This is a genomic window from Chromobacterium sp. Rain0013 (assembly GCF_015291765.1).
GTDB classification, from domain to species: Bacteria; Pseudomonadota; Gammaproteobacteria; order Burkholderiales; family Chromobacteriaceae; genus Chromobacterium; species Chromobacterium haemolyticum.
Map to the genome: position 1 here is coordinate 1 of NZ_CP031514.1, position 56,977 is coordinate 56,977.

52 protein-coding genes, 2 tRNA genes and 1 pseudogene (1 of these 55 cut by a window edge) are annotated in these 56,977 nt (G+C 63.8%); 25 read left to right on the forward strand and 30 right to left on the reverse strand.

Annotated features, from left to right (window positions below; translation table 11 throughout):
• Positions 1-438: 438 nt before the first annotated feature.
• Complete coding sequence (locus DXT74_RS22740) at positions 439-813, reverse strand: LysR family transcriptional regulator (RefSeq protein WP_231138248.1); 375 nt, start codon at positions 811-813, stop codon at positions 439-441.
• 148 nt (positions 814-961) lie between these two features.
• On the opposite strand from DXT74_RS22740, the gene DXT74_RS22695 reads away from it, so the two are divergent.
• The 3 genes from DXT74_RS22695 to DXT74_RS00015 are packed head-to-tail and all read left to right on the forward strand — an operon-like array spanning position 962 to position 2,715.
• Complete coding sequence (locus tag DXT74_RS22695) at positions 962-1,156, forward strand: hypothetical protein (protein WP_196783800.1); 195 nt, start codon at positions 962-964, stop codon at positions 1,154-1,156.
• Entirely contained in the window at positions 1,153-2,112 is a 960-nt protein-coding gene (locus DXT74_RS00010) for a diguanylate cyclase (protein ID WP_196783801.1), read from the forward strand. The genes DXT74_RS22695 and DXT74_RS00010 overlap by 4 nt, the downstream gene beginning before the upstream one ends.
• Before the next feature lie 39 nt (positions 2,113-2,151).
• Positions 2,152-2,715: a hypothetical protein gene (locus tag DXT74_RS00015; protein WP_194427047.1), complete on the forward strand. Its 564-nt coding sequence runs from the start codon at positions 2,152-2,154 to the stop codon at positions 2,713-2,715.
• A gap of 10 nt (positions 2,716-2,725) precedes the next feature.
• On the opposite strand, the gene DXT74_RS00020 is transcribed toward DXT74_RS00015, so the two are convergent.
• The 20 genes from DXT74_RS00020 to DXT74_RS00115 form a co-directional block, all read right to left on the reverse strand.
• Complete coding sequence (locus DXT74_RS00020; RefSeq protein ID WP_370551735.1) at positions 2,726-4,621, reverse strand: polysaccharide biosynthesis protein; 1,896 nt, start codon at positions 4,619-4,621, stop codon at positions 2,726-2,728.
• A complete protein-coding gene (locus DXT74_RS00025; RefSeq protein WP_194427049.1) occupies positions 4,618-5,085 on the reverse strand; it encodes a GNAT family N-acetyltransferase in 468 nt (155 codons plus the stop codon). The genes DXT74_RS00020 and DXT74_RS00025 overlap by 4 nt, the downstream gene beginning before the upstream one ends.
• Positions 5,082-5,747, reverse strand: coding sequence for a sugar transferase (locus DXT74_RS00030; RefSeq protein WP_081556566.1), 666 nt, complete (start codon positions 5,745-5,747; stop codon positions 5,082-5,084). Before DXT74_RS00030 ends, DXT74_RS00025 begins: the two co-directional genes overlap by 4 nt.
• On the reverse strand, positions 5,744-6,907 hold the full coding sequence (locus DXT74_RS00035) for a DegT/DnrJ/EryC1/StrS aminotransferase family protein (RefSeq protein WP_043594544.1): 1,164 nt from the start codon (positions 6,905-6,907) through the stop codon (positions 5,744-5,746). The genes DXT74_RS00030 and DXT74_RS00035 overlap by 4 nt, the downstream gene beginning before the upstream one ends.
• A 109-nt stretch (positions 6,908-7,016) precedes the next feature.
• Positions 7,017-7,541, reverse strand: a complete 525-nt coding sequence (locus DXT74_RS00040) for a transposase (protein ID WP_194427050.1) — start codon at positions 7,539-7,541, stop codon at positions 7,017-7,019.
• Positions 7,542-7,583: 42 nt separating this feature from the next.
• Complete coding sequence (locus DXT74_RS00045; RefSeq protein ID WP_194427051.1) at positions 7,584-8,843, reverse strand: glycosyltransferase family 4 protein; 1,260 nt, start codon at positions 8,841-8,843, stop codon at positions 7,584-7,586.
• A gap of 3 nt (positions 8,844-8,846) precedes the next feature.
• Positions 8,847-9,941, reverse strand: a complete 1,095-nt coding sequence (locus tag DXT74_RS00050; RefSeq protein WP_194427052.1) for a glycosyltransferase family 4 protein — start codon at positions 9,939-9,941, stop codon at positions 8,847-8,849.
• Between the two features lie 58 nt (positions 9,942-9,999).
• Positions 10,000-11,094 carry a glycosyltransferase family 4 protein gene (locus DXT74_RS00055; RefSeq protein ID WP_194427053.1) on the reverse strand — a complete coding sequence of 365 codons (1,095 nt, stop codon included), beginning with the start codon at positions 11,092-11,094 and terminating at the stop codon, positions 10,000-10,002.
• Positions 11,087-11,668: an acyltransferase gene (locus DXT74_RS00060; RefSeq protein ID WP_114154913.1), complete on the reverse strand. Its 582-nt coding sequence runs from the start codon at positions 11,666-11,668 to the stop codon at positions 11,087-11,089. Before DXT74_RS00060 ends, DXT74_RS00055 begins: the two co-directional genes overlap by 8 nt.
• Positions 11,665-12,933, reverse strand: coding sequence for a lipopolysaccharide biosynthesis protein (locus DXT74_RS00065; protein ID WP_194427054.1), 1,269 nt, complete (start codon positions 12,931-12,933; stop codon positions 11,665-11,667). The genes DXT74_RS00060 and DXT74_RS00065 overlap by 4 nt, the downstream gene beginning before the upstream one ends.
• Before the next feature lie 4 nt (positions 12,934-12,937).
• A complete protein-coding gene (locus DXT74_RS00070; protein WP_194427055.1) occupies positions 12,938-14,035 on the reverse strand; it encodes a DegT/DnrJ/EryC1/StrS aminotransferase family protein in 1,098 nt (365 codons plus the stop codon).
• Between the two features lie 149 nt (positions 14,036-14,184).
• Positions 14,185-14,760 carry an acyltransferase gene (locus tag DXT74_RS00075; RefSeq protein ID WP_043636172.1) on the reverse strand — a complete coding sequence of 192 codons (576 nt, stop codon included), beginning with the start codon at positions 14,758-14,760 and terminating at the stop codon, positions 14,185-14,187.
• Between the two features lie 14 nt (positions 14,761-14,774).
• Entirely contained in the window at positions 14,775-15,308 is a 534-nt protein-coding gene (locus tag DXT74_RS00080; protein ID WP_043636175.1) for a DUF4337 domain-containing protein, read from the reverse strand.
• A 58-nt stretch (positions 15,309-15,366) separates the two neighbouring features.
• A complete protein-coding gene (locus DXT74_RS00085) occupies positions 15,367-16,425 on the reverse strand; it encodes a Gfo/Idh/MocA family protein (RefSeq protein ID WP_304489226.1) in 1,059 nt (352 codons plus the stop codon).
• On the reverse strand, positions 16,422-17,006 hold the full coding sequence (locus DXT74_RS00090) for a YdcF family protein (protein ID WP_194427056.1): 585 nt from the start codon (positions 17,004-17,006) through the stop codon (positions 16,422-16,424). Before DXT74_RS00090 ends, DXT74_RS00085 begins: the two co-directional genes overlap by 4 nt.
• 3 nt (positions 17,007-17,009) lie before the next feature.
• Positions 17,010-18,314, reverse strand: coding sequence for a nucleotide sugar dehydrogenase (locus DXT74_RS00095; RefSeq protein ID WP_194428015.1), 1,305 nt, complete (start codon positions 18,312-18,314; stop codon positions 17,010-17,012).
• A gap of 350 nt (positions 18,315-18,664) precedes the next feature.
• Complete coding sequence (locus DXT74_RS00100) at positions 18,665-19,465, reverse strand: polyamine aminopropyltransferase (protein ID WP_039755638.1); 801 nt, start codon at positions 19,463-19,465, stop codon at positions 18,665-18,667.
• Positions 19,455-20,432, reverse strand: coding sequence for a tRNA 2-thiocytidine(32) synthetase TtcA (ttcA, locus tag DXT74_RS00105; protein ID WP_194427057.1), 978 nt, complete (start codon positions 20,430-20,432; stop codon positions 19,455-19,457). Before ttcA ends, DXT74_RS00100 begins: the two co-directional genes overlap by 11 nt.
• 102 nt (positions 20,433-20,534) lie before the next feature.
• The gene (locus DXT74_RS00110) at positions 20,535-21,296 is read right to left on the reverse strand and encodes a pteridine reductase (protein ID WP_081556555.1); all 762 of its coding nucleotides are present in this window, start codon (positions 21,294-21,296) and stop codon (positions 20,535-20,537) included.
• 78 nt (positions 21,297-21,374) lie between these two features.
• Positions 21,375-21,923, reverse strand: coding sequence for a hypothetical protein (locus DXT74_RS00115; RefSeq protein WP_162788113.1), 549 nt, complete (start codon positions 21,921-21,923; stop codon positions 21,375-21,377).
• Positions 21,924-21,984: 61 nt separating this feature from the next.
• Here DXT74_RS00115 and DXT74_RS00120 point away from each other — a divergent pair, with 61 nt between their 5' ends.
• The 4 genes from DXT74_RS00120 (at position 21,985) to DXT74_RS00135 (ending at position 24,478) form a co-directional block, all read left to right on the forward strand.
• Complete coding sequence (locus DXT74_RS00120; protein WP_194427058.1) at positions 21,985-23,136, forward strand: class I SAM-dependent methyltransferase; 1,152 nt, start codon at positions 21,985-21,987, stop codon at positions 23,134-23,136.
• Between the two features lie 85 nt (positions 23,137-23,221).
• Positions 23,222-23,298 (forward strand) — tRNA-Met (locus DXT74_RS00125).
• 35 nt (positions 23,299-23,333) lie between these two features.
• Positions 23,334-23,410, forward strand: a tRNA-Met gene (locus DXT74_RS00130).
• 234 nt (positions 23,411-23,644) lie between these two features.
• The gene (locus DXT74_RS00135; protein ID WP_194427059.1) at positions 23,645-24,478 is read left to right on the forward strand and encodes an ABC transporter substrate-binding protein; all 834 of its coding nucleotides are present in this window, start codon (positions 23,645-23,647) and stop codon (positions 24,476-24,478) included.
• 16 nt (positions 24,479-24,494) lie between these two features.
• Here DXT74_RS00135 and recC read toward each other — a convergent pair whose 3' ends face one another.
• On the reverse strand, positions 24,495-27,704 hold the full coding sequence (gene recC, locus DXT74_RS00140; protein ID WP_194427060.1) for an exodeoxyribonuclease V subunit gamma: 3,210 nt from the start codon (positions 27,702-27,704) through the stop codon (positions 24,495-24,497).
• Positions 27,705-27,916: 212 nt separating this feature from the next.
• On the opposite strand from recC, the gene DXT74_RS00145 reads away from it, so the two are divergent.
• From DXT74_RS00145 to DXT74_RS00190, 10 genes are all read left to right on the forward strand, one after another.
• Positions 27,917-28,348: a type IV pilin protein gene (locus DXT74_RS00145; RefSeq protein WP_194427061.1), complete on the forward strand. Its 432-nt coding sequence runs from the start codon at positions 27,917-27,919 to the stop codon at positions 28,346-28,348.
• On the forward strand, positions 28,342-28,845 hold the full coding sequence (locus tag DXT74_RS00150; RefSeq protein ID WP_081556549.1) for a prepilin-type N-terminal cleavage/methylation domain-containing protein: 504 nt from the start codon (positions 28,342-28,344) through the stop codon (positions 28,843-28,845). Before DXT74_RS00145 ends, DXT74_RS00150 begins: the two co-directional genes overlap by 7 nt.
• Positions 28,835-29,224 (forward strand): hypothetical protein, encoded by a 390-nt coding sequence (locus DXT74_RS00155; protein ID WP_081556548.1) that lies wholly within the window; start codon positions 28,835-28,837, stop codon positions 29,222-29,224. The genes DXT74_RS00150 and DXT74_RS00155 overlap by 11 nt, the downstream gene beginning before the upstream one ends.
• Positions 29,217-29,912, forward strand: coding sequence for a hypothetical protein (locus tag DXT74_RS00160; RefSeq protein ID WP_081556547.1), 696 nt, complete (start codon positions 29,217-29,219; stop codon positions 29,910-29,912). The genes DXT74_RS00155 and DXT74_RS00160 overlap by 8 nt, the downstream gene beginning before the upstream one ends.
• Positions 29,909-31,909 carry a hypothetical protein gene (locus DXT74_RS00165; RefSeq protein ID WP_194427062.1) on the forward strand — a complete coding sequence of 667 codons (2,001 nt, stop codon included), beginning with the start codon at positions 29,909-29,911 and terminating at the stop codon, positions 31,907-31,909. The genes DXT74_RS00160 and DXT74_RS00165 overlap by 4 nt, the downstream gene beginning before the upstream one ends.
• Positions 31,910-31,989: 80 nt before the next feature.
• Positions 31,990-32,376: a SirB2 family protein gene (locus DXT74_RS00170; protein WP_194427063.1), complete on the forward strand. Its 387-nt coding sequence runs from the start codon at positions 31,990-31,992 to the stop codon at positions 32,374-32,376.
• A gap of 93 nt (positions 32,377-32,469) precedes the next feature.
• A complete protein-coding gene (locus tag DXT74_RS00175; protein WP_019102351.1) occupies positions 32,470-33,486 on the forward strand; it encodes a peptidase U32 family protein in 1,017 nt (338 codons plus the stop codon).
• Positions 33,487-33,511: 25 nt separating this feature from the next.
• Positions 33,512-34,441 carry a U32 family peptidase gene (locus DXT74_RS00180; RefSeq protein ID WP_194427064.1) on the forward strand — a complete coding sequence of 310 codons (930 nt, stop codon included), beginning with the start codon at positions 33,512-33,514 and terminating at the stop codon, positions 34,439-34,441.
• Positions 34,428-34,862 carry an SCP2 domain-containing protein gene (locus tag DXT74_RS00185; RefSeq protein WP_107732924.1) on the forward strand — a complete coding sequence of 145 codons (435 nt, stop codon included), beginning with the start codon at positions 34,428-34,430 and terminating at the stop codon, positions 34,860-34,862. The genes DXT74_RS00180 and DXT74_RS00185 overlap by 14 nt, the downstream gene beginning before the upstream one ends.
• A gap of 252 nt (positions 34,863-35,114) precedes the next feature.
• Positions 35,115-35,873, forward strand: a complete 759-nt coding sequence (locus tag DXT74_RS00190) for a GGDEF domain-containing protein (protein WP_019102348.1) — start codon at positions 35,115-35,117, stop codon at positions 35,871-35,873.
• A gap of 1 nt (position 35,874) precedes the next feature.
• On the opposite strand, the gene DXT74_RS00195 is transcribed toward DXT74_RS00190, so the two are convergent.
• Positions 35,875-37,167: an FAD-binding oxidoreductase gene (locus DXT74_RS00195; RefSeq protein ID WP_043636231.1), complete on the reverse strand. Its 1,293-nt coding sequence runs from the start codon at positions 37,165-37,167 to the stop codon at positions 35,875-35,877.
• A gap of 173 nt (positions 37,168-37,340) precedes the next feature.
• Entirely contained in the window at positions 37,341-38,306 is a 966-nt protein-coding gene (locus DXT74_RS00200) for a LysR family transcriptional regulator (protein WP_039755418.1), read from the reverse strand.
• 623 nt (positions 38,307-38,929) lie between these two features.
• Here DXT74_RS00200 and DXT74_RS00205 point away from each other — a divergent pair.
• From DXT74_RS00205 to DXT74_RS00220, 3 genes and pseudogenes are all read left to right on the forward strand, one after another.
• Positions 38,930-40,846 (forward strand): annotated as a pseudogene (locus tag DXT74_RS00205) (ribonucleoside triphosphate reductase).
• The gene (locus DXT74_RS00215) at positions 40,833-41,534 is read left to right on the forward strand and encodes an anaerobic ribonucleoside-triphosphate reductase activating protein (RefSeq protein ID WP_194428016.1); all 702 of its coding nucleotides are present in this window, start codon (positions 40,833-40,835) and stop codon (positions 41,532-41,534) included. Before DXT74_RS00205 ends, DXT74_RS00215 begins: the two are co-directional and overlap by 14 nt.
• A 279-nt stretch (positions 41,535-41,813) precedes the next feature.
• Positions 41,814-42,614: a LuxR family transcriptional regulator gene (locus tag DXT74_RS00220; RefSeq protein ID WP_114153105.1), complete on the forward strand. Its 801-nt coding sequence runs from the start codon at positions 41,814-41,816 to the stop codon at positions 42,612-42,614.
• 10 nt (positions 42,615-42,624) lie between these two features.
• Here DXT74_RS00220 and DXT74_RS00225 read toward each other — a convergent pair whose 3' ends face one another.
• Entirely contained in the window at positions 42,625-43,353 is a 729-nt protein-coding gene (locus DXT74_RS00225; protein ID WP_194427067.1) for an acyl-homoserine-lactone synthase, read from the reverse strand.
• A gap of 355 nt (positions 43,354-43,708) precedes the next feature.
• Between DXT74_RS00225 and DXT74_RS00230 the strand changes: the two genes are divergently transcribed.
• A complete protein-coding gene (locus DXT74_RS00230) occupies positions 43,709-44,890 on the forward strand; it encodes a nitronate monooxygenase family protein (RefSeq protein WP_194427068.1) in 1,182 nt (393 codons plus the stop codon).
• A 247-nt stretch (positions 44,891-45,137) separates the two neighbouring features.
• Here DXT74_RS00230 and DXT74_RS00235 read toward each other — a convergent pair whose 3' ends face one another.
• The 3 genes from DXT74_RS00235 to DXT74_RS00245 form a co-directional block, all read right to left on the reverse strand.
• The gene (locus DXT74_RS00235; RefSeq protein ID WP_043636254.1) at positions 45,138-45,932 is read right to left on the reverse strand and encodes a MetQ/NlpA family ABC transporter substrate-binding protein; all 795 of its coding nucleotides are present in this window, start codon (positions 45,930-45,932) and stop codon (positions 45,138-45,140) included.
• 76 nt (positions 45,933-46,008) lie between these two features.
• On the reverse strand, positions 46,009-46,686 hold the full coding sequence (locus DXT74_RS00240; protein WP_019104597.1) for a methionine ABC transporter permease: 678 nt from the start codon (positions 46,684-46,686) through the stop codon (positions 46,009-46,011).
• Positions 46,686-47,696 (reverse strand): methionine ABC transporter ATP-binding protein, encoded by a 1,011-nt coding sequence (locus DXT74_RS00245; protein ID WP_194427069.1) that lies wholly within the window; start codon positions 47,694-47,696, stop codon positions 46,686-46,688. The genes DXT74_RS00240 and DXT74_RS00245 overlap by 1 nt, the downstream gene beginning before the upstream one ends.
• Before the next feature lie 218 nt (positions 47,697-47,914).
• Between DXT74_RS00245 and DXT74_RS00250 the strand changes: the two genes are divergently transcribed.
• Positions 47,915-49,270, forward strand: coding sequence for an aldehyde dehydrogenase family protein (locus DXT74_RS00250; RefSeq protein WP_081555081.1), 1,356 nt, complete (start codon positions 47,915-47,917; stop codon positions 49,268-49,270).
• Between the two features lie 30 nt (positions 49,271-49,300).
• Here DXT74_RS00250 and DXT74_RS00255 read toward each other — a convergent pair whose 3' ends face one another.
• On the reverse strand, positions 49,301-51,628 hold the full coding sequence (locus tag DXT74_RS00255; protein WP_194427070.1) for an N-6 DNA methylase: 2,328 nt from the start codon (positions 51,626-51,628) through the stop codon (positions 49,301-49,303).
• 179 nt (positions 51,629-51,807) lie between these two features.
• Between DXT74_RS00255 and DXT74_RS00260 the strand changes: the two genes are divergently transcribed.
• Positions 51,808-53,454, forward strand: a complete 1,647-nt coding sequence (locus DXT74_RS00260) for a methyl-accepting chemotaxis protein (protein ID WP_194427071.1) — start codon at positions 51,808-51,810, stop codon at positions 53,452-53,454.
• 426 nt (positions 53,455-53,880) lie between these two features.
• Positions 53,881-55,518, forward strand: coding sequence for an APC family permease (locus DXT74_RS00265; protein ID WP_196783803.1), 1,638 nt, complete (start codon positions 53,881-53,883; stop codon positions 55,516-55,518).
• An 18-nt stretch (positions 55,519-55,536) separates the two neighbouring features.
• Here DXT74_RS00265 and cynR read toward each other — a convergent pair whose 3' ends face one another.
• Entirely contained in the window at positions 55,537-56,463 is a 927-nt protein-coding gene (gene cynR, locus DXT74_RS00270) for a transcriptional regulator CynR (protein ID WP_081555078.1), read from the reverse strand.
• 109 nt (positions 56,464-56,572) lie between these two features.
• On the opposite strand from cynR, the gene DXT74_RS00275 reads away from it, so the two are divergent.
• Positions 56,573-56,977: the 5' portion of a carbonic anhydrase gene (locus DXT74_RS00275; RefSeq protein WP_194427072.1), read on the forward strand. It continues 231 nt past the right edge of the window; the window shows 405 of its 636 coding nt (coding positions 1-405); the start codon lies at positions 56,573-56,575; the stop codon falls past the right edge of the window.

A 56,977-nucleotide genomic window follows, 5' to 3' on the forward strand; every position in this document is an offset into this window, starting at 1 on the left:
TGATCACGTAAAGGCGAATGTCCATCTCCACCTGCCAGGACTCGTCGCCGGCTGCCGCCAAACAAACCCTCCTGCGTCTCCCTGCGCGCTGAGCTTTCCGGCAAGAAAGCCAGGCCATGCCCTTCCAGCACCATGTGCTTGAGGCCTCGCCATATCGTGTTCATAGCGCAGCGCCAGCTTGGCCGGCTGTGGAGCGGACTCTAGGATTAGATCGCTCATCAGCCGGAAATAGGCGTTGCTTGCATAGCGAGAAAGGGCACCGGCTGCTGCGCCTGCGGGCAGCGGATAGCGCGCGGACGGCTCTGCGCTCGAGAACGGCTCACCCTCAAAGCCCAGTTAGTACTGGATAGCGGGCTGTCGGTCAAACTCCAACGGCTGCTTGGGGGGTGTGGTAGCACACAATAGGTCGCTGCCGCCTCCACGAAAGCCAGCAGCGCGTCATGCACATTGCTGGCCTGCAGCTACAGGGCAAGGCGCCGTAACCGCTCTGCGCCTGAGACAGCCATTTGGGAAGAAGGAGAAGGAGAGCGTGTGCGGCACCGCGAACTCCAGCGTGCCGTCAGCCAGGGGCTGCAAACCGCGCAATAGGGCGCGGCTGGTGTTGAGCTGGGACAGCATGGCCACCGCCTGCTCGCGAAACAGCGCTCCGGCCTCGGTCAAACGCGTAGGATAAGTGGTGCGGTCGATCAGGTCGGCTCCAAGCCAGCTCTCCAGCGACTTGATCCGCCGCGAGAACGCCGGTTGGGTCAGATGGCGCAGTTCCGCCGCGCGGGTAAAGCTGCCGGTTTCCGCCAGCACCAGGAAGTCTTCCAAGCCACCGGGTTTCCATCGCGCTGTTCCGCTAGATTGATCAGGAGTTGCGATAGTAGCGCAAACGCAGCGCAAGCCGGCGACTTTGACCTGCTGCAAACCCAAAGTCATAAACCGGGTTAGAATAACGCAACTATCTGGCACCATCCGCATGCATATTACTCACTTCATCTGGCAAAAGCTGCTGGGCCTGGCGCCCGGCGAGATCCAGAGCGGCGACACGCTCTGGCTGCTGAGCCCTCGCCAGCACATGCCCTTGCTGACTCAGCGACGCGCGCTGATGCTGGTCAACCGCTGCCGGCTGTTCGCCATCCTGTTCTCCGCGCTCACCCGGCTTGGGCGGTGATCGACTTGCTGACCCTGCCCTATCCGCTGTCGCTACAGCTGGCGGCGCTGCGCTTGCTGGTCTCCGCCGCCTTCGTCGCACTGGCGGTTTGGCAGCCGATGGACGGCCGCCTGCCTGCGGCCTATCGCGGCATCTCGCTCTTGTTCGCCATCCCCACCCTGTTTTACATCGCCTCTCACTTGATGCTGCGCCGTTATCATCTGGAGGGCTTGTCCGCCGCCATCGGCGCCGGCTACGCCTTCCTCCCCTTCGTGCTGCTGGCCGGGCTGGCGATCTTTCCGCTGACGCTGCTGGAGAGCCTGGCTTTCGCCAGCCCGGCCTTGCTCGGCTTCGTGCTGACCAGCCTGCTGGACCTGAACGGCGACAACCTGCCCGGCTTCGGCGGCGAATTCTGGCTGCTGTCTCTGCTGGCCGGCGTCTCCGCCATCGCCAGCGTCAGCCAGTTGGCCTTCATCATCGTGCTGGTCAACCAGGCGATACGCGACCCGCTGACCGGAGTCTTCTCGCGCCGCAGCGGCGAGGAGATGCTGGGCTTGCTGGAATTACAGGCTCAACGCAGCCGACAGCCGCTGAGCCTGGCCTTTATCGATCTGGATCACTTCAAGGCGATCAACGACCACTACGGCCACTTGGCCGGCGATCAGGTCTTGCGCCATTTCGCCGAGCTGATGGAAGGAAGGCTGCGACGCAGCGACGTGCTGGTGCGTTGGGGCGGCGAGGAGTTCGTGCTGCTGATGCCCGGCGCACAGCTGGTCCACGCCGCCCAGGTCATCGCCCGGCTGCGCGCTCAGGGCCTGGGCGAGCGGCCTGAAGGCCTGCCGCTGAGCGCCAGCATCGGCGTGGCGGAGCTGTTTCAGGATGGCTGCGCCGACTGGCGCGCGCTGGTAGATCTGGCTGATACCCGCATGTATCGGGCAAAGCAAGCCGGGCGCAACCAGGTCGTGATCTCCGACTGACGCTTTACCCGTCGGGCGAGTTTGCTTATCGTTGACGGCATGACCGTTCTCACCGCCTCGTCCCGTCCCCGCCCTCGTGGCGTCGCCGCCGCGCTGCTGCTCAGCCTGTTGGCCCATGGCGCGCTGCTGTGGCTGGCCAAGCCCGGCGGCCGCCCGAACGCCGATGCGGCCCCGCCGCTGCGAATACAGCTGAATCCGCCAGCTCCAGCCATTGTTCCGCCCCCGGCGCGCGCCGTCGCGTCCGAGCCCCCTTCCCGAAAACCTGCTGTGGCGCCGAGGCATCCGCCGGCCGCGGCGCGGATACACGCGCCCGTCCCCGGCGAGCGTCGCAATCAAAGCAGGCTCGAGCGAAACCAACGCGAAGCTTCGGCCCCGAGCCCGGGCTTGACCTTGGGAGGCCTGCGCCAGCAAGTGCGCGAACAAGCCGCCGCCGCGCCGGAAAAAATCAGCCCGCTGCAGGCAGACCCCGCCAAAACGAAATTGGCCCGCTCTATTGAGCGGGCCGAAAAACCGGACTGCAAGACCCGTTACTCCTCATTTGGCCTGCTAGCGATCCCTATCTTGGCAGTGCAAAGCGCGCGCGAGGACGGCTGCAAGTGGTAGGCCGCTAGCCTCACGAAGCCGCGTTCGCCAGCGTCACCCAGTCCTGAGTGGCCTTGGCGGCGTGGAACTCGCGTACCGCTTTTTGCAGCAAGGCAAACGCCGCGGGCGCGTCAAGACGCCGGCAAGCCTCGTCCATGCTCGCCAGCACATCCCGCATTTCCGCTTCCGGCAGGCAGTATTCCTGAGCGCGCATGATGCGCTCGTGATCCGTGGCCAGCACGTTGTCGCCGATCAACAGCTCCTCGTACAGCTTCTCCCCCGGCCTCAGGCCGGTGATGCGGATCTCGATGTCGCCGCCGGGCCGGCTCGCGTCCTTCAACTCCAGGCCGGACAGATGGACCATGCGCCGCGCCAAGTCGATGATGCGCACCGGCTGCCCCATATCCAGCACAAACACGTCGCCGCCGTCGCCCATCGCGCCGGCCTGTATCACCAGCTGCGCAGCTTCCGGAATCGTCATGAAATAACGGGTGATGTCGGCGTGGGTCAGCGTGATTGGTCCGCCTGCCTTGATCTGGGCGCGGAACAAGGGCACCACCGAGCCGGAGCTGCCCAGCACATTGCCGAAACGCACCATCACGAAGCGGGTGGCGCTGCCGCGCGCGTGCCGGGTCTGCAGCGTCAGCTCCGCCATGCGCTTGGTGGCGCCCATCACATTGGTGGGCCGCACCGCCTTGTCGGTGGAAATCAGCACAAAGGTGTCCACGCCGCAATCCTCGGCCGCGCGCGCGGTGGTGTCGGTGCCAAACACATTGTTGACGATGCCGGCTACGGGATTGTGCTCCACCATGGGCACATGCTTGTAGGCGGCGGCGTGATAAACGGTATCCACCTTGAAAGCGCGCATCACCTGCACCAGCCGCTGGTAATCGGTAACCGAGCCCAGGACCGGCGTGCGCGCCGGCGAACCCGCGGCGCGATCCAATTCCTGATCGATGGCGTACAGCGCGTATTCGGACTGCTCGAACAAAATGATGCGCGACGGCTGGTTCTTGGCGATCTGGCGCACCAGTTCGGAGCCGATGGACCCGCCGGCACCGGTGACCATCACCACCTTGCCTCGGATATTGCGCGCCAGCAGATCGGGCTTGGGCGGCACCGGGTCTCGGCCCAACAGGTCTTCGATCTCGACCTCTTTCAACTCCTCCACCTTCGCCTCGCCGGACACCAGGTCCGCCATGCCCGGCAAACGCTTGATCGGCACTCGCAGCAGTTCCAGGGTCTCCAGTATCTCCCGCTGACGGCTGCGGCTGACCGAAGGCATCGCCAACAAAATGCTCTTGGCCTCCAGGTCTTTGACCAGCTGCGGCAGATCACGCGGCGGATGTACCGCCACGCCGCGGAAAGTGCGGCGATGCAGCTCGGGATTGTCGTCAACAAAGGCCATCGGCCGATATTCGCGGCCGGCTTGCAAGGCCAACATCAACTGCACGCCGGCACGACCGGCGCCGTAGATGATCACGTGCTCGCGCGGCGCGTCCACCGCGTCGATGCGACGCACCAGGCCGCGCAGCAGAAAACGGCTGCCGCCGATATAGGCCATGGCGAACACCCAGAAGATGATCACCGAGGTGCGCGGCATCGCCCAGATATGGGCCATCTGTAGCACCGCCTGCAACACCAGCACCGACAAGGTCACCCCGGAGAACACGGTCAGGATGATTTTGTCGTCCAGATATTTGAGCACCGCGCGGTACAGGCCCAGCTTGATGAAGATGGGAATCGCCCACAGCGGCGGCACGATGAAAATCCACAAATGCGGATTGAGCTTGGGGTCCCAATAACCGCCCAGGCGGAGGAAAACCGCGCTCCACAGCGCCAGCGGCAACAGCAGCGCGTCCATCAGCGCCAGCATCGCCATCTTGTTATGGCGGGAGAAGGCGAGCAGTTTTTCAAACATGGTCATTCTTTCGCGTCCGGCGGCCGTTGATACAGCGCATCCGGGCAACATTCCTCATTATCTTGGCCATCGCTCAGGCTCAGCAGCGCGAAGCCATGCGTCTCGTAGAAACGGCGCGCTCCCAGATTGGCCTGGAACACGAACAGCCGGCAGGCCGGCGCCGGGGGCGACAACAACCGTTGCAGCAGCATTCCGCCGACGCCCACGCCGCGATGTCCGGCGCGGACATATAACTGGTCTAGCCATAGCACATCGTCTTGCAGCGACGCGGCGGCGAAGCCGGCGATATCGCCGTTCCGTTCCGCCAACCATGCTCCGCCGGACGGCAATAGCGTGCCGGCGAACCAGGCTCTCACCTCCGCCTCGGCGTGCGCCAACGGCGCGTAGTTCATCTCGCTGCGGCAGTCCAGATAGATATCCGTTAGAGCGATGGCATCGGCGGGTCCGGCCAAGCGGATGGAGACCGTCATCGGCTGACGATCTTCATCAGCGTGGCGACGATGATGCGGACATCTTCAAATAAGCTGTGGCTTTCGGCGTAGCGCACGTAATACGCCAATTTTTCCGGCAATACCTGCTCAATGTAGGCGCGCTCCGGATCCTTGGCTCGGCCCAGGATTTCGTTCTCGTCTATCATCTTGATCGACGCCCAGTCGGTAATGCCGGGGCGCACCGACAACACGATGTCGCGGACTTCGTCCGGATAGTGGGCAACGTACTTGGGCACCTCGGGCCGCGGGCCGACCAAGCTCATATCGCCAAACAGCACGTCGATCAACTGCGGCAGTTCATCCAGCTTGGTCTTGCGCAACAAGCGGCCGGCGCCGGTGACGCGCGCGTCCGCGCCGACGGTCAGTTGGCCGTGTCGCTCGGTGTCCACCTGCATGGTGCGGAATTTGTGGATACGGAACAGTGTGCCGTTCCGCCCCACACGTACCTGGCGGAAAAACACCGGCCCCGGCGAATCCAGCTTCACCCACAGCGCCACCGCGAGCAGCGGCAGCGCCAGCACGGCCAGGCCCAGACCCGCCGCGACGATGTCGAAACCTCGCTTCAGCAGCCGCGAACCATGGCGGCGCGGACGGCAGCACGGCGGCAGCAAGCCGCCGCGGTCTGAACCACGCTCGCTCATGCGCTCAGAATCTCGCGCACCGCGGCGATGACCCGGGTCTGGTCATCATCCGTCATCCGGGTGTACAGCGGCAAAGTCACTTCGGCCTCGAAGGCGGCGTCGGCCACCGGGAACTGCTCGCGCGTCAGCTGATAGCCATCGCGCCACACCGGCTGGCGATGCAAGGGAATGAAGTGCACCGAGCAACCAATGCCCTTTTCCGCCATCCGAGCGATGAAATCATCGCGGCTGACGCCGGCTTCCGGCTTGATGCGCACCGGGTACAGGTGCCAGGCGTGGTTGCTGCCCGCGTCCTTCGGCCGCGCCGGCAGGATCAGCGGCAGGTCGGCCAGCTCGCGGTCGAAGCGCTGGGCCATCCCCTCGCGCAACTCCTGGAAGCGGCGGATCTTCTTCAACTGGTGGATGCCCATTGCCGCGGCGGTGTCCGGCATATTGTATTTGAAGCCAGGCGCCACCACTTCGTAAAACCAGGCCGGGGTCTTGGACACATAGCGGTCGAAGGCGTCGCGGCTGATGCCGTGCAGACGCATCACCTTGCAACGCGCGATCAAGTCCTTGTTCTTGGACACCACCATGCCGCCTTCGCCGGTGGTCATGGTCTTGTTGGCGTAGAAGCTGAACACGGTGACGTCGGAGTCCAAGGTGCCCACCAGCTTGCCCTTGTAATAAGTAGGCAGCGCATGGGCGGCGTCTTCAACAACCTTCAACCCATGCTCGCGAGCAATGGCGATGATCTCGTCCATCTCGCAGGCTAGCCCGGCGAAGTGCACCGGCATGATCGCCTTGGTCTTGGCGGTGATCGCGGCGCGGATCGCATCCGGGCTGATGTTGAAGGTGGCCGCGTCCACGTCCACGCATACCGGATGCGCGCCCAGGTAGCGCACCACTTCGGCGGTGGCGGTGAAGGTGTAGCTGGGCACGATGACCTCGTCGCCAGGGCCGATGCCGATCGCTTCCAGCGCCAGATGCAGGCCGGCGGTGGCCGAGTTGACGGCGATCGCCTCGACGCCGTCGCCGATGAATTGCGCGAAGTCGGACTCGAACTGCTTGGTCTTGGGACCGGTGGTGACCCAACCGGAACGCAGCGCGTCGACCACTTCGTTGATCTCTTCCTCGCCGATGTCCGGCAAGGCGAACGGCAGGAATTTTTGTTCGCTCATATCACTCTTTTCGCTATCAGTTAAGCGCATGGACACATCAAGACTTGTTCATGCGACCTTGCAAACCCAGTAGGGTGGGCAAGGCCAAGGGCTTGCCCACGCACAGCGCTCATTCCCCAAACACGCCGCCTTCCGTCTCTCCGGCCCAATCCAGCGGCAGGCGGCCTTCCCGCACCCAACGATGGAAACTGGAATACGGCCAATCCCTCACCCTATCCACCAGCCCATGTTTGAGCGGATTGCCATGGATGTAATCCACATGGCGCTGCAAATCGTTTAAATCCGCAATGGTATGCTCCCAAAACCGGCGTTGCCAGATCCCTTTTTCCCGCTGTCTGAGCTTACTCAAGGTCCGATTTCCCGCCGCCGGCAGAGCACGGCTGAAACCGGACTTGATCCAGCCCCAGCGACGCGAATAATCGGCGTCCTCCTCCGGCAAGGTCCAGATCGCGTGCAAATGATCGGGCAGCACGCATATCGCCACCGTTTTGAAAGGCAAAGCTTGGCAAACCTGGCGGTAAATCATGCGCAAATTCTCTACCCGCTCCACCAGCAAGGATGAGCGTCTGTCAGCCAAGCTTAGGGTAAAGAAGTATGTGCCTCCCTCCAACCTGGAGCGACGATAGCGCGACATATGCACCTCCTCGACCTTGGCCCCCGCCGCCGTGTGGGCAAATCAAGATTTGCCCACCCTACCCTGGGCATCATCAACATGCACCGCTAGTAAAAACCGCCGCGCCAGTACCGCGTAATCATGGTGTTCCAGCACATAAGCGCGGCCGGCCACGCCCATCGCTTCGCGTTCGGCTAAAGGCAGCGCCGCTATCCGCCGCGCCGCGTCGGCGATCGCGGCCGGATCCTCGGCGCCCACGCTGATGCCGGCGCCGGCGTCCTTCACCATATCGTTGCCGGCCTCCACCGAATGGATCACCGGCTTGCCGGCCATCAGGTAGTCGAACAGTTTATTGGGGTTGATGCCAAAGCGATAGATCGGCAGTTTGCGCCAGCCTATGAACAAGGCGTCCATTTCAGCGAGGAAGCCCGGCACCGCGCGCTTGGCGATGGCCGGCAGCAACATCACATTGTCCAGCCCCAGTTCGGCGGCGCGCGCCGCCAAGGCCGGCTTGTCCGGCCCGTCGCCGACCAGCACGAAGCTCAGCGGCGCGTCCTTGAGCCGGGCCGCAGCCTCCAGCAAGTAATCCAACGCATTAGCCAAGCCATGCCCCCCGGCATAGCCGATCAGGAAACGACCCTGCGCTTTCAGTTCCGCCAGCCGCATCCGGTGCTCGGCCGGCAGCGCCTCAGCCTCCCCCCGCCATTCCCCAACATCGACGCCGTTGGGAATCACCACGTACTTGGCCGGGTCCATGCCGTGCGCCACCATATAGTCCTTGGCGCAGGGCAGCATGGACACCACGGTGTCGGCCTTGCGATAGCCGAAATCCTCGGCCCACTGCAGCAGGCGGATGAAGGGATGCTTGGGCGACATGCCGCCCACCTCCACCGGCGTCAGCGGCCACAGATCATGCACCTCGTACACCAAGCGCGCGCCGGTCTTGGCGGCGATCCAGGCCGCCGGCACCGTGTCCAGCGGATAGGTGGACGAAGCGATCACCACGTCCGGCTTCCAGTGTTTCCGATAAAGGCCGGACAAGCCCATTACCCGAGCCAGGAAGCTGAAGATATTGAGCACGCGGCCCACGCCGTTGCCCTCGTAAGGACGCGTGCGGCACCAGGTGTAACGGATGCCGTCGATATCCTCGTCGCGATATTTGCCGTCCACTTGCGGGTGGGTCTGACGCAGATGGGACACATCGGCGGCCAGCATATTGACTTCGTGGCCGGCCTTCACCCATTCCCGCGCCAGATAGTAGGGGCGGAATTCCATGCCATGCCGGGGGCTGCCGGCATAGTGGTTGATGTAGAGAATTTTCATGATTTACAAGGTCGCGTACAGCTTGACCAGCTTGTCGGCCTCCGCCGCCCAACTGTATTTGTTCAATACCGCCTGCTTGCCGGCTTCGCCCAGCGCGCGCATGCGCGCTTCGTCAGCCATCAGTTCGTTGACGGCGGCGGCGATGGCCGCCGGGTCCTGCGGGTCCACCAGCAGGCCGCAGCCGGCGTCGTCCACGATTTCGCGCCACACCGGAAAATCCGACGCGATCACCGGCATGCCGGCGGCCATGTATTCGAACAACTTGATCGGCAAGGCGTCGACATAATTCGGCGTCGGAAACAGCGTCACCAGGCCGATCTTGCTCTTGGCCAGCACCTCGGCCACGCCCTTGCGGTCCAACACGCCCAGGTCATTGACCCGTGCCCAGCCGGGCCGGGCAGATACCCGAACCTTCAGGTCGCTCTCGCTCCACGGCCCGGCCAGATTCAAGCGCGTCGCGGTATCCGGCAGCGCCTCGACGATGGGTTCGATGCCGCGGATGCGCGAGATGCCGCCGATATAGCACAACTCGTTGCGGCGCTGTTCCCACGGCGTGTCGCGCACCAGTTCTTCCAGGATGGGGAAGTTGCACACGTCCAGCGCGCGCGCGCCCAGTTTCTCGAAGCGCTTGCGGATGTGCGGCGTCGAAGTCACCACCGCGTCGAAGCGGCGCGCCGCCCAGTCCTCCAGCGTTTCAAAGCCGCTGGACACCAGGGGCCGCACCGCGCCGGGTATCCAGTGCTTGGCCAGGATCTGGCGCGGCACGTCCTCGTGCACGTCGTAGACCACCTTGATGCCGGCCTGCTTAAGGCGCAGCGCGGCGGGGATCAGCTCCGGGTCGTGAAAGTGGACCACGTCCGGGCGCAGCTTCAGCGTCGCCTGGTAGACGCGCTTGACGGTGCCGGTCATCCGCGCCAGCCGGCCACCGGATTTGGGGCCCACATCGTGAAAGCGCACGCCGCGGTTGATCTCCTCGCCCTGGCCGTCGGCCACGATCAGCGTCACCTCATGCCCTGCCGCGGCCAGGCTCGCGCACTCCTTGACGAAGATGCGGATGTCGTGACGGGGATGAGCGGAAGTGAGATGGGCAATTTTCATATTAAGCTCTGTTTTGCGGCCGTCCGGCCCGCAACGATCTCGGGCCCGCGGCAAAATCCTAGTTGTCGGAACCCAGCAGTTCCCGGTACAGCCGGGCAAAGCCGGCCATATTCGGCTGATGCAGCCCCTTGTCTGCCACCAGCCGGCGATTGAGCCCGGCGGCCTCGTCCAGCTTCGCGTCCTCGCCGGCCCATTCCATCGCGCGCAGCAAGGCCTCGTCCAAACGCCCCACATCCTCGGCGATCACGCCGTTGAGGCCGTCTATCACCCATTCGCCGTTGGCCGGCAGATTGGACAGCAAGGGCAAGCAGCCGTGGCCCATCGCTTCCAGCAGGCTGATGCTGGTGGCGTCCGAGCGCGGCACGCTGACGAAGACTCTGGACTCCGCGTACATCCGCCCCAGCGTCGCGCTGTCGACGAAGCCCGCGAAGTCGACACGTTGCAGCCCCAGCTCGGCGGCCAGGCGCCGCAGCGCTTCGGTTTCGCTGCCGCTGGCGGCCACGGTCAAGCGCCAATCGCCAAAGCGATCGCCGCGTTCCACCCTCTCCCAGGCGCGCAGAATGGCGTCGATGCGGTACAAGGGCTTGTGCAGCCGGCAGGACAGCACCGTCTTGCTCTTGCCCGCGCTGGCCGCCGGCGCCGGCATGGCGTCCATGCCGTAATTGAGCAGGCGGATGCGGCAGCCCTCGCCGGCCAGCTCGCGGATCTTCGCCGCCATGTGCAGCGAATCCGAGGTCATCGCGTCGGCGGCGGCCAGATTGGCGCGCACCATCGCCCGCATCAGCGGGTTGCTGTCCGGCAGCAACAGCACATCGGAACCCCAGGCGGTCAACACCATGGGCAAGCCCAGGCTGGCGGCCGCGCGGCTGCCGTGCCAAGCCACGCTATTGGCCTGGTGGATATGCAGCAGCCGCGGCCGCGTCTCGCGCAGCCAAGCGCGCAAACGCCCCGCCGTGCCCAGCGCCGCCAGGCGGAAATCCACTTTCAGGCTGCCGGCCAGCAAGGCGGCCACGTCCGCCGGAATCTCGCCGTTGCAGGCCAGGAATAATTGATCCACATGCGGCGCGATGCCTCGCAAAAAACGCCAGGTATGCACCGAGGCGGACCCCACCACCGCAACGCTGGCGATCTTGCTTCTCACAGGCTCAGTCATGCGCCCAGGCCTCGTACAAGGGCAGCAATTCCGGATGCTCGTCCAGCCATTTGGCGTCCATCTCGCGGGTATCGCCCACTACCCGCGCCGGGTTGCCGGCCAGGATGGCGAAATCGGGATAAACGCCGGCCGGCACATAACTGTAAGCCGACACCATGCTGCCCTTGCCCAGCTCCACGCCCGGCATCAGCACGGAGTGCGGGCCGATGAAACTGTACGGGCCCAGCTTGGTGGGCTTTTTCAGATAGCCCACGTGATTGTTGCTCTCCAGGTAGCGGTCGCCATACAGGCGAATGGCCACATGGCTGGAGTGGGTCAACAGCGAAACATAGTTGGTGATCTGACAACCTTCGCCGATATACAGCCCGCCGGAGGCGTCGATCAGATTGAAATGGCCGATGTAGACGTTGTCGTCCACCATCAGCTTGCCGACATGTTCGATGCGGGTCATGTTGGACACCCGGGTGCGTTTGAGGAACACCCCGTCGCCGCGGGTGAATCCATACACCATTCTGGGCTGCACCCACGCCGACAGGCGGAAACGGATGCGGCGGAATAGAGCGTGCCAATTCATCGGGCTGCCTTGTAAAGCCATGAAAAATAAGCCAGGAAGTACGCGGCCATCACCACCGACACCAGTTGGAAGGTGGTCACAGCGTCGTTCCACAGCATGAAACCGGCCCACATCGTGCCTAGAAACAACACAGCCTGCAGCAAGGACCACAGAAAAGCCTGGCGCTGGCGATTGATCACCGGCGGCACCATGCCCAACGGCGAGGCGACGAAGTGGAACAGGATATAGAGCGACATCGCCTCCGCATAACGTCCGGCGGTAGCCCAGTTCTGTCCGAACACCAGCGAGAACAAGGGTTCCCCGGCCAGCTGTATCACCAGAAAGGGCAGCAAGGCCATGCCGCCCAGCGTCAGCATCATCTTGCGCAAAATGGGCCGCAGCGGCTGGCGCTGATTGCGGGCGTCGGCCAGCTCGCGATAGGCCACTTGCGCCACCGCCTGGCCTATCAGCGCCGCCGGCAGCTTCAACACACGCATCATCAGGCCGTAGAAGCCCACGGAGGCGGTGCCCGCCAGCATGGTCAGCGCCACCAAGGTCGCTGAATCCAGCAAGGCAGTGCTCAAGGCGTGCGGCGCGTTGATCTTGGGAAACTCGATATAAGCGCGCGCCACCTCGCGCATGTCGACGCGGCTGAGCTCATGACGCCAAGCGAAACGAGCCTTGATGTCTTGCCAGGTTTGCGCCAGCAGGGAGCCTAGCTGGCCGGCCAATTGGCCCAGAATCAGGCCGGCGGCGCCGGCTCCTATCCAGCCCAGCCCCACTTGAGTGGCCGCCATGCTCAAGGACTGCAACATGCGGCCGTTCGCGTTGGCCTGGTAGCGTCGATGACGGTTGTTCCAGTTGGTCCAGGCTTGCATCAAGCCCGCCAGCGCCACGGACAACGGCAACAGCAGCAACCAGGGTTCCAGTTCCGGCGCGCCCAGATGGCGGGCGATATGGACGTTGCCGTCAAAGGCCACCACCACGCCCACCAGCAAAGACAGAGCCAATGCGCAGGCGATGGACAAGCCCATCAGATTGCTGGCCCGCCTCTCCTCCGCCGGCAGCACGATGGCCATCTCGTAACGCGCGGTGGCCAGCACCGCCAGCGTGGACAGCCATGAGACGTAGACCGCCTGCACCCCCACCTCGTGCGGGTTATACAAACGGGTGATCAGCGGCGACACCAGCAACGGAATCACCTGCGCCACCGCCGCCCCGGTGACCAGGGTGATGATGTGACGGATGAAGCCGCTCTTGGGCAGGCGGGACAGCAACAAGCTCATGCGCTCAGGCCAGCGCCTGTTTGACTGCGGCGACGATGGCGTCTTGCGTCGCCTCGTCCAGGAAGGGATGCATCGGCAGACTCATCACCCGGCGGCCGGCGGCCTCCGACAGCGGGAAGCTGCCTTCCGGCAGGTTCAGGTGAGCGAAAGCCGGCTGCAGATGCAGCGGAATCGGGTAATGCACGGCGGTGGGCACGCCCAGCTCCTTCAACTTGGCCTGCACCGCTTCGCGATCATCCACCTCAATGGTGTACTGCGCGTAAACATGGCTGTTGCCTTCGGCGATCACCGGCACCCGCGCCACGTCGCGCAGCAGCAAGCTGTAGCGCGCGCCAATACGTTCGCGCGCCGCCACTTCGTCCGCGAAGCTGGGCAGCTTGGCCAGCAGCACCGCCGCCTGTATGGTGTCCAAGCGGCCGTTCAGGCCGATGATGGGATGGTGATAGCGGCGGTCCTGGCCGTGCACGCGGATCTCGCGCATTTTCTTGGCCAGAGCATCGTCGCTGGTGAAGCAGGCTCCGCCGTCGCCGTAGCAGCCCAGGGGCTTGCTGGGGAAGAAGCTGGTGCAGCCTATGGTGGACAGGTTGCCGGACTTCTTGCCGCGCTGGCCCGCGCCAAAGCTCTGCGCGCCGTCCTCGATCACCGCGATGCCGTGTTTGGCGGCGATGGCGTTGATGGCGTCGAAATCAGCGCACTGGCCATACAGGCTCACCGGCATGATGGCGCTGGTGCGGGGCGTGATCGCCGCTTCCAAGCGCGCCGGATCCATGTTGTAGCTGACAGGATCGATGTCGACGAACACCGGCTTGGCGCCCAGCAAGGCTATCATCTCGCCGGTGGCGATGAAGGTGAACGGGGTGGTGATCACTTCGTCGCCGGGACCAATGTCCAAGGCCATCATCGCGATCAGCAGCGCCTTGGTGCCGTCGCAAACGCCGATGGCGTGCTTGGCGCCGGTGTACTCAGCCAGCCTCTGCTCCACCTCCTTCACTTCCGGCCCCATGATGTACTGGCCGTGGTCCAGCACCGCGTGGATGCGGGCGTCGATGTCGGCTTTCAGGTACTGGTACTGCGCTTTCAGATCAATGAACTGGATGGACATAACGGGATCAACCCCAAATCAATTTTTTGAAAGATATCGCATCAATCGCGACACGCAGAACAACCGAGCAGCGCCCTGAGGCAAGGCGCGCCAGCGCAGTCAGTACCCCTGTACGACAAGCCGGCGCAAGGCCTCATCAGGAATGCCTATCAGTCGTTCTTGAGCGGCGAGCAGTGATTGCCGCCCACCTCGTAATGCTTGCCGCAGGCCGGGCAGCTATGGGTGCCGATGTCGTTGGCCAACCTCTCCCCGCAGGAACACATCCAGCCGATGCGTTTGGCCGGCGTGCCCACCATCAGCGCGTAAGCCGGCACATCGCGGGTCACCACCGCGCCGGCGCCGACGAAGGCGTACTCGCCTATGGTGTGGCCGCACACTACAGTGGCGTTGGCACCGATGGACGCGCCTCGTTTCACCAGGGTGCGGCGGTACTCATTCTTGCGCGCGACATGGCTGCGCGGATTGTTGACATTGGTGAACACCATGGACGGGCCGCAAAACACATCGTCCTCCAGCGTCACCGCATCGTAGATGGACACATTGTTCTGCACTTTGACGTTGTCGCCGATCAGCACGTCGTTGCCCACGAACACGTTCTGGCCGAAGGAACAGCCCGCGCCGATCTGAGCGCCGCCGCAAATATGGACCCAGTGCCAGACGCGGGTGCCCGCGCCGATTTGGGCGCCGTCGTCAACAATGGCGCTGGGGTGTACGGTGTATTCCATGTCGGGAACCTTGTTCAGAAAAACAGAAAAAAGCCATCGGCGAAATACACGAGGCCGAGAGCGCCGATGGGCAAGCCGGCGTACCAGATCTGCTTGCGCTTGAACAAGCCCGCTATCGATGAAACCAGAATAGCCACCTGCAAGAAGATCACCGCCATGCCAAACGGTTTGCCCTGGCGCTGCGCCTGGTCGCGTTCCTCTTCCAGCCGGCGGGCGCTCTGCTCGATCTGCTTGCGCTCTGCCGCGTAGCGCCGGGCTCGCTTGTCGGCCTCTGCCACCGCGGCCTGATAGCGCTCTCGCTTGGCGGCGTCGGCGGCAGGCAGCGTGTCCAGTTCCAGTTGCAGGCGATCACGCTCAATCTCGTATTGATTGCCCTTGATTCCCTTGGCCTGATAATAGGCCCATTGATCGGAAGCCTGAGCCTGCGCGATCACGCTGCGGGTGGAATAGCCGCCGCCTTTGAAGGTAGACAGCGTAGCGCACACCGCCAGAATCACGGTGCACAATGCCAGGTAATTAAGCCAGGGATCTTTCTTTTCTTCCGCCATCGCTAACCAATTTCAATGTAACAAGGCCGCCCAGGCAAGGGCCGGCCGAAAACCGCCATCAATAATCCAAAGGCAGGCTAACGCGGCGGCCGTCGCGCGCGGACAGGTACATCGCGATAAGCAGCTCAAGCGACTTCAACCCTTCGCGGCCGTCCGTCTCCGGCTCGGCTTCGCCGCGCATGGTCTTGATCACATTGTCGTAGTACAAGGGGTGGCCGAAACCGTAAACGCTGGTGGTGGCGTAGCTTGCCTGCTTGATGTCTTCGTCCATCTCATGCGGCTCGGCAAACTCCCAATGCTGGATTTCATTGACCGCCATGCCGCCGACGCGCACCGAGCCCTTCTCGCCCAGAATGGTGATGCTGCCTTCCAGGTTCTTCGGGTAGGTCAGCATGGTCACGTTCATGCTGCCCAGCGCGCCGCTGCGCCATTTGACGCTGACAGTCCCGGTGTCTTCCACCTCGATATTTCGCGCCAACGTCGCGGTATAAGCCTGCACGCTTTCCACCGGGCCGATCAGCCAGTCCAGCAGATCCACGTAATGACTGGCCTGGTTCATGAAGGCGCCGCCGTCGAACTCCCAGGTGCCGCGCCAGCCGGCCGCGTCGTAGTACTCCTGCGGACGGGTCCAGAACACATTGACGTTGACCATGTAGATACGGCCGAAGCGCTTCTCCTGCATCGCACGCTTCAATAGCTGCAAGGTGGCGTTGCGGCGGTTTTGCTTGACTACGAACAGATGCTTGTTGGCGCGGTCGGCGGCCTTGACCATTTCCAGGCCATCTTCCCATCGGGTCGCCATCGGCTTTTCCGTCATCACGTGGAAACCGGCCTCAGAGCAGGCGATGCTCTGGCTCGGATGCAAGCCGGAGGGCGTGGTCAGGATCACGATGTCCGCGTCGGTCTTGCCCAGCATGTCGGCCAGGCTGGCGTGGCAGCGCGCGCCGGTGCGCTCCACCGCCGCCTTCAAAGCGGCCGGGTCGATGTCGCAGACATCCACCAGTTCGGCGCGGTCGGCGTGCTTTTCCAGAGCGCCGAAGTGATTCTGGGCAATGCGGCCGCAGCCCACCAGCGCAAAGCGGATCTTGCGATCGGTAATCGGAGGGGTAACTATCATTTGAAAGTCCAGTAACGCACTGAATACACCAGTGTCTTCACATATTCGGACAGCACCGCGCCGGCTTCGTTGACTGCCAGCGTATGGTACAGATCATTGCCGGGGTAGACGAAATGCATGCCCCAGTTCACTTCCGGCCACACCTGGCGGAAAGTGGTCAAAGCGCGCGCGGAATGGTACCAAGAGGTCACCAACAGCGCCCGCTTCGGCTGGAACGCCTGCAGCGAAACCCTAGTCTGCTCGGCATTCTGGAAGGTGTTACGCGACACGCACTCATAAGCGATGCGCGGTGCCGGCACGCCGGCCATCACTAGCCGATTGACGATCAGCTTGCAATCGCCTTCGCCACTGACGAAGATCCGCGGCGCCACGCCGCGATGATACAGTTCGGCGGCGCCGATCACGCGCTGGCCGCTCTCGCCGCCCAGCACCACGATCCAGTCAGCCTTGGCAAGCGGCGCCTCCACGGGCAACCAGTTCTTGGAATAGCGCAGCAACGGCAGCGCGACGACGCCTGCCAACAGCGCGCACAGCCCCAGCCAGGCCAGGACCGCCCCCAAACGCGGATAGCGCCGCCACATGGATCAGGCCTTGACGATATTGTCAGCCGGTTCCAGATACTTGCCGCGGCTGTCCACCACCAGTTGCGCATGCGCCTTGATCTGCGCGTAGTCGAACTTGTCGTGGTCGGTGGCCAGCAGCACGCAATCGTAGCTGGCGATGGCCGCATCGCTCAGCGCCACGCTGGACAGTTCGAAATGATGCTCGCGCATCTTGGGGAAGACCGGCACGTGCGGATCGCTGTAAGCCACTTCCGCGCCCAGATCGCGCAGCTTCTCCATCAGGAACACCGACGGGCTTTCGCGCATATCGTCGACGTTCTTCTTATAGGCGATGCCCAGCACCAGCACGCGGCTGCCGTTGATGGACTTCTTGCGCAGGTTCAGCGCGGCCGCCACTTTGGACACCACGTAGTCGGGCATATTGCTGTTCACTTCGCCGGCCAGCTCGATGAAACGGGTGTTGACACCGTATTCGCGCGCTTTCCAGGTCAGATAGAACGGGTCGATCGGAATGCAATGGCCGCCCAGGCCCGGACCCGGATAGTAGGGCACGAAGCCGAAAGGCTTGGTGGCCGCGGCGCGGATTACTTCGTGGATGTCGATGCCCATCTTGTCGGCCACGATCTTCATCTCGTTGACCAGACCGATGTTCACCGCGCGGTGGATATTTTCCAACAGCTTGGTCATTTCCGCGGCGCGGGTGGAGGACACCGGCACCACCTTGTCGATCACCGCGCTGTACAGCGCCACGCCGATTTCCTGGCAGGCGGGGGTCACGCCGCCGCAGACCTTGGGAATAGTGCGGGTGGTGAAGTCCGGATTGCCCGGATCTTCGCGCTCCGGCGAGAACACCAGAAAGGCGTTTTCGCCCACCTTCAACCCGCGCGATTCCATGCGCGGCAACAGTTCTTCGTCGGTGGTGCCCGGATAAGTGGTGGACTCCAGCGACACCAGGTGGCCTTCGCGCAGATAGGGCACCAGGCTGTCTATGGTGTTCAGCACGAAGGACAGATCCGGCTCGCGGTATTTGTTCAACGGCGTCGGCACGCACAAAATCAGCGTGTCGGCTTCGCCCGCGCGGGAGAAGTCGGTGGTGGCTTCGAAGCCGCGGCTCAGCGCGGTGGCGATGCTGTCCGCGCCGATGTGTTCGATATAGCTTTGGCCTGCCATCAGGGCATCCACCTTGCCCTGGTCGATATCGAAGCCCAGCACTTTGTAGCCGACTTCGGCGAAGCGCAGCATCAGCGGCAGGCCCACATAGCCCAGGCCCACAATGCCGATGACGGCGGATTTATCTGCAATCCGATTGAGCAGTTGCTGCTTGATCACGGTGTAAGTCCCAACAGTATGTAAATACGATAGCGGCGGATCCGACGACATTCACGGCAAGCGGCGCGGAAGCGAAACCGCCCGCGCCGCGCCTGCCCTAAACTGTCCGATCCACCGCCATAAAGTTCATTCAACGGCAAGCCAGCTTGCCGCCTTCCGTTTCTGTCCGTACTGATCTGCCTCAGAAACCGCTCAAGCGGATTCTCTTCGCAGCTGAGGCAAGGGTGCAAACCGTCCCGCAAACACCCTTGGCCGCAGTTAACCGCCCACTGACGGCATGTATGCCGGCATTATACGCCGCTTACCCACAGCCATTGAGTAAGCAAATGTACGCCGGGCGACATCGTTCAAATCAGCAGATGGCCAGCTGTGTGCTGATTAGTCAACTTCAAGCGATTGACGAACTCTCCGAACTCCAAACCGAAACGGCACTCCATCCGGTCGGCCCGTTCCTTCAAGGCCTCCCATTGAGTCAGCGTCGGGCTCTGACGGAAAGCCATGACCGCCACATTGCCATGACTGGCGGAAGGCAGCTCCAGCACCCGGCCCTCGAACACATTGAGCAAACGTTCAACGAAGCTTTGATAGCGCTTGTCGCCGCTCCACCAATTGGTGACGAACACTCCCTTGGGACTCAAGGCGCGCTTGCAGTCCTCAAAGAAGTCCTCGGTGGTCAACTCGTCAACAATCTGCAAGCCATCGAAACCATCCACCAGGATGGCATCGGTGGAACCACGGAAAATTTTCACGTAGTCCGCGCCGTCGGCCTCGATGATCTCGAAAAAGTCGCCTTCCTCCGGCAGCTGGAAAAAAGCCCGCGCCACCGCGATCACCTGAGGGTTGATATCCACCGCCACGCTGACCGTGTCCGGCAGATATTCATCGATGAAGCGCGCCAGCGAACCACCGCCCAGCCCAATCTGCAAAATGTGCTGCGGTTCGTCGTTCCACAACAGGAAACCCATCATCGCCCGGCTATACGACAACACCAGTTCGGCGGGGTCATCCAGATCCATAGAACTCTGTATGGTTTCCGAACCCAAATGCAGCGAGCGGATATTGCCGGCCTCCGATATCTCCACCTCCGGCATTTCATCCACAGCGGCGCGCACGCGGCGGCGGAACGGATGCAAGGCCCTACGCGCCACAGCCGGAGCCCTCGCCCGCTGGATTACGCGAATCCAGAATGCTGATGGTGCGCTTCTTCGGCGCTGCTTCGGCCTCGTCGTCCCTAGGCGGCGGCGGATCGCGGAATTCTTCCTTGTCGAAAGCAGTGTCGCCGCCTTCGAACGGCGCGTCGCCGGTCTTCAGGCCGGCAAAGTCGAACAACGCGGTGTCGGCCAGGTGGGACGGCACCACATTTTGCAGCGAGCGGAACATGCTCTCCAGCCGGCCGGGGAAGCGACGGTCCCAGTCGTTGACCATTTCCTTGACCACTTGGCGCTGCAGATTGGGCTGCGAGCCGCACAGATTGCATGGAATGATGGGGAATTCGCGCAGCGCGGCGTAGCGTTCAATATCCTTCTCGCGGCAATAAGCCAGCGGGCGGATAACCATGTGGCGGCCATCGTCGGACACCAGTTTGGGCGGCATGGATTTCAGCTTGCCGCCGTAGAACATATTCAGAAACAGAGTGTGCAGGATGTCGTCGCGGTGATGACCCAGCGCGATCTTGGTCGCGCCCAATTCGTCGGCCACGCGGTAGAGAATGCCGCGGCGCAGCCGCGAACACAGGCTGCAAGTGGTCTTGCCTTCGGGCACCAGCCGCTTGACGATGGAATAAGTGTCTTCTTCGACGATGCGGTACTCCACGCCGATGGAGTCTAGATATTCCGGCAGCACATGCTCGGGGAAGCCCGGCTGTTTCTGGTCCAGATTGACCGCCACGATGGAGAAATCGATAGGCGCGGACTTCTGCAAGCCGCGCAGAATGTCCAGCAAGGTATAGCTGTCCTTGCCCCCGGACAGGCAGACCATCACGCGGTCGCCCTCTTCTATCATATTGAAGTCATTGATGGCGTCACCCACATGGTGGCGCAGGCGCTTGGCCAGTTTATTGCCTTCAAACACGGCCTTTTTGGCCTTGTCGTCGAAGACGCTGCTTGCTTCGGACATGGAGTACGGCTAAGAAATTGAAAAACAGGCGATTTTACTGTTTTTCCGCGGCGAAATCCATGACGACGAATATGGCGCGGGCGCGGCCGATCCCTCCCGCGCCTACAACACCACGCTGCGGCCGCCGTCCACCGCCAGAATCTGGCCAGTGACGTAGCCGGCGTCCAACAACAAGAAGGCCACCGCCTGAGCGATGTCTTCCGGCACCCCGGTGCGGCGCAAGGGAATACTGGCCTCTATCGCCGCGCGCTCCGCCGCATCGAAAGACGCGTCATCCTCCGGCCACAGATTCACCCCGGGCGAGACGCCGTTGACCCGCACCGACGGCGCCAGCTCTATCGCCAGGCTGCGAATCAGCTGGGCATGACCAGCCTTGGCCAGGTTGTAGACCACATGCCGAGCCATTGGCCGCTCCACATGGATATCGGCGATGCCGACGATGGCCCCGCGACGCTTGGCCAGCTCGGGAGCCAGCGCCTGGGACAGGAATAATGGCGCCTTCAAATTGCTGCCCATCAGATCATGCCAGGCCGCCTCGTCGATCCGGCCCACCTCAGTGGGGAAGAAACTAGATGCGTTGTTGACCAGACCGTCCAGCCGCCCAAACGCCGCCACCGCCCGCGCCGCCAGCGCCGGCAAGGCCGCCGTGTCCAGCAAGTCTCCCTGCAACAGCCGCGCGGAGTCCGGCCGCGCCGCGTTCAACTCCGCCGCCAAGGCCTCCGCCTCGCCGCGCGAACCGCGATAGTGCAACACCACCCGCAGGCCGCGCGCATGCAAATGGCGGGCGATGCCCGCGCCCACGCGCCGCGCCGCGCCGCTGATCAGCGCCACTCTCTGTTCCCCTGTCGTCCCCTGATCCGCCATTCCCGCTCCTCTGAATCTCCGCCTGCTGCCGCAGGCTCCCATACACGCGTTGCGCCGCGATGACGCCGGCCGCAACGCCTACTTCTTGCCCATGCAAGGCAGGGCCACCGCCAAAGCCGCCTGGCTGGAGGGCGGCAGCGTGAAGCGCGCCTCCAACTTGCCGTGCTTGCGGCTAGCTCCGTCTATCGTCACCAACAACTCCTTGTGCGTGGCGGACTGCCAGGCGAAGAATTCACCCTGCGACGGCCACTCGAAGACAAAGCGCCCGTCCGCCTCGTACCAACCCGCGAAGTGGCTGTCCGTGCCGCGGCGCAAACCCGCCATGCCCAGCTTGAGCTTGCGGCGCTCGCCCAGGCCGCCCGGCCCCTCGAACGGGCGCACGTCCCAACCGCCCAGTTGATCGGACACATGCAGCGACATCCGCAGCGGCGGGCTGTCAGCTCGGCAGGCCAGCTCCAGCATCACTGGAAAACGACTGCGCCCCACCGTCGCCTCGCCGTCCAGGCTGGCCACCTGCAAGGGGTTGTCCGGATACGGCTTGCTCACCGTCCACTGCGGCGCAGCCAGCGCCGGTCCCAGCATCAGGCCGCCGGCGCAGCCGGCCATCCAACGGTAAAATAGCGTCACCCTCTTCTCCTGTCCGCCAGTTTCCACCACAATCGCGGCACATTGTAGCAGGATGCCCGCCATGACCACCTTACCCGCAGCCAGTGCCGACGCGCTGGCCATCAGCCAACGCCTCGTCCACGCCATCCAGGCGGAAATCCGCCAGCGCGGCGGCTGGATGCCGTTCTCCCGCTACATGGAACTGGCGCTGTACGCGCCCGGCCTCGGCTACTACGCCGCCGGCAGCCGTAAACTGGGCGCGGCCGGCGACTTCACCACCGCGCCGGAAATGAGCGCCTTGTTCGGCCGCGCGCTGGCGCGCCAGCTAGCGGAGCTGCTGCCGCAAACCGCCAACATTCTCTACGAATTCGGCGCCGGTACCGGCAAACTCGCCATCGACATCCTCAGCGAACTGCAAGCGCTGAACGCGCTGCCGGAACGCTATTGCATCGTCGACCTGTCCCCGGACCTGATCGAGCGCCAGCAACATAATATCCGCCAAGCTCTGCCCCATCTGGCCGAGCGCGTGCAGTGGCTGGACCAGTTGCCGGAACAGCTGGACGGCGTGATCATCGGCAACGAAGTGCTGGACGCCATGCCCTGCGAGCTGATCCACTGGACCCCCGAACCACAACAACGCGGCGTGGCGCTGGACGGCGAACGCTTCGTCTGGGCGGACCGCGCCATCGAAGACCCGCAACTACTGCAGCTGGCCCAGGCCATCGAGCCGCGTCACAACGACTATCTGTCGGAAATCAGCCCGGCCAATATCGGGTTCATCCACACCCTGGCGCAGAAGCTGGCGCGCGGCGCCGTGCTGCTGCTGGATTACGGTTTCCCCGCCGCCGAGTACTATCACCCGCAGCGCCATATGGGCACGCTGATAGGCCATTACCGCCACCATACCGTGGACGATCCCTTCTTCCTTCCCGGCCTGATGGACCTGACCTGCCACGTTGATTTCAGCGCGGCGGCCCAAGCCGGCATAGACGCCGGCCTGGACCTGATCGGCTACACCACCCAAGCCCAGTTCCTGATCAACGCCGGCATCACTCAATTACTGGAGCAACTGGACCCGGCGGACGCCGCCGGTTATCTGCCGCATGCCGCAGCGGTCCAAAAACTACTGTCTCCGTCGGAAATGGGCGAGCTGTTCAAAGCCATAGGCTTCGGCAAGGGCGTGAGCATAGACTGGAGCGGGTTTCTGCGCGGCGATCGCTGCTACACACTGTGAGACGGCCGCCGCGAGAATCTTGTTGACAGCCGGCTTTCAGCTGCGTATATTTCGCGTCTCGGTGCACTCGTGCATCGAAAAACGTGGCGAATTAGCTCAGTCGGTTAGAGCGACGGAATCATAATCCGCAGGTCCGGGGTTCGAGTCCCTGATTCGCCACCACAGTTTGCGAAGAATTGTTTTCGACAAGTCTTCATGGCGAATTAGCTCAGTCGGTTAGAGCGACGGAATCATAATCCGCAGGTCCGGGGTTCGAGTCCCTGATTCGCCACCAAGATGAAAAGGGTCAGCGCAAGCTGACCCTTTTCGCATTTCCGCCGCCCTCCGCCTCCCCGCCCAGAGCCGCACCTCGCAGAGAGCCTCGCAAACAGTACAAGTCTTCCCCCCAGGAGGCGCAACGCAGGGTCAGGGGTGTTATGAGCGAGCCTTATCCACAGGATGAAGCGAGAGCGTCAAGTTATCCCCAACCGCCCAGCTATAGTGAAGCATTTCCCGCTGGAGCCTAGCCATGCGCCGCCTGCAAGCCGGAACTCTCCGCGCCGCTGTCCACGGATTGATCTGCGCCGCGGCGCTATGCGTCGGCCTGGCTCAGGCCGCGCCTCCGCTGACACCGAGCGTCTGCAGCCGGGAGTTGAGCGTAGGGTGGGACAGTTGGCCCCCATACCACTACCTGTCCGCGCGCCAACAGCTGGACGGCTACTCCGTCGCCGTGCTCAACGAAGCCGCTCGCCGGACCGGCTGCCGGCTCAACTATCAGCAGATGCCCTGGCCGCGGACCTTGCTGAGCCTGAAAAACGGATTGGTGGACCTGGCGATGGAAGCGCTGAAAACGCCGGAGCGCGAGTCTTTCGCCCGCTTCGTCTGGGCCTACAGCCCCACCACCGTGCGTTTGTGGGGCCTGCGCAGCCGCGTCGCGCAATGGCCGACGCACCGGCTGGAAGACCTAGGCAAGCACGGCAAGCTCATCCTCGGCGTCACCCGCGGCGATAGCTACGGGACGAATATAGACGCTTGGCTGAAACAGCCGCCGCCCACGGTCAGCGTGGATATCGGGCCGACTCTGGACATCAATGTCCAAAAACTGCGGGCCAAGCGGCTAGACCTGTTGCTGGCCAATAGCGCCACCATGCGCGCAGCGCTGCAGGCCCAGGCTACGGAACCGGAGGTCGTGCCGCTCGCTCCAGTCTGGAATACCGGAGGCGCTTATTTCATCTTCAGCAAAAGCAGCGTGCCGCGGCCGGTGGTGGAGGCCTTTCAGCAGGCCTTGACCGGCATGCGGCGAGACGGGTCGATCCAGGCCCTGTACCAGCAGCACTTCGAAGCGCCGTATCCGGAGGAATAAACCGGCGTCTGCCGCCTCAATCCTCGCCGCCGCCCTGCAGCCGTTCCGCCAGCGGCAGCAGCAGTGTTTCCGCCAATTGGGCGAACAGAGGGTCGTCCAGCGGCTGCTGATTGCGAAAGGCCAATGCGATCGCGGCCTCGTCCTTTTGCGCCATGCCGCCTTCGCGAACAAAGCTTGGATCCCACTTCTCCAGCGCCTTCTGCATCGCCTTGTCGCGCCGCTCCGGCTCCGCCGCCAAGGTCTCGGCGTAAGCCCAACTGGTGCGGCCGAACCAAGGCAAGGGCTGATCCTGGCCCTGGCGCCAGCGCGCCAGCCACGGCTCCAGCAAGGCCAGAGCCTCCGGCTCGTCCTCCAGCAGCAGGCTGCCGGTGTCGTCGTAGCAGACGGTGCGGCAAGCCACGCCCGGCGGCCGCGCCTCGCACAGAATCAGGTGGCTCAGCCACAGGGCCACGCGCTGGGCGGCGTTAATCTTGCCGACGACAAAGTTCAGCTGACCTTCGGGACGCAATCCGGTGAGCTCGCCCACCAGGGTGAGACCGGCCGCGTGCAGATGGACCGGCTGCGGCGGCAGAACGTCCCGGCTCAGAGCGGCCGGCAGCCGCGCCGCCAGCTTGACGCTGGAACGCGCCTCCTCCACCAGCCAGGCCCGGCCCAACGCGGCCGGGGGCAAGAGGCCGGCGGCGGCGACGCGCTCTCTGACCGGCGCTTGCGGACGGCGGTGCAACATGGCGTCCACCAGTTGCCTGCGCACCGCCTGGCTGGCGTCTCCGTCCACGGAGAAGGGCTCGCGCACCGGCAATTCCTCGTCGCCGCCAAACAGACGGATGGCAAGCCGGTCCGCGAGCCAAGCGCGCACCGGATTGCGCCAGAAGCGGATGAAGTCATGCAGATTGACCACGCCGCTGAGCACCGCCGGCGGCAAAGCGCCGGCGAAGGAGCGCGGCGCGGCCTCCGGCTGCGACAAAGCCGCCGCGAAGGTGGGCTCGAAACTGGCCAGCCGCGGATCCGCACCGTCGTAGGCGGCGGGCGAAAATGGCTGCAGCGGATGGCGCACCGTCAACGTCCGGCCGAGATCCTGGCCGCACATGGCGGAGAAGCAGTCCAGCAACTCGGCGATCAGCGGCGACGGCGGCAGTGTCTCTCCGCTGCGGGCGGACTGCCCCACATAGGACAAATACAGTTTTTCGCGCGCGGAGAGGATGGCCTCCAGAAACAGATAGCGGTCGTCGAAGCGGCGCGAGCGGTCGCCGCGGCGCGGATGGCGCGCCACCAGATCAAAGCTGACCGGGCGTTCGTCGCGCGGGTAAGCGCCGTCGTTCATGCCGATCAGACACAGCACGCGGAAGGGAATGGAGCGCATCGGCACCATCGCGCAGAAGGTGACGCCGCCGGAAAGAAAGCCCAGCGGAGAGGCCAGCGTGAGCTTGCGCTTGAGCCAATCCCGCACCACCGGCAAGCCCACCTGCTGTTCAAAACCGGCCAGCTCCGCGTCCTCCGCCAATTCCGCCAGCGCGCCGCGCAGTACTTCCAGCGCTTTCTCGTCGTCAGCGTCGGCGTCGAACAAACGCTCGCAAGCCTGCTGCATCCTCTCAGCCCACCGCGCCGGGCTGGCCGGGAGCGCCCACTCCTCCGCCGTGCATTCCAGTTCGCGGTAGCAAGCGGCGAAACGCCCCAGCGCTTCCGCCAGCTGGCCCTGAGCGCTGCTGTGCGGCAGCAGGCCGGCGTACAGACCGCTGTCGTCTCCGGCCAAGGCCGGCGGCAACACCGCGCCCAGCAACAGCCGGTCCAAACCCCAGCGCCAGGTAAACAAGGGGTCCGCCGGCAAGCCCAGCGCCGCCTTGTGCGCGGCGTCCCGCCCCCAGCGAATGCCGGCTTCACGCGCCCATTGACGCACAAAGGGCACGTCGGCGTCGTCCAAACCAAAGCGGCGCAGCAGCGCCGGCGCATCCAGCAAGGCCAACACCTGATCGGCGGCGAAGCGGGAGTCCGCCAGATCCAGCAAGGCGGCGTAGCTGGCCAGCAACGGCTCTTCCCGCGCGATGCGGCGGTCGGCGATGCTATAAGGGATATCCGGCGCCGCGTCCTCCTGCGGACGGGCGCCGAATACGGTGTCGATATAGGGCGCGTAGCTATTGATGTCCGGCGTCAGCACCGCCACGTCGGCGGGATTGAGCCCCGGATCGTCGCGGAACATCGCCAGCAAGCGGTCTTTCAGCACCTCCAATTCGCGCATCGGCCCGTGGGCGGCGTGGATCTGCACCGAATCGTCATCCGCCGCCAGCGGTCGCGGCGCGTCCTTGGGGTCGTTCAATTGCAGGATGTCGCGTTGCAGCCGCGCCAGCAGCGCATCGCCGCGCGGTGCCTCGAACAAGGGACGCGCGTCCAACTCGCTGTCTTCGGCGATCAACTCGAAAAAGTCTCGCCCTTGCTTGCCCAAGGAGGCCAATAAGGGATGGCCCTCGGTGGCGAACAAATCGCCCTTTTGCCTCAGCTTGAGCTTGCGGCGTGCGTCGACGATGTCGCCCCAATACGCCTCGCAGGGGTTGAGGGTGAACAGGCAGACGTCGGTGAGTTGGGACAGCCGCTTGACCAGGGCCAGATACATGGGCGCCAGGCTGGCGATGCCGAACAGCGTCACGCGTTCCGGCAGGTGCTCGGCCTTCAGTTCAGCGAAGAATTCATCCAGCATGCGCACGCGATGGCGGCTGGAGTCGCTGTCTGCCAGCCGCCGCCACAGCGCGGCCTGCCAGGCTTCGTCCTCGCCCAAGCCCTGCAACTGGCCGGCTTCCCAGGCGCGGATCCAATCCGGCCGAAACACCAGATATTGGTCGAAGATGTCCGCCACTTTGCCGGCCAGTTCGAAACAGGCCGCCTCGCCCCCCTCAAGATAACGCGACAACGCGAGAAAAGGCTCTCCCTCCAAGGTTGGCAGCAGCTCCATCAGCCTCCAGCTCAGCACTTCCGGCGCAAACGAGGACTTGCGCGGCAGCTCCGGCATCACCCGCTGCATCAGCCGCCAAGCGAAGGCCGCCGGCAACACGAAGTCCAGATTAGCGGCCACGCCGTTGCTGCGCGCCAGGTCCAGCGTGATCCAGCGCCCCATTCCGCGGCTCTGCACGATCACGGTTTCCGGCGCGAACGGGTCGGACAGCGGCAAGCTCTGGCTCATTCCGCAAAAAAGCTGGCCCAATTGCTCCAAGCGGTTGGACTGGTAAAGAAGCAGCATGAGGGAATCGACGGGTGGTGAAATCAGGCCAAGTGTAGCATCCGCGGCCCGGATCGGCCGCATGCGCCGCGCGCGGCAGATTATGCCGCGCCCCTGTTCATCGTGAGCGGCTAGCCCCTCAATTGGATACTTACAAAGCATATTGATGCCAATCAATACCAATATAAATCCAATGCCGCTAAAATATGACATTTATTTAACGAGGCGATGTCGTGAGCGCGTCCGTCCGGCCTCAAGGCCATTCCGGCTTCACCCTGATCGAGATGATGGTAGTGGCCGCCATCGTCGGCATCCTGCTCTTGGTGGCGGTGCCGTCCTACCAGCGCCACGTGCAGGCGGCCAAGGCCAATACCGCCAAGAGCGACCTGATGGCCTTGAGCCTGGCCTTGGAAAACCACAAACTGCTGCACTTGGCTTATCCCGCCACCAGCGCGGACAGCGCCAGCGCCATCCGCGCCGCGCTGGGCAACAACAGTTGGCAACCCGCTCAAACGGAATTCAACTACGGTTACCAACCGCAGAGCGGCAGCTTCCTGCTCACCGCCAGCGGCGTCGGCCCGCAGCTGTCCGGCTGCGTGCTGAAACTCAGCGGCGCCGATCACAGCGCCAACACCAGCACCTCCGCGTGCCAGACCCAATGGTGAGCCCTCCCCGCCGCCAGCGCGGCCTGACCCTGATGGAATTGTGCGCGACGCTGGCGCTGATCGGCCTGCTGGCCCTGCTAAGCGTGCCGCTGGCGCAAGGCTGGAGCGACGCTCACAAGCTGGCGCTGGCGCGCAGCCAGTTGGCGCGGGCCTACGCCCAAACCCAGGCCGCAGCGCTGAGCAACCCGCAGGCGGCGCCGCCGGACCAAGCGGCCGCGGTATTGATGTCCAGCGCCGAAGGCCAGCTGTGCGTATTCGCCGGCGCGCCGGCCAGCGGCACCCAGGGCGAACGCTGCCACGGCGCGGCGCTGTGGCGCGCCGCCGCGCCGCGCCCGGTGACGCTGGGGACAAGTTGCCTGACGACGCCCGCCGCGCAATGCCTGGCCTTGAACAACCAGGGCCAGCCGCTGACGACGCAAGCGGCCGGCGTTGTCTGCGGCACACGGCCCGCCTACTGCATTCGCGGGACTCAACAGGAACTCAGCGGTGACTTATAAGGCGCAAAGCGGCATCAGCCTGCTGGAAAGCCTGATCGCCATGTTGCTGCTGATGCTGACCGGCCTGGGCATTGTTTTTGTCAATGCGCGCAGTCTGGGCAGCCAGCAGCAACTGCAACAACACGCGCTGGCCCTGAGCAAGGCGCGGGAACAGTTGCAACAAGGCGGCCTGCCCTGCGACAGCGCCGGCAACTGGCCGCTGGCCAGCGGCGTCAACGCCACCGCGCGGCTGGCCTGCCGTTCCGCGCCCGCGGTGACCTTGCGCGGACAAGCGCAAAACGGCGGCGCCGAGATCTCCGCCAAGGCCGCCCTGCGCGGCCAGACCTTGCAGCTGCAAGACGCGGCATCGTCCACTCTCACCCTGAGCAATCATGAATAAACGCGCCTCTGGCTTTAGCCTGCTGGAGCTGCTGATCGGCATGCTGCTGGCGCTGATCACCACCCTGGCGATGCTGACCCTGTATCGACAGACCGCGCGCAGCGTGTTCGACCCGGACCAAGGCAGCGCCAAGCTGGCGCAGCGGGACAGCCAGCTGATGGCGGCCTTGCTTAGCGTGCAGCAGCAGGCCCAGGAAGCCGGCTTCGGCGCCGGCGGCGGCCGCGAGCAGAACCTGCTATTGCTGTCGATAAGCGATTTGCGCCTGAACGCCGACGGCGCCGTCACCGCGCTCAGCGCCGCGCCGGCGGCCTCCGGCAGCGGCAACGCCGCGGTGTGGCGCTACCGCCCGCAGCTGGACGCAGGCGCTTACGCCTGCCGCGGCGTGGCCCGGCTGGGCGAAGCCGGCCAGAACAGCGTCGTGTACCAGCTGCAAGCCGACGACTGCGCCGTCATCTCAGACGCTCTAAGCCAGCCTTCGCAATGGCGGGCGCGGGCGCTGACCGGCCCGCTGCCGCCGCGCCATAGGCTCAACATGGCTTTGCGGCTGGAGCAGCCCTGCTGGCCCTACGCGGCGGCAACGGCGGCGAGCCAGACCTTTCCCCAGCTGCTGCTCAATTACGACAACGCGCAGCAAGGCGAGAGCCGCAGCTTCGCCAGCTGCCTGACCAATCTGGCGGCCCCCTCATGAAGGCTCGCTCCCTCCCGCCGCGCCGGCAACGCGGCGTCGCCGCGGTGCTGATGGTGCTGCTCACCGGCATGGCCCTGACCGCGCTGGCCCTGGGCGGCATGCACCACCTGCGCGGCCAGCAGGAACTGACCCGCTCCTTGCGCGGCAATAGCGAAGCGCAGTGGCGCGCCTGGACCGGCGCGGAACTGGTACGGCAATACCTGTCGGCGCTGACGCCGGCGCAACTGAAGGCGCTGGAACAGGACGGCGCCGCGCTGAGCCTGGACCGCGCCAGCTTGCCGCTTGCAAGCCAGGGGCTGGCCGACGCCCTTCAGATCAAACTGCTGCCGGCGCCGCGCGCCGGCGGCGCCGTGGTCGACGACGACAAAGCAGCGGCCTGGATCACCGCTCGCAGCGGCGACGCCACGGTGACGCTGGAGGTGGTTTACCAATTAAACGGCGCGCCGCCGTCTCCGACCGCCAACGCCGCGGCGCAAATCCGCGGCGGCCTGTCCACCAGCGGCAATATTGTGGTCACCGGCGCCAAAGACGCGCTGCTGCAAGTGGAGGGCGCGGTGGACACCAGCGGCAGCCTGACCGGCGTCAGCGCGATCCAGGCCACCGGCGACATCCTGTTCCAGGGCAATCCGGCCCGCGGCGACGGCCAGGCCCCGCTCAGCCTGTGGAGCAACGGCGACATCCGCGTCAACAGCGGCCAGTTTCTGACGCTGAAAGCGCGCGGCAACATCACCATGGGCAATGGCAGCGATGTGGAAACCGCCGCCGCCAACGGCGCGGTCAGCAGCAACGGCGAGCGGGTGGGCCGGCTGACGGCCATCGGCGACGTGACGTTGGCCGGCAACGTCGCCATTTCCGCGCAATTGCTGAGCCAGGGGGATGTGCGCTCCAGCAGCGGCAACCGGCTGAACGCGCTGCGCGCCCAGGGCCTGCTGGACACCCGCGGCAACGCCAACATCGACGACGGCATCATTGGCGGCGCTTTCACCCACAACGGCGCGCAGATCTTCGACGCCGCCGGCCAGCCGCGCCAAGCGCCGCCGAACACCGTGCGGGTGCGCCACCAAGCCGGCTTGAAAGTGCCGCTGGAGCCCGTGCCGGAATTCCGCCTTGGCGCCACCCGCATCAATGCCAACGATTACCGCGACGCCGCCAACCTCATCGTCTACTGGGACCCGGCGGACCGCTCCGCCGACGCGCTGCAGCGCATCCGGATCCGGCTGCAACACGTCGCCGGCGTGCCGGACGGCGCGGTCTACCGCCTGGGCCGGCAGCGGGCCGAGGACTGGCAGCGCAATGATCTGTGTCCAGCCTTGCAGGCCGACGGCAGGCGCTGCGCGACGGTGACCGGCCAGCCGGTTTTGCGTCTGTGCGAAAGCGATGCGGAAAGCTGCCTCGCCGGCAGCAACGCGCAGCAATGGCTGCTGCGCCTCAAACCGCCGCTGGGCATGCTGCCCGGCGTGGTGCTGTTCGAAGGCAATCTGTCGCTGTACGGCCGGCTGGACAACACCCTCCTTGCCACCGGCCACATCGAAACCAGCAGCAATGTCGAACTGTGGAGCCTGCGCCAGGCCGGCGCGGCGCGCGTATGCCGCAGCGCGGACTTCCCGGGCGTCTATCCGCTGAACCATTGCGGCGCGGACCGGAATTCGCTGCGCGAATCCCCTCTGCTCGGCATCGCCTTGCTGGCCGGCGGCTACGATGCGGCCCAAGCTTTCAGCGGCGGCAAGATCAAGCTGGGCGCCAGCAATCGGATACACGGCGCGGTGCTGGCCGGCGACACGCTGGACACCGCCGGCAGCACGCATATCTACGGCCCTGTCAGCGCGGCGCTGCAAAGCCGGCTGCCCGGCGCTCCGCCGCCGAACCGGCCGCTGAACAGCCTGGGCGCGGAAACCGTGATCGACATCAGCGGTCAGAACGGTTTGCCGGGCGACGGCGGCGGCACGCCGAACCCGCAAACAGGCGCGGCGCGGGTATTATGGGCGCGCTATCGTTAAGCGCGCTCAAGCCCTAAAGCTTGCCCAAGGTTTCACCAAGCGCAGCGGACATTCAACAGGTTTTTAACTTCCGGACGCCTATGTATCCTTATCTGATCGTCAAACACGCCCACATGGGCTTCGCCTATCTGTCGATTCTCTTGTTCGCCGTGCGCGGCGGCCTGATGCTGGGCGGCAAACAGCACCTCCTGGCGCTAAAGCCGGTGCGCATCCTGCCCCACGTCATCGACACCCTGCTGCTGGGCTGTGCCATCGCGCTGGTGGTCATGGGCGGCTGGCCCATCCTGCAAAGCCCGTGGCTGCTGGCCAAGATCGTGGGCCTGGTGCTCTACGTGACGCTGGGCACCGTCGCGCTGCGCCGCGGCAAAACGCCGCAAACCCGGCTGATCGCCTTCCTCTGCGCGCTGGCCGCGGTGTTCTACATCGTGCTGGTGGCCAAGACCAAGATGGTGGTGCCCTTCTTCTGATTCTCCAGGCGCCCGGCCTGCGCTTGACCCAGAACAAGGCCCCGCGACGCGGGGCTTGTTATCGTCGGCGGGTTTTAAACCGGACCGACCAAGATGGCTCTGCACACATCCCTGCCCGAGCTGGTCTGCCCCGCCGGCAGCCTGCCGGCGCTCAAGGCCGCGGTGGACAACGGCGCCGACACCGTTTACCTGGGCCTGAAAAACCAGACCAACGCCCGCAATTTCGCCGGGCTGAATTTCGACGACGCCAGCGCGCGCGAAGGCATCGCCTATGCGCATCGCCACGGTCGCAAAGTGCTACTGGCGATCAACACCTTCGCCCAAGGCGCAGACGCCGGCCGCTGGCGCGCGGCGGTGGACCAAGGCGCGGCCCTGGGCGCCGACGCGCTGATCCTGGCCGACCTGGGCCTGATGGCCTACGCCGCAGAACGCCACCCTGAATTGCGCCTGCACATGTCGGTGCAGAGCTCGGCCACTAATTACGAAGCCATCAATCTGGCGCGCGACATGTTCGGCATCCGCCGCGCCGTGCTCCCTCGGGTGCTGACCCTGGATCAAGTGCGCCACGTGATTGAACACACCGACGTCGAAATCGAAGTCTTCGGCTTCGGCAGCCTGTGCGTGATGGTGGAAGGCCGCTGTCAGCTGTCCAGCTACGCCACCGGCGAATCGCCCAACACACACGGGGTGTGCTCGCCGGCCAAATTCGTGCGCTGGGAACCGGACGAGCGGCGCATGAACGCCCGCCTCAACCACATCCTGATCGACAGCTACCGCGACGACGAACCCGCCGGCTACCCCACGCTGTGCAAGGGCCGCTTCCAGGTGCGCGACGAAACCTATTACGCGCTGGAAGAGCCCACCAGCCTCAATGTGCTGGACATGCTGCCGCAAATCATCGCCAGCGGCGTGGCCGCCATCAAGGTGGAAGGCCGCCAGCGCAGCCCGGCCTACGTGGCTCAGGTGACGCGAGCGCTGCGCGAAGCGCTGGACGCCGCCGGCCGCGACGGCGCGCGCTTCCAGGCGCGCCCGGCCTGGCACCAGGCGCTGAACAAGGTGTCGGAAGGACAGCAGCAGACGCTGGGCGCCTACAACCGGCCGTGGAAATGAGCGCCGCCCCCATGGAAAACCGACAATGACAACCCTCAAACTGCAATTGACGCTGGGGCCTGTGCTGTTCTTCTGGCCGCGCGACACCCTGCTGGACTTCTACGCCGCCGCCGCCGACTGGCCGCTGGACCGGATTTATCTGGGCGAAGTAGTGTGCTCGCGCCGCCAGCAGATGCGGCCGCAGGACTGGATCTCGCTAGCGCGCGACCTGGCCGCCGCCGGCAAACGCGTCACCCTCAGCTGTCAGGCGCTGCTGGAAAGCGAATCCGACCTGCGCCGCGCGCGCCAGCTGGCCGCCAACGGCGACATCGCGCTGGAAGCCAACGACCTGGGCGCGATCAAGCTGGCCCGCGAACACGGCCTGCCCTTCGTCGCCGGCCCGCACCTCAACATCTACAACGCCGACACCCTGAAGCTGATCCGCGACTGGGGCGCCGAGCGCTGGGTGCCGCCGGTGGAAATGGACCGCGCCACCTTGGCTCAACTGCTGGCCCGCTACGCCGAGATCGGCGCGCCGATCGCCACCGAGTTGTTCGCCTGGGGCAAGCTGCCGCTGGCGCTCTCCGCGCGTTGCTTCACCGCCCGTCATTACAATCTGAGCAAGGACGACTGCCAGTTCCGTTGCCTGGAACACCCGGACGGGCTGACCATGCGCACCCAGGACCAGCAGGACTTCCTCACCCTCAACGGCATCCAGACCCTGTCCGCCGGCTGCCATAGCCTGCTGCCGCATCTGCGCGGCCTGTCCGCCATCGGCGTCGACGCCGTGCGCGTCAGCCCGCAGTCGCGCGCCACCGGCGACATCGTCGCCCTGTTCCGCCAAGCGCTGGACGGCACCGACCCGGACGCGCTGCTGTCCGCCAGCAGCCGCCACGCCGACGCCGAACTGGTGGACGGCTATTGGCGCGGCCAGGCCGGCAACCAAGCCATAGGAGCCTCCCATGCGCATTCCTGATCTAGCCCTGCCCTCCGCCGCCGCGGCGCTGCTGTCCCGGCTGCCGGCCGCGCCGCCGGCCTGGTTGCTGGCCGCCAGCCTCAATCAACTGGCCCGGCGCGGCGTGCTGCCCGCGGACATGGCGCTGTTGACCGGCCGCCGCTTCGCCATCCGCGTGCTCGACGCCGGCCTCACCCTGCGCTTCCGCGCCGACGAGCAAGGCTTCCGCCGCGACCAGGAAGACCACGCGCCGGATTTGCAGCTCTCCGCCACGCTGGCCGACTTCGCCCGGATGATGCTGCGCGAGGAAGACCCGGACACGCTGTTTTTTCACCGCAAACTGCTGATTGAAGGCGACACCGAGTTGGGGCTCATCGTCAAGAACCTGCTGGACAGCGTGGACTGGAGCGCCACGCCGCTGGGGCGCTTCATGGCCGTTTAATCACCTGTTAAACGTCTCGCGAGCAAAGGCGAAAACGAGCGAAAAAGCGGAATACACGAGCGGTGCATGATCGTTTTTAGCTTGTTTTCAAGGCCGTATCGCCAATGCTCAGCAGTTCGTGAACAAGTGCTTATAACGTATTGCCGGCGCGCACTCCTTGTGGCCGGGCCAAGTTTGGGCTAATCCGAAAAGAATCAACGCAATCTAACCGCCTCCCGGCGGCCTGCACTCATCGGAAACGGCCCAAGCCCCATGAAGCCACGCCTGTTCAGCCTCCGGCAGATCTTGCTCGACTTGGCCACCCTGCTCCTGGCCAATCTGCTGATATTCTGGCTGGCCCAGCGTTACCAGTGGCTGAACTCCGGCGACGTCAATGCGCAAACCATGGCGCTGGCGCTGCTGCTTTGCGTCAACCTGGCCGTATCGCTGGCGCTGTTCGCCTACCGCCGCGCCCGCGAATCCCACGCCATGCTGCAAGAGCTCAACACCATCGCCGGCCAAGACGCGGTCACCGGCCTGGCCAACCGTCGCCAGGCCAACACCATCCTGGAACGCGAAACCGAGCGCTCCTACCGTACCCGACGGCCCTTCTCCGTGCTGCTGTTGGACATCGACCACTTCAAGGACGTCAACGATAATTTCGGCCACCTGGCAGGCGACCAAGTGCTGGCCGCCTTTGGCCAACTACTGCAAAAACGCGCGCGCCAGTTGGACACGGTGGCGCGCTGGGGCGGCGACGAATTCCTGCTGATTTGCCCGGAAACCGAGCAGAGCGGGGCGATGGCGCTGGCCGATGATATCCGCCAGCGCTTGGCGCAGACCGAACTGCCGGCGGTGAACCGCCTGACCACCAGCATCGGCGTGGCCACCCAAACCCTGGACGACATGCCGGAGACCCTGTTGCACCGCGCCGACATGTATCTGTACGCGGCCAAGAACGCGGGCCGCAACCGCGTGGTGGGCGAAGCCGGCAGCGCCAACCGCGAGCGGCGCCTCGCCCCCGACGACTAACTCACAGCCCCAAGCGGTCCCTGAGCCCGTACCACCACGCTCCCATGGTCAGCATTGGCACACGGAACGCGCGTCCGCCAGGGAAGGGATAGTGCGGCAGGCCGGCGAAACGATCAAAGCGCCGGCTGTCGCCGTCAATGGCCTCCGCCAGCAAACGCCCGGCCAGATGGGTGTAAGTCACGCCGTGGCCGCTGCACCCCTGCGAGTAATAGACATTGTCGCCAATGCGCCCGGCCTGCGGCAGCCGCGACAAGGTCAGCGAGAAATTGCCGGTCCAGCCAAACTCGATCTTGTAATCCGCCAACTGCGGAAAGGTTTTCAACATTTTGGGGCGGATCAGCCGCTCCACCTCGCCCGGATCGCGCGCGCCGTACACGGTGCCGCCGCCGTACAACAGCCGGTTGTCGGCGGTCAGCCGGTAATAGTCCAACAGGAAATTACAATCCTCGACACAGTGGTCTCCCGGCAACAGGCTCTTGGCCAGCGCTTCCGGCAACCGTTCGGTCGTCAGCACCTGGGTGCCGCAAGGCAGACTCTTCTCCGCCAAAGCCGGCAATAGATCGCCCAGATAAGCGTTGCCGGCCACCACCAGAAAGCGGCAACCAACCTCGCCGCCGGCGGTCTCCACCCGCACCCGGCCGCCGGGATGAATCTTCAGCGCCGCGGACTGCTCGAAAATCCGCCCGCCAAGGGACTCCAGCGCCGCCGCTTCGCCCAGCGCCAGGTTCAAGGGGTGAATATGCCCGCCCCAATTGTCCAGCAAAGCGCCGACGTACTGATCCGACGCCACGATGCCCCGCATGCCCTCGCGATCCACCAACTGCAAACCGGTATGGCCGTAGCGCTCCCACAAACGCTTCTTCGCCGCCAGTTCATCCAACTGCTTCTGGGTGAAGGCGGCGAACACATTGCCGTTTTTCAGATCGCACTGGATGTTGTACTGCTCGATGCGCTCGCGAATGATGCGCCCGCCTTCGAAAGCCATCGCGCCCAGCCCCTCGGCCGCCGCTTTGCCGTGCCGGCGCTCGATGACATCCATATCGCGGCTATAGCTGTTGACGATCTGGCCGCCATTGCGGCCCGATGCGCCCCAGCCCACCCGCGCCGCCTCCAGCACCGCCACCTGATAACCGCGCTCCGCCAAATGCAACGCCGCGGACAAGCCGGTGTAGCCGGCGCCGATCACGCAGACATCGACCTGCAAAGCCCCCTGCAAGGACGGGCGCTCCGGCGCCGGATTGGCCGATGCGGCGTAATAAGAGCGGGTATGTTCTTGTCGGGCCGGCGCGTTCATAGCTGTCTCCTTGGCAGAGCGAACGCGTAGCGTCCGTTCATGATTGGTATAAAAACACAATACACGCGCTCATTATATTTAACAACACCTGAGAGAAAGGATGGCTCGCAGCGGTAAAAAGACAACAAAAAAGCCAGCGCGAGCGCTGGCTTTCGGATGAAGCGGAGACGGGATCAGACTGAGTTTTTCTGAGCCGCCTTGCGTTTGGCGCTCAAATCCAGGCCCGGCAGATCCGCCATGATGTCCGGATGATCCGCCAATTTCTCCACGACGAAATCAACGAATACCCGTGTGCGCGGCGCGATGTGATCGCGATGCGGGAAGCAGATGTAAATCGAGCGCTCCAGCGACACCATATCGGTCAACACCGGCTCCAGCTCGCCGGAACGGATCAGGTGCACCACCTCATGACCCGGCAACTGGGCCACGCCCATGCCCAGACGCGCCAGCTCGGCCACCGCCTCCATCTCGTTCAGCGTGTAGGTGCCGTTGACCTCCAACGGAATCCGCTCGCCCTTGCGATCGAACTCCCACTTGAACAGGCGGCCGGAAGTCGGGAACTGGAAATTGATGCAATCGTGGTTGCTCAACTCCTCCGGAGCGCTCGGACGGCCATGCAAATCCCAATACCCCGGCGACGCCACCACGTAGAGCGGCATCTGGGCCAAGTTGCGCGCCACCATGCGGCTGTCCGGCATCATGCCGGAACGCACGCCCACATCGTAGCCGTCCTCGATCAAATCGCTGAAGTGGTCGTCCAGGCCAAAGAAGACCCGCACCTTGGGGTAGCGCTCGCAGAACTCGCCCATGATGGGCAAGATGAAACGCCGGCCAAAGGAGTTGGGCATGCTGACCCGCAGATGACCTGCCGGCTCGTCGCGGCTGGCCTTCAACTGATTGATCGCCGAATCCAGATTGTTGACCGGCCCGCGGCACTGGGCGTAGAAACGGCGCCCGTCCTCGGTCAGCGTCAATTGGCGCGTGGTGCGGTTGAACAGGCGAACCTCCAGTTCCTGCTCCAGCCGGGCAATGCTCTGACTGATAGCAGCCGGGGATACGCCCAGCTTGCGCGCGGCGTCGGAGAAACTGCCGTTTTCCGCCGTGGTCATGAAGACCATCAATGCTTTTAAGGTGTCCATAATCAGGGATGTTCCAGGCTCGGCATCGCCTACCCTTCACGCCCGGACGGACGCCCTGGATTTGACAATGCTGATAACATTATTAAGTAGTATCTCTTTAAAAAGGGTACACCATACCCTTTAATGATTAAAGAAGAACTTGCAAATTGTTGTGAATGCATCTTCATGGACAAATCCACGCCAGGAACAGAACCGACCGCAGCTTCCCCACTGCACCGCTCACGGAGCGCACTTTGTCATATAGTTTTTACAGCCTAGTTGAAAATACATCGCCCTATTTTCTATGCAATCCAAGTATGCACCTGATTCCGGCTGAATGCCATGAGTTTGTTGCAACAGACTCAATGAAACAGCATCAAGTTGGCAACAATATGCCGCAGGGGCAACGATGATCGCCGCGGAGCGGCATCGGCTGCACGACGGCACCCATCCAGCATAAGCCATGCGTCGCCGCAAACAACACGATAATCGCACTCCACGACCTATTCCCCCCACCAGGCAAGCGCAGCCGTCGCCCAAAAGCGCCGCGCTTGATCCGCGTCAAGTTATCGCCACCTCAGCCACACAGGCCATAAAACACAATTTATAGTGCCAACCATTCGACAACTTCACTAGATATAGAAATGAGCACAGCTTCCGCGCCCACCGCCATGGTGGATGCCATCTCCGCGATCGACGAATATCTGGACCGGGCCGACTGGCGGGTCAACGCCAACGCCAACCAGGGCTACAGCCTGGGCGGACTGATCCTCAACATCGCCGGCAAGCTCACCGCCAATTACTGGCTGGAGCGGGTGCTGGCGCCGGTAGTTGCCATGGCCCACCGCCAGGGGGATCTGCACATCCACGATCTGGACATGCTGTCAGGCTACTGCGCCGGGTGGTCGCTGCGCACCCTGTTGCAAAATGGCTTCAACGGCATTCCCGGCAAGGTGGAATCCGCGCCGCCGCGCCATCTGTCTTCCGCCTGCGGCCAAATCGTCAACTTCCTCGGCACCCTTCAAAACGAGTGGGCCGGCGCCCAGGCGTTTAGTTCCTTCGACACCTACCTGGCCCCCTTCGTCAAAAAAGACGGGCTAAGCTACGCCGACGTGCGCCAGTGCGTCCAGGAACTGATCTACAACCTCAACGTGCCCAGCCGCTGGGGCACCCAAACCCCGTTCACCAACCTGACCTTCGACTGGACCTGCCCGGACGACATCGCCGAGCAGATTCCGGTGCTGGGCGGAGAGGAAATGCCGTTCCGCTACGGCGATTGCGCACGCGAAATGGCGATGATCAACCGCGCCTACATCGAAGTGATGCTGGCCGGCGACGCCAAGGGGCGCTCCTTCACCTTTCCCATCCCCACCTACAACATCACCCGCGACTTCGACTGGCACGGCGAGAATACCGACCTCTTGTTCGAAATGACCGCCAAATACGGCCTGCCCTATTTCCAGAACTTCGTGAACTCCGACCTGGAGCCGCAGATGGTGCGCAGTATGTGCTGCCGGCTGCAACTGGACTTGCGGGAACTGCTCAAACGCGGCAACGGCTTGTTCGGCAGCGCCGAGCAAACCGGATCCGTGGGCGTGATCACCATCAACTGCGCGCGTCTGGGCCACCGCTTCGCCGGCGACTACGCCGCGCTGCTGGCCGAAACCGACCGCTTGCTAGAGTTGTCCCGCGACGCCTTGGAGAAAAAGCGCGGCGAAGTGCAAGCGCGCATCGACGACGGCCTCTATCCATACACCCGTCACTTCCTGGGCTCGCTGCGCAATCATTTCAGCACCATAGGCGTCAACGGCATCAATGAAATGATCCGCAACTTCAGCGCCGATCGCATCGACATCACCAGCGACGAGGGCCACCAGCTGGCCTGCGACTACTTGGACCACATCCGCCAGCGCATGGTCGAGTTCCAGGAAAGCACCGGCCATCTGTACAACCTGGAAGCCACCCCGGCGGAAGGCACCACCTACCGCTTCGCCAAGGAAGACCGCAAACGCTATCCCGGCATCCTGCAAGCCGGCAGCGACGCTCATCCTTATTACACCAACTCCAGCCAATTGCCGGTGGGCTTCACCGACGACCCGTTCGAGGCCCTGCAACGCCAGGAACTGCTGCAACGCAAATACACCGGCGGCACCGTGCTGCACCTTTATATGACCGAGGCGGTCAGCAGCGCCGACGCCTGCCGCGAACTGGTGCGGCGCGCGCTGTCCCGCTTCCGCCTGCCTTATATCACGGTGACCCCCACCTTCTCGATCTGCCCCAAGCACGGTTATCTGTCCGGCCATCACGAATTCTGCCCGCGCTGCGACGCGGAACTGCTGGCGCGCCAGTCTTCATAAGCCCTGTTAAGAAAGGAAAAGCCCATGACTCCTCCCACCCGCTTCCCCGGCCAAGACGCCGCTCCCCTCAATGACGAGCAACGCACCCGCTGCGAAATCTGGACCCGCGTGATGGGCTATCACCGCCCAGTGCAGTCCTTCAATATCGGCAAGCGAGGAGAATTCGACGAACGGATCTGCTTCAGTGAAGATGCTGCCCGCTGACCCCGCAGCAGCCCGCATCGGCGGGCTCACGCCATTCTCCAGCTGCGACTGGCCGGGCAAGTTATGCGCGGTGGTCTTCATCGCCGGCTGCCCCTGGCGCTGCGGCTATTGCCACAACCCGCACCTGCTGCAACGCCGGAACGGCGCAACCCGCTGGCCGGAGATTCTACGCTGGCTGCAAAGCCGGGTCGGCCTGCTAGACGGCGTGGTGTTCTCAGGCGGCGAACCGCTGCAGGAGCCTGCGTTGCCGGCTCTGCTGGAACAAACCCGCGCGCTGGGCTTCGCCACCGGCCTCCACACCGGCGGCGCTTATCCACAGCGCCTGCAGCGCGTTCTGCCTTTTCTCGATTGGGTGGGCCTGGACATCAAGACCGATTTTGGCGCCTACCCGGCACTGACCAGCCTGTCGCGCAGCGGCGAGCAAGCAGAAGCCGCGCTACTCTGTCTGTTGCAAAACAACATCAATTTTGAATGTCGCAGCAGCATACATCCTCACTGGCACAGTGAAGCCCAACTGACGGCGCTGGCACGGCGGCTGGCGGCGCTGGGCGTCGCCCATTATCACTGGCAGCGCCTTCGCCCGCCTCCATCCGCCGCGCTTCCCCCCGCCCCCGCCGGCTGGCCCGCGCCGAAACTGGTAGAAGAGATCGCACCTTTGTTCCAGCGCTTCAGTTATCGGGAGCACTGACAGAAGGTCCAGTTTTCCCGGGGTGTCCAGCCGCCTCCCTTTATGACGCCCCAACTTTCCCCCCTGTTTTCCCCTCGTCCGCTAGCACCAAATAAGTCATTGATCAATATAATTATTTCTACTTACGGATTTTTGGACAGGCAATTTGTTATAATGTCGGCGACGAATGCAACAGTCGCTGTTCTTGGCACCAGAACAAGGAGTTAGCGCTTCCCATGCCTTTTGCATGTGGGCTACTATCCAGCAGCGTAAAACCACAAGATCAAGAAAGATTTGCTCATGGTCATCTCAAATTCCGCGATAGCACGGCCGCTGCCCAGCGGTTTGTCCGCGAGTCAGCAATGGACATTGCTGGAATGGATTCACCTTGCCGGACAAATCGAAACCGAAGCCGAGCTCAGGGCTTTCCTTGACGTCATCATCAGCCAGGCGCCTTCCGAGCACATTGTTCTGGCTTTGGGTCGAGTCAACCAACAACAGCAGATCCAGCGCCTGGAACGCGTGTTGAACGTCAGCTACCCGGTTGAGTGGACCGAGCAATACATGAAGGAAAACTACTCGCAATGCGATCCCATTCTTCGCATTCACCTAGGTCAGGGGCCTGTCTCGTGGAACGACAGGTTCAGCCGCGCAAAGGGTAAAGATGAGAAGAAATTCATTGCTGAAGCCTCATCCGTCGGTTTAGGCGATGGCTTGAGCTTTAGCGCGGTATCGCAACGAAACAACCTCGGCTGCATTTTCTCGCTGAGCGGCAGTGAAACCATCCACGACAGCAATCTAGTGGCCATGCTTGACTGCCTGACGCCCCATTTGCATCAAGCTGCGGTACGCGTAGCGAACTTGCCGCCGGCGACCCCCAGCTCCATGCCCTTGTCCCAACGGGAATACGATATTTTCCACTGGATGAGCCGCGGCAAGACCAATTGGGAAATTGCCACCATCTTGGACATCAGCGAACGTACGGTGAAATTCCACGTCGCCAACGTCATCCGCAAGCTGAACGCCAACAATCGAACTCACGCCATTGTGCTAGGCATGCATCTTTTGCCGCCTCCCGGCCTTGTCGTCAGCGGCCCTTAGCTTAAGCGTGTCAAATCAGATGCGGCATCGAGGTGTATTGCGCTTCAAACTCCCGCCAAGCGCCAACTCGTTCCTTTGGCGCCTCAATGCCCTTCCGCAATCCCAGGATGAACTCAGGCTCCGCCTGGGGCCAATCCACATAGCCGGCCATGGACAGCACGCCGCCATCCAGATGCATGGGGACGCCCACCGGCACCACAGGGAAACCCATCCGAACGATATGTCGGTAAAAAACAGGCTCAACCACGAAATACATGCGTTCGATGCCCCGCAGCTGCGACCATTCCAGCAGACTCAAATAAAGTAAGCGTCCGACTACTCTCATTTGCTGCGGCGAGATGTGTTTGTCAACCGCAAAGCGGGTAATCTCCGCCGCTTTCTCCCCTTTCAGGATTTTCTCTCCCGAGGCCAATAATCGGGAAAACTCCCTCTCTATCATAAAAGGGTGCGAACCATGGGTCAGGCGTACAGACCCCACTACCCCATGGCTGTCCTGAACAGCGAGATTGTCGGAAAAATCATCGTACTCATCGCGGTCCAAACCATCGGCGCTTGGCGCCACCCAATGCAGCCTCTCCCTAAAAATATGATGTCGGAATTTCAGCAAGTCCGTCTCCCGATTGGTTCCATTGACTCTACTGACCGACGTATTGCCCAGCTTGATAGGAAAAAAACGCGCCATAACTATCTCCTGATCCATTTTTCTAACCGCAGGGGCAATGTAAGTGCTGGTTTCCACAGCGAAATCTGACAAAATGGCCAGGAAATGGAGTTGAAAGATGTGCTAGCGGTTTGTTACTAGCCCCTTTTGACGGTTGATGAAAAAAAGCCTATGCAATCCATTTTTCACCAAAATAAAATGACATAAACATAACAAGAAAGCCAATAACAATCGCCTTAGAAATATCCTTACTAAAATCAAAAGCTTGCACTTTCTTATGCAAGACATGCAAATACTCAAGTCATTGAAGAATCAATATTTTCTTTAATTAAAAAGCACCTGATCGTTCGTTTTTTGCTCTAGAGCAAAGACTCTTAGACCCTGCCGCGCCTACGATTGCCTAGTTATTCACCCGTACCCGCATCGTTGCTAAATGACCACAAATTCCCCGCTCTACGCTCCCTTGCAGATAGGGCAACGCGCTCTGCTTCCCATCGTGCAAGGCGGAATGGGCATAGGCGTCTCCGCCAAAAGCCTGGCCGGCCACGTCGCTCGCGAGGGCGCGCTGGGCACTGTGGCCAGCGTTGACCTGCGCCACCTTCACGCCGATCTGGTCGAGCAATCGCAATACGCGCGCGGTCAGGCCGAACTTGATCGTCTCAACCTGATTGCGCTGGATCGCGAAGTGAAGGGCGCGCTGACTTACGCCCAGGGCCGCGGCATGGTGGCGGTCAATGTGATGAAGGCCGTGGCCTCTTATCCGGACTATGTGCGTCAAGCCTGCGAATCCGGCGCGGAAGCGGTGGTGATGGGCGCGGGCCTGCCGCTGGACCTCCCGGAGATGACCTCGGGCTTTCCCAAGGTGGCCTTGATCCCCATCCTGTCCGAGGCGCGCGGCATCGGCATCGTGCTCAAGCGCTGGATGAAGAAGGGACGGCTGCCGGACGCCATCGTCATCGAGCACCCCAAACACGCCGGCGGCCACCTGGGCGCGGCCAGCCTTGCCGAACTGGACGCCGAACGCTTCAGCTTTCAGAAAGTGCTGGACGAAACCCGACAACTGTTCAAAAGCCTGCAACTGGAGAGCGAGCGCATCCCGCTGATCGTTGCCGGCGGCGTCAACAGCTTTGAGAAGATGAAAGCCTGCATCCAGGACTTCGGCGCGTCCGCGGTGCAGATTGGCACCGCCTTCGCCGTCACCCGCGAGGGCGACGCGCACGACAACTTCAAGCGCACGCTGGCGGAGGCCAAGCCGGAAGACATCGCCGAATTCATGAGCGTGGCCGGCCTTCCGGCGCGCGGGGTGCTGACGCCCTTCCTGAAAAGCTATCTGAAGCGCGAGACCATCTTGCAGGCCAACGCCAAAGCCGACCCGGCGCGCTGCACTCAAAGCCTCAATTGCCTGAGCGCCTGCGGCCTGCGCGACGGCGTGGCCAAGATGGGCCAGTTCTGCATCGATCTCAAACTCGCGGCGGCCTTCCGCGGCGAAGTGAGCAAGGGGCTGTTTTTCCGAGGCGCCGATCCGCTGCCTTTCGGCGATGCGATGCGCAGTGTCAGCGAAACCATCCGCTATTTCCTGACCGGAGAGAAACCGGCCGATATCGCCGGCGCCTGAGTATCTGTTCAACGCCTCGCGAGCAAGGGCAAGACAAGACGAGAACAGCTTCAAGCCTGTTGGCAAACAAGACAAAGCCCCGCTCTGCGGGGCTTTGTCGATTAAAACCAGATATTCACGATCTCGCGAGCAAGAGCGAGACAAGGCGAAAACGGCTGAAGAAGCGGCATGTCCATACGGTACATGAGCATTCTGAGGACGGTTTCAACGCTGTATCGCTGACGCGCAGCCTATCGTAAACAGGTTCTCAGAACGCCGGGATCACCGCGCCTTGGTACTTGCTCTCGATGAATTTGCGCGCTTCCGGGCTGGCCAGCGCAGCGGCCAGCTTCTTCACGCCCACGCTGTCCTTGTTGTCGGCGCGCGCCACCAGCAGGTTGGCGTACGGCGAAGTGGTCTCGATGAACAAAGCGTCGCGCTTGGGATTGAGCTTGGCTTCCAACGCGTAGTTGGCGTTGATCAGCGCCAGGTCCACCTGCGGCAGCACGCGCGGCAGCGTGGCGGCTTCCAGTTCCTTGATCTTCACCTGTTTAGCGTTGGACGCAATGTCTTTCACCGTCGGGTACAGGTTATTGCGGTCCTTCAACTTGATCACGCCGCCCTGATCCAGCAGCAGCAAAGCGCGGCCCGCGTTGGTCGGATCGTTGGGAATGGCCACGGTCGCGCCCTTGGGCAGGTCCGCCACTTTTTTGAACTTGCTGGAGTAAGCGCCAAACGGCTCGATATGCACCGGCTTACTGGCCACGACCAGCTTGGTGCCTCGATCCTTGTTGAACTTGTCCAGATAGGGAATGTGCTGGAAGAAGTTGGCGTCCAAGCGCTTCTCAGACACTTGCAGATTGGGCTGCACGTAGTCGTTGAACACCTTCACCTCCAGCTTGACCCCTTGCTTGGCCAGGGTAGGCTTCAACGCTTCCAGGATTTCCGCGTGCGGCACCGGGGACGCGGCCACGGTGACGGTCACCAGGTCTGCGGCCAGCGCCTGCGCGCCCCACAGCGCGGTTACGGCGGTAAAGGCGAAGCGAGCGATATTCTTTTTCATGATGCGATTTCCTCTATTCAACACAGTGTTGGGTTCAAATCTCTTGGGTTTTCGATGCGGCCGCAGCGCAGAGCGCTCAGCCGCGTTGACAGCGCAGCACCAGCCGGTCGCCGAAACTCTGTATCAACTGCACCAGCAACAGCAGCAACACCACGGTCACCACCATCACCTCGGTCTGAAAACGCTGATAACCGTAGCGCACCGCCAAATCCCCCAGGCCGCCGCCGCCAATGACGCCGGACATCGCGGTGTAGGACACCAGCGCCACGGTGGTCACCGTCGCCGCGCCCACCAGGCCCGGCAAGGCCTCCGGCAGCAGTACATGGCGCACGATCTGACCCAGGCTGGCGCCCATGGACTGGCTGGCCTCGATCACCCCCCGGTCCACTTCGCGCAGCACGTTTTCCACCAGTCGGGCGAAGAAGGGCGAGGCGCCGGCCACCAGCGGCGGAATCGCGCCCGCCACCCCTATCGAAGTGCCCACCAGCTTCAGCGTCAGCGGGATCATCACGATCAGCAAAATCACGAAGGGCAAGGAGCGGAACACATTGACCAGGAAGGACAGCGTGGCGTACAAGCGCGGCCGCGACAGCAATTGACCCGGCGAGCTAACGTACAGCACCACGCCCAGCGGCAGGCCGAACAGCACGGTGAACAACAGCGAGGCGCCCAGCATGGTCAGCGTGTCCAGCGTGGCCTGGCCTATTTCCAACCAGTCCATGCTCAATAATTGAGTCCAGTCGAAGCCTTCCATCACAACACCTCGCAACGCACGCCATGGCTGGCGAATAATTCAGGCAGGCTCTCCAGCGGAGCCTCCGACTCGATCACGCCGGCCACCAATTGGCCAAACGGCGTGCCCTTGATCTCGGACAGCGTGCCGCTGACCAGGTTGAAGCGGGCGCCCGCCTCCTTGCCCACCACATCCAGCACCGGCTGCAAGGTGGGATCGCCAACGAAAGTCAGCTTGATCAGCGGCGCGCCCACTCGCTGCTGCCAGGTCTGGCGCGCTTCTTCATGATACAAGCCGGTTTCCGCCAATAGCCCGCGGGTCACCTCGTGCCGCGGATGCAGGAACACGTCCAGCACCGGCCCCTGCTCCACCACGCGGCCGTGGTCCAGCACCGCCACCTGATCGCACAATTGGCGGATCACGCGCATCTCATGGGTGATCAACACAATGGTCAGGCCAAGCTGGCGATTAATGTCGGCCAGCAGGGTCAGAATGGAATCCGTGGTCTCCGGGTCCAGCGCCGAGGTCGCCTCGTCGCACAGCAACAGTTCCGGGTGATTGGCCAGCGCGCGGGCGATGCCGACGCGCTGCTTCTGGCCGCCGGACAATTGCGCCGGGTATTTGTCGCGATGGCCGGATAGCCCCACCAAGGTGAGCAGCTCCTCGACGCGGGCGTCCATATCGGGGGCGGACATGCCGCCGGCCAATTCCAGCGGAAAGCGCACATTGCCCGCCACGGTGCGCGATTTCAGCAGATTGAAATGCTGAAACACCATGCCGATGCGCTGGCGGCGCAGTTGCAATTGCCGGCTGTCCAGCGCGGTCAGATCCGTGTCGCCCAAACGCACCGCGCCGCGGTCCGGGCGCTCCAGCAGGTTCAAACAACGCACCAAGGTGCTCTTGCCCGCGCCGGAACGGCCGATGATGCCGAACACCTCTCCCTTGGCCACCTTCAGGCTAACGTCAGCCAGGGCCGGCACTTCGCGCCCGTCCACCCGGTAATGTTTGTATAAATTTTCTATTTCAATCATGCCTTGCCTCTGAATCCCGCCGTCCGTCAACGCCACTGCTTGGCGATTGCGAACCAGTCTATAAGCAAGCCACATAAAACCTAAAGAACTATAAATTCAAAACTCTATTCAAATTAGAAATATAGAAGACAAATCGCCGCGGAATTGACGCCGCTCCCACCCCGGGCCTGGGGATTTTTGCTACATTGTGTCTTTGTTTGAAACCAATACAGCACGTCATGACCGCCTTTACCAGCTGCAACCCCGCCACAGGAGAAGTCGTCTACACCCGCGCCGCCTGGCCGGAAGCCCAACTGTCCATCGCGCTCGCCCAACTGCGCGAGGCACAGCGCCACTGGCGCGAGCTGAGCGTGGCAGAACGGGCCGCGCAGCTGCTGCGCCTGGCCGATCAACTGCAGGCACATAGGGAAGAACTGGCCGGCCTGGTCACGCTGGAGGTGGGCAAACGCACTGCGGAATGCCTGGCGGAAATCGACAAATCCGCCCAGTTGATCCGCTACTACGCTCAATTGGCGCCGGAACTGCTGGCCTCGCTGGACATCCCCACTCAGGCCAGCCGCAGCGGCGTGGCCTTCGAGCCGCTGGGCACGGTGCTGGCGGTGATGCCGTGGAATTATCCGATCTGGCAGGTGCTGCGCTTCGCGGTGCCGGCGCTGATGGCCGGCAACGCCTGCCTGGTGAAACCGGCTCCGTCGGTTCCTCAATCCACCCAGCGTCTGCTGGAGTTGGCGCGCGCCTCGGGCCTGAGCGTGCTGGACGTGGCCTGGATAGATCATGATCAAGTGGAAGAGGCCATCCGCCAGTGCGACGCGGTGGCCTTTACCGGCTCCACTCAAACCGGGCGCGCCATCGCGGCGCTGGCCGGCCGCCATCTGAAAAAAACCGTGCTGGAACTGGGCGGCAGCAACCCCTTCATCGTGCTGGCCGACGCCGACGTCGCCGCCGCGGCCCAGGACGCGGCCAACTCCCGTTTCCGCGACGCGGGCCAGAGCTGCAATGCGGCCAAGCGCATGATCGTGGTGCCGGAAATCGCCGAAGCGTTCATTGACGCCTTCTGCGCCGAAGCCGCCAAACTGCGCGCCGGCGACCCGCGCCACCCCGCCACCACCTTGTCGCCGCTGACCCGCGCCGATCTGCGCGAAGCGCTGCACGCCCAAGTGCTTGACGCCGTTGCACACGGCGCCGAGCTGCGGCTGGGCGGGCAGATGCCGGCCAGCCCCGGCTTCTTCTACCCGGCCACGGTGCTGGACCGGGTCAACCCGGATTGCCGCGTTTACCACGAGGAAGTGTTCGGCCCGGTGGCCGGCATTTTACGCGCGCGCGACGAAGCCGACGCGCTGCGGCTGGCCAACGACACCCCGTTCGGCCTGGGGGCCAGCATCTACAGCGCGGACAAGGAACGCGCCTGGGCGCTGGCGCGCCAGATCGAAGCCGGCAGCGTGTTCATCAACCGCCATACCAGCTCGGACCTGCGCCTGCCTTTCGGCGGCGTCAAATCCTCCGGCTATGGCCGCGAGCTGTCCGAGTTCGGCCTGTACGAGTTCGTCAACGTCAAAACCTACTGGCAGAAATAAGCCGCCGTCGCAACGGCGGCCGGAGGGCCTTCAGTCTTCAGACGGGAAGCGCGCCAACAGCGCGTCGCGTCGCGCCTGCCATTGCAGCAGACGCTGCTGCAGGGCAAGCAAGGCTTCGTCCTGGCGCGCCCATTCCTCCACCAGCTTGCGTTGCTCGCTCAACGGCGGCACGGGCAGCGGGATTTCCGCCAGCGCCTCGAAACCGAACTCGGCCCCCTCCACCGCCGCGCCCAGCCGCTCCAGACAAAAGCGCCATCCTTCCGACTGCCGGTAGCACTCCAGGAAAGCCGGCGAGATCCGGGCTTCGTCCAGCGCGAAGGCCCTCTGGTCCGCCGCGGCCAGCGCCGGGGCGTCGTCGGCGTTGCGCGCCAGCGCGCCCTTATACAAACGCGCCGGATCGAAGGCGAAAGCGTTGGGCGGCAGCGCCGTGCCCAAGCCCTCTCCGGCCCGACGCCAGCCGCCGTCCTCGGTGACAGCCAATAGTTCGCCCTCGGCGGCGGCCTCCAGCGGCGCGGCCAGTTCGCCCAATTTGCACACTTCCCAATTGCCGGGAATCACGCCCAACGGACTGGGTTTGAACGATTGATGCGGGCTCCACTTGCCCATGCGTCGGGTGCCGTAGCCACGGTTGAGCAAGGCCTGGATGCCGCTAGGACGCAGCTTGCGCTTGGCGGCGTACTGGCAAGACAGCAACTCCAGCTTTTCGTCCGTCAAGGCCAGGCACCCCTCAAGCTCGCCCTCCTCCACCCGCCAGCCCTGCTCTTCCGTGAAGAAGGCCGCCAGCCGCGCGTCCAGCGCCTGTTCCTGCTCTTGCAAGGCGGCCAGCTCAGTGGCCAAGGCCTCGGGGTCCACAACCTCGGCCGCCTCATCCTGGGCGAAGTAGCGCTGTACGTTCAGATTGCCCCGGTGGCCTTGCTTGATCTCGCGCAGCCCCACCAGGCGCAGATAGTCCGGCTCCTCCGTCTCCTGCTCCACCGCGGCGCGGTAGGCGCGCAGAATATGCTCGATGTCCTCTTGCCGCAGCGTGTTCTGCACCCGGCCACGGCCGAACTCCTTGCTGGCGTCTACGATGATCACCTTATTGCGCAGGCCCGCCGGTTTATTCTTGTTCAACACCACCACGCAGGTGGGCATGCCGGAGCCGTAGAACAAGGCCGGCGGCAAGGCGATCACCCCCTCGATGCGGTCGCCGGACTGGCCTTGGCTGCCAAACAGCAGGCCGTTGCGGATACGGCCCTCGTCGCCGTCGCGGAACAGCACGTCGTGCGGCATCACCAGCGCGGCGCGGCCATCCTCTTTCAAGGTGGCCAATACGTGCTGAACGAAGGCGTAATCGCCAAAGCTGCGCGGCGGAATGCCATAGCCAAAGCGCTTATGCTCGTCCGTCAGCTTCTTGTAATTGGGCTCGGCCGGACGCTTGCGGCGACGCTTCTTGCCGTCGGCGGGCGGCGGCTCCACCGCCTCGTCCTCCAGCGGCGTCCACCAGTTTTTCACCGTGAACGGCAGTTGCGCGACGATACGGTCGAAGCGAGGCAGCCAGCCTTCCGGGGTCAGGTGCTTGGGCGCCACCAGGGTATCCCCCAATTCCAGGCTCATCTCCACACCGTGGAAATAAGCGCATAGCTTGGCCATCGCCCAGGTGGCCGGCAGTTTTTCCTGGCCGAACAACTCCAGCGCAACCCGGCCGTCCGGCAAGCGGCCACCGGGCCGCGCGCTCATCATGCGCCAAGCGTCGAGCAAGGTGCCGGCCGCGCCGCAGCTGGGGTCGTACAGGCTCAGGCCCGGCTGAAGCTCGGCCAAACGCAGCAGCAACTGACTGACCGGCGCCGGCGTGGAAAAGGCGCCGCCGCGCTTGCCGGACTCCGCCGCGTAGCGGCGCACCAGCCCTTCGCAGACCTCGCCCAGGCGGGACGGGTCCTCCAGATCGGCGTCGCCCAGCTTCAGCGCGCCGATATGGTTCATCAAGGGGTGCAGCACCTCGTCGCTCAAGCGCTTGTGGCCCTGATATTGCGCAACGCTGAGCACCCCGGCCAGCGCCGGATGATGCTCCTCGATGGCGGCCACCGCTTTGTCCAACGCCTCGCCTATGCCTTTCTTGCGCTCTTGCAGGCCGGGCCAGCGCGCGTGCTGCGGGTAGACGCCGTATTGTTCCTGCACCACGCCGTCGGCGCGCTTGCGGCTCATGCCCTCGGCCGCCATTCGCGCCTGAACCCGCTCCACGAACACATCGTGCAGGCGCTTGAGCACAAACAGGCCGAACACGTGGTTCTTGTAGTCGTACAGGTCCACTTGCTCGCGCAGCAGTTCCGTGGACGCCCACAGCTCGTGTTCCAACTGGTCCGGGGATAGCAAAGTCATAAGCCAACAATCAAGTTAAATGACAAATCCGGCTATTTTAGCCGCAACGCCTTGCAGCGTCGGCAAAGAATGGTCGCGGCAATAGGGTTCTCAACAGGACAATTGATCCCCATGTCATTCTACCGTCATCCAGCGCGCCTAGACTGCGGCTCTCTCGCATCGCAACGCACGACATCATCATGACTTTGGCCAAACGCCTGTGGCTGACCATCTTCTTTACCCTCGCCAGCCTGGCGCTGACCCTCATCCTCACCGGACAGCAGCTGAGCGGCCTGACCCGCGCGGTGGACCGCCACAGCGCGCGTCAGCAATTGAGCGCCAGCCTCTACCAGCTCAAGGCCGGCGTGTTGCAGCTGTCGCGGCTGGACCCTCTGCTGCCGGATAGCCCGGCTCGGCTGAGGGACACCAGCCTGGCCGTGGCCCGCCTGACCGGCGACATCGCCGCCGGCCTGCCCGCCAGTGAAGCCGCTCCCTTTCGTCAGGCCGTGAGCCGGCTATGGCAGGACTACGAGCGCAACCTGAGCAGCGCGCTGGCCATCGCCGAGACCGCGCCGCAGGATGCGCTGTCCATTCCGGAGCAAGCCTGGCAGCAAAGCTTGCAGCCGCTGACGGCCTTGCTGGACCGCCAACAGGCGCAGGAACAAGGACGGCTGGCCCAGGAAACAGCGCAACTGCAAGATACCTTGCAAAGCCTGGCCTGGCTGACGCTTGGCCCGTTGGCGCTGGCTAGCCTGGTGGTGGCGGCGATGCAGCTAGCGCTGGCGCGACGGCTGAAGCGGCAGTTGCAGGCAATGGCCGCTTCAGCCGACGCGCTGGGAGAAGGCAACCTGGCGATGCGGCTGCCGGCCCAGGGCCGCGACGAACTGGCCGCCACCGCCGGCCGCCTGAATCAGTTCCTGAACAAACTGAGCGACTTGCTGCGTCGGGTGGAAGCCGACGCCCGCCGCAGCGGCGGGGACTGCCAGCGCCTGCAATTGCTGACTTTGCAAGTGGCCGATGCCAGCCGCCAGCAAAGCGCCAAGGCCAAGCTGAGCAACGAGGCGGCCCACGCGGTGGCCGACAGCGCCCAAACCGTGGCAGGCCATCTGCAACAGGCGGACGCCCACACCCGGCAAGCGGCGGACGATACCGGCCGCGCGCGCGAACTGGGCCGGCTCAACGCCGAAGCGATGCGGGCGCTTGTCGACAATATGGGATGCGCGCAAATGGAAATGCGTCAGCTTCAACTCAGCCTGGACGACATCGCCGGCGTCAGCGGGCTGATCCGCGACGTGGCCGAGCAAACCAATCTGCTGGCGCTCAATGCCGCCATCGAGGCCGCGCGCGCCGGCGAAAGCGGCCGCGGCTTCGCCGTGGTGGCCGACGAAGTGCGCAAACTGTCGGAACGCACTCGCGCCGCCACCGGCAGCATCTTCGACGCGCTGGGCCGCGTGGAGGGCGCCACCGGCTCGCTGCACGCCGCGCTGGAGCAAGCCGGCCACGCCTGCGCCGACAAGCTGGACTCGCAACAGGCGCTGGATCAGGCGCTGCTGCAAGTGGACACGGGGCTGGAGCGCTTGAATCGCTTGATGGCCGACATCCGCGAGCACAGCGCCGCCCAGGCTCGCGCCGGCGGCGATATTCGCCAACACGGTCACGAGGTGGCTCACCTCGCCGCCGCCATCGACCAGCACATGCAGCAAGCCGCGCCGGTGATGCAGCACCTGGCCGCCGCGGCGCAGGATCTGAATCAGACCCTGAGCTGGTTCCGCATCGACGCGCCGGACGCCGAGCCAGCGCCTTCCGCTGCGGCAACCGATTGGCGGCTGCTGCAACAACCAGCTTAGCCGCCTCGCCGGCGTCAATTAGGCAGAAAATTGCCGCCGGATCACGCCTAGAGCATTTATTCCATTTAAACCCTTGCCATTCGCCTAAACGCGCAATAGATCACCCATTTCCTCGCCACTTTCAATCTTTTGTCATGTTTGAAATAAGCTAGCGAGTACATTTCGTTACATACCGTAATGAAAAGCAAAGGTAGATTAGCCCCCTCTTATAAAAGAGCACACTAGACCGGGTCCACCCGGCATCCGGGACAAGCTCGCCGGCGCCCTCCGCGCCGGCGCATCCAGCACGCCGTCATTCTCCATGCCATGCCCTCCGCCCCGGACGGCCGGGCGAGCGCGTCGTGGCCGGAACTTGTCCCCATCGCTTGCCCGCCGCGTCCGGGACTGACTCTACCGGGCCGTCGGGTTTTCAGACAGGAGATACCTTTGACACAGCAACACTCCCGCCATATCGGCCCCATCGCCCTGATGCTGACCGGCCTGGGCTCCATCATCGGCTCCGGCTGGCTGTTCGGCGCCGCGCACGCCGCCCAGATCGCCGGCCCCGCCGCCATCGTCGCCTGGATAGTCGGCATGGTGATCATTCTCTCCATCGCCCTCAGCTACGCGGAACTGGGCGCCATGTTCCCGGAAAGCGGCGGCATGGTGCGCTACGCCCGCTACTCCCATGGTTCCCTGCTAGGCTTCATCGCCGGCTGGGCCAACTGGATCGCCATTGTCTCGGTGATCCCTATCGAGGCCGAGGCCTCGGTGCAATACATGAGCTCCTGGCCTTACGCCTGGGCCCAACATCTGTTTTCCAACGGCGAGTTGACCCCGCCCGGCTTGATGCTTTCCGCTCTGCTGGTCATCGTCTACTTCATGCTCAACTACTGGGGCGTGCGTCTGTTCGCCAAGGCCAACAGCGCCATCACCATCTTCAAAGTGATCGTGCCGGCGCTGACCGTGGGCGCACTGATCTACAGCGGCTTCCATCCCGGCAATCTGGGCGGCGACACCCCTGGCGGCTTTGCCCCGTTTGGCTGGGCCAGCGTCATGACGGCGGTGGCCACCAGCGGCATCGTGTTCAGCTTCAACGGCTTCCAAAGCCCGATCAACCTGGCCGGCGAAGCCCGCAATCCGGGCAAGAGCGTGCCCTTCGGCGTGGTGGGTTCCATCCTGCTGGCCGCGGTGATTTACGTGGCACTGCAAGTGGCCTTCATCGGCGCGCTGTCGCCGGCGGACCTGGCCCACGGCTGGCAAGGACTGAACTTCAGCTCCCCCTTCGCCCAACTGGCGATGGCGCTGGGCCTGAACTGGCTGATGCTGCTGCTGTACTTCGACGCCTTCGTCAGCCCCAGCGGCACCGGCGCCACCTATATGGCCACCACCTCGCGCATGATTTACGGCATGCAGCGCAACGGCACCATGCCGGAGATCTTCGGCCGCATTCATCCGCTGTACCAGATCCCGCGCCCGGCGATGTGGTTCAACCTGGCCATCTCCTTCGTGTTCCTGTTCTTCTTCCGCGGCTGGGGCACGCTGGCGGCGGTGATCTCGGTGGCTACCGTGATTTCCTACCTGACCGGCCCGATCAGCGTGGCTTCTCTGCGCCGCTGCGCTTCCGACCTGCCGCGCCCGCTGCGTCTGGCCGGCCTGAGCGTGATCGCGCCCTTCGCCTTCGTCTGCGCGTCCCTGGTGCTGTACTGGGCGCGCTGGCCGCTGACCGGCGAGATCATCTTCCTGATCGTGGCCGCCTTGCCGGTGTACTTCTGGTATCAAGCCCGCGCCGGCTGGCCGGAGTTTGGCCGCGAACTGAAAGGCGCGCTGTGGATGGTGCTCTACCTGCCGACGATGGCGCTGCTGTCCTACATCGGCAGCCAGGACTTCGGCGGCATCGGCCTGTTGCCCTACGGCCCCGACATGGCGGTGGTGGCGATGGTATCTCTGGCCTTTTACTACTGGGGCGTCAACAGCGGCTGGCGCACGCGTTATCTGGACGCCGAGCATGACGCCCACGCGGTGGCCAATATGGAAGCCGCCGAGAGCGCTCCGCGCGGCAAGCTGGCGGGCCAGCAAGCCTAAACCCCTCTAGGGAGCCGCTCAGCCGGCTCCCGCCGCGGGCGGCCTCGCGCCGCCCTCGGCTTCCAACTCCTCTCCCAAAGCATCCAGCACCGGCAGAAACGCCCGCAAAGCGGCGCTGCGGTACGCGGCCTTGCGCGTCAGAACCGCCGCCGTGCGCGCCGGCAACGGCGTTTGCAATCCCACTGCCCCCAGCTCCGGATGCCGCCGCGTGATCGCCCGCGGCAGGATGGTGGCGCAATCGCTGTGGCGGACGATTTCCATCACCGCGCCGATGCTGTTGGCCTGCGCCGCGATCCGCGGCTTCAGGCCCAATTCCCGGAAATAGCGATCGATATGGCCGCGGGTGGCGAAATCCGCGCTCAACAGCGCCCAGGGCGTCTGCGCCAAAGCCTCGGCGTCCACCGCTTCCGCCTGTCGTCGCCATGGGTGGCCGTCGCCCACCACCACGGCCAGGGTTTCGCTGAACAGCGGCCGCGCGTCTATCTCCGCCGAACGCGCCTGATCGAACGCGATACCCGCGTCGATCTCGTCCTCCAGCAAAGCCAGCTCGATGGCATCCAGCGTCGCCTCGCGCACGCATAGTTCAATGCCGGGGTAGAGGCTGCGCAGCCGCGCCGCCAACGGCCCCAGCAGGTAGCTGGCAAAAGTCGGCGTCATCGCCAGCCGCAAGCTGCCGCGCGACAAATCGCCGACATCCCGGGTGGCTCGTCGCGCCGCCTCCAGCTCGCGCAACGCGCGCCGCGCGTATTCCAAATAAGCGGCGCCGGCGTCGGTTGGCCGCACCGTCCGCCCGCCGCGGTCCAACAACTGCGCGCCCACCGTCTCTTCCAATTGCTTGATCTGCTGCGACAGCGTGGGCTGCGAGACATGCAGCGCTTCGGCTGCCCGGGTGAAGTTGCCGTGCTCGACGACGGCCTGCAGGTAACGGATATGTCGAAGAATCATGCGCCCAAACTATAGGAAATAATTATGGAAACCATTTTATATCGGTCTTGGACCCTATAGAAAAAAAGCCTCATCCTTGGCGCATCCCTTCCCCGCCAAGGAGCAAGCCATGCAAGCCCTCATCGACGGCTTTCTGAAATTCCAACAGGAAGCCTATCCCCAACGTTCGGCGCTGTTCCGCCAGCTGGCGGACAGCCAGGCCCCCGGCGCGCTGTTCATCACCTGCTCGGACAGCCGCGTGGTGCCGGAACTGCTGACGCAACAAGAACCCGGCGAACTGTTCGTGATCCGCAACGCCGGCAACATCGTTCCCTGCTACGGGCCGGAACCGGGCGGCGTCACCGCCTCGGTGGAATACGCGGTGGCCGCGCTGGGCGTCGCCGACATCGTGGTCTGCGGCCACTCCGACTGCGGCGCGATGACGGCGATCGCCAACGGTCATTGCCTGGACCATCTGCCAGCGGTGGCCGGCTGGCTGCGCCACGCCGACTCCGCCAAAGTGGTGAACGCGGCG

Bases quoted from the DNA above. Each gene is read 5' to 3' on its own strand.
- DXT74_RS00255 (WP_194427070.1), bottom strand. From the start codon at position 51,628: ATGACTTTGCTATCCCCGGACCAGTTGGAACACGAGCTGTGGGCGTCC.
- cynR (WP_081555078.1), bottom strand. From the start codon at position 56,463: ATGATTCTTCGACATATCCGTTACCTGCAGGCCGTCGTCGAGCACGGC.
- DXT74_RS00185 (WP_107732924.1), top strand. From the start codon at position 34,428: ATGCGCATTCCTGATCTAGCCCTGCCCTCCGCCGCCGCGGCGCTGCTG.
- DXT74_RS00230 (WP_194427068.1), top strand. From the start codon at position 43,709: ATGACCACAAATTCCCCGCTCTACGCTCCCTTGCAGATAGGGCAACGC.
- DXT74_RS00150 (WP_081556549.1), top strand. From the start codon at position 28,342: ATGGTGAGCCCTCCCCGCCGCCAGCGCGGCCTGACCCTGATGGAATTG.
- DXT74_RS00065 (WP_194427054.1), bottom strand. From the start codon at position 12,933: ATGAGCTTGTTGCTGTCCCGCCTGCCCAAGAGCGGCTTCATCCGTCAC.
- DXT74_RS00235 (WP_043636254.1), bottom strand. From the start codon at position 45,932: ATGAAAAAGAATATCGCTCGCTTCGCCTTTACCGCCGTAACCGCGCTG.
- DXT74_RS00075 (WP_043636172.1), bottom strand. From the start codon at position 14,760: ATGGAATACACCGTACACCCCAGCGCCATTGTTGACGACGGCGCCCAA.
- DXT74_RS00080 (WP_043636175.1), bottom strand. From the start codon at position 15,308: ATGGCGGAAGAAAAGAAAGATCCCTGGCTTAATTACCTGGCATTGTGC.
- DXT74_RS00030 (WP_081556566.1), bottom strand. From the start codon at position 5,747: ATGAGCGAGCGTGGTTCAGACCGCGGCGGCTTGCTGCCGCCGTGCTGC.
- DXT74_RS00220 (WP_114153105.1), top strand. From the start codon at position 41,814: ATGGTCATCTCAAATTCCGCGATAGCACGGCCGCTGCCCAGCGGTTTG.
- DXT74_RS00050 (WP_194427052.1), bottom strand. From the start codon at position 9,941: ATGAAAATTGCCCATCTCACTTCCGCTCATCCCCGTCACGACATCCGC.
- DXT74_RS00165 (WP_194427062.1), top strand. From the start codon at position 29,909: ATGAAGGCTCGCTCCCTCCCGCCGCGCCGGCAACGCGGCGTCGCCGCG.
- DXT74_RS00180 (WP_194427064.1), top strand. From the start codon at position 33,512: ATGACAACCCTCAAACTGCAATTGACGCTGGGGCCTGTGCTGTTCTTC.
- DXT74_RS00135 (WP_194427059.1), top strand. From the start codon at position 23,645: ATGCGCCGCCTGCAAGCCGGAACTCTCCGCGCCGCTGTCCACGGATTG.
- DXT74_RS00160 (WP_081556547.1), top strand. From the start codon at position 29,217: ATGAATAAACGCGCCTCTGGCTTTAGCCTGCTGGAGCTGCTGATCGGC.
- DXT74_RS00070 (WP_194427055.1), bottom strand. From the start codon at position 14,035: ATGTCCATCCAGTTCATTGATCTGAAAGCGCAGTACCAGTACCTGAAA.
- DXT74_RS00190 (WP_019102348.1), top strand. From the start codon at position 35,115: ATGAAGCCACGCCTGTTCAGCCTCCGGCAGATCTTGCTCGACTTGGCC.
- DXT74_RS00120 (WP_194427058.1), top strand. From the start codon at position 21,985: ATGACCACCTTACCCGCAGCCAGTGCCGACGCGCTGGCCATCAGCCAA.
- DXT74_RS00085 (WP_304489226.1), bottom strand. From the start codon at position 16,425: ATGATAGTTACCCCTCCGATTACCGATCGCAAGATCCGCTTTGCGCTG.
- DXT74_RS00215 (WP_194428016.1), top strand. From the start codon at position 40,833: ATGCTGCCCGCTGACCCCGCAGCAGCCCGCATCGGCGGGCTCACGCCA.
- DXT74_RS00110 (WP_081556555.1), bottom strand. From the start codon at position 21,296: ATGGCGGATCAGGGGACGACAGGGGAACAGAGAGTGGCGCTGATCAGC.
- DXT74_RS00175 (WP_019102351.1), top strand. From the start codon at position 32,470: ATGGCTCTGCACACATCCCTGCCCGAGCTGGTCTGCCCCGCCGGCAGC.
- recC (WP_194427060.1), bottom strand. From the start codon at position 27,704: ATGCTGCTTCTTTACCAGTCCAACCGCTTGGAGCAATTGGGCCAGCTT.
- ttcA (WP_194427057.1), bottom strand. From the start codon at position 20,432: ATGTCCGAAGCAAGCAGCGTCTTCGACGACAAGGCCAAAAAGGCCGTG.
- DXT74_RS22695 (WP_196783800.1), top strand. From the start codon at position 962: ATGCATATTACTCACTTCATCTGGCAAAAGCTGCTGGGCCTGGCGCCC.
- DXT74_RS00025 (WP_194427049.1), bottom strand. From the start codon at position 5,085: ATGACGGTCTCCATCCGCTTGGCCGGACCCGCCGATGCCATCGCTCTA.
- DXT74_RS00060 (WP_114154913.1), bottom strand. From the start codon at position 11,668: ATGAATTGGCACGCTCTATTCCGCCGCATCCGTTTCCGCCTGTCGGCG.
- DXT74_RS00170 (WP_194427063.1), top strand. From the start codon at position 31,990: ATGTATCCTTATCTGATCGTCAAACACGCCCACATGGGCTTCGCCTAT.
- DXT74_RS00240 (WP_019104597.1), bottom strand. From the start codon at position 46,686: ATGGAAGGCTTCGACTGGACTCAATTATTGAGCATGGACTGGTTGGAA.
- DXT74_RS00015 (WP_194427047.1), top strand. From the start codon at position 2,152: ATGACCGTTCTCACCGCCTCGTCCCGTCCCCGCCCTCGTGGCGTCGCC.
- DXT74_RS00245 (WP_194427069.1), bottom strand. From the start codon at position 47,696: ATGATTGAAATAGAAAATTTATACAAACATTACCGGGTGGACGGGCGC.
- DXT74_RS00045 (WP_194427051.1), bottom strand. From the start codon at position 8,843: ATGAAAATTCTCTACATCAACCACTATGCCGGCAGCCCCCGGCATGGC.
- DXT74_RS00035 (WP_043594544.1), bottom strand. From the start codon at position 6,907: ATGAGCGAACAAAAATTCCTGCCGTTCGCCTTGCCGGACATCGGCGAG.
- DXT74_RS00055 (WP_194427053.1), bottom strand. From the start codon at position 11,094: ATGACTGAGCCTGTGAGAAGCAAGATCGCCAGCGTTGCGGTGGTGGGG.
- DXT74_RS00040 (WP_194427050.1), bottom strand. From the start codon at position 7,541: ATGTCGCGCTATCGTCGCTCCAGGTTGGAGGGAGGCACATACTTCTTT.
- DXT74_RS00090 (WP_194427056.1), bottom strand. From the start codon at position 17,006: ATGTGGCGGCGCTATCCGCGTTTGGGGGCGGTCCTGGCCTGGCTGGGG.
- DXT74_RS00260 (WP_194427071.1), top strand. From the start codon at position 51,808: ATGACTTTGGCCAAACGCCTGTGGCTGACCATCTTCTTTACCCTCGCC.
- DXT74_RS00020 (WP_370551735.1), bottom strand. From the start codon at position 4,621: ATGACCATGTTTGAAAAACTGCTCGCCTTCTCCCGCCATAACAAGATG.
- DXT74_RS00200 (WP_039755418.1), bottom strand. From the start codon at position 38,306: ATGGACACCTTAAAAGCATTGATGGTCTTCATGACCACGGCGGAAAAC.
- DXT74_RS00250 (WP_081555081.1), top strand. From the start codon at position 47,915: ATGACCGCCTTTACCAGCTGCAACCCCGCCACAGGAGAAGTCGTCTAC.
- DXT74_RS00195 (WP_043636231.1), bottom strand. From the start codon at position 37,167: ATGAACGCGCCGGCCCGACAAGAACATACCCGCTCTTATTACGCCGCA.